This window comes from Moraxella sp. Pampa (assembly GCF_035181385.1).
Taxonomy (GTDB): domain Bacteria; phylum Pseudomonadota; class Gammaproteobacteria; order Pseudomonadales; family Moraxellaceae; genus Moraxella.
The window spans coordinates 1-57,671 of sequence record NZ_JAXCJK010000004.1 but is presented as its reverse complement, the minus strand read 5'-3'; the positions used below and the strand labels follow the sequence as shown (position 1 = coordinate 57,671).

The following is a 57,671-nucleotide window of genomic DNA, read 5'->3' as shown; positions in this document are numbered from 1 at the left end:
AAAACTTTGACCTTCAAAGGTTGCTTTGGTCAGACTAAGAGCTGCTTGGTATTCAGCTTCGCTGTCTTTGTTGTTGATGAGACTGACTGTCTCCAACTTGTCTGCATCGGCTTTTTTGGAGAAATGACGATCAAAACGATAGCTTGCATTGAGCAGTGCAAGGGCAAATTGAGAAAAATGTTTTTGGCAAATGACATTGCCCCACATAATCACGGCCGATTTGTGGTTTTTGATGGCTTTGTAGGTGGCTGCACCCAGCTTTTGGATATTGCTTGCCAGTTTATCTGATTTGCCAACACCCACCACCGTAATACCAACACCATTACCATCTAGTGCATGGTCGCCGACCAAGTCACACAGCCCGCCTGCAAAGTTTGATTTAGCGACTAACTGCTCGGCACGCTTGGCGTGGTCGTTGTCAGTATTGCCCAAGATGTTGCCTTCGTCGTCAGCAAAGAATACAAGCTGTGGCAAAGGATTGGATTTGGTTGGTTTTTTTAAAGTGAATGTTGAATGGGTAGAAAGGGTAATTGACATGATGATTCCTTAATGTGTTTATAAGATGATTTTTAGTGATTGAGATTTGTAAAAATGCACAGTTAGTTTAACACATTTGCCATGCTTTGTGTAAGGGGCTTAATAAAAAGTGATGTCAAAACATGATTTGCTGTATTGATTTGATGAGTGGGTTTGGTGTAAGAAACTGTCGATTGACATACCGCCTGTAAAAAATTTTTCAAGATTTTTGCAACGAAATTTTGATATAATGACCAATTGCTTTGCTTAATTTACTTGGATAAATCCGTGATTCTACGCCGTTATGTGATTCGAGAAGTCGCCATGACCACCGTTTTAGTGCTGGGGTTTTTGGTAGTGATATTGCTCGGTGGTCGCTTAATTCGCTATTTTGGCATGGTGGCAGAGGGTGGGTTGGACATGAGCGTTCTGCTGACTCTCATCAGCTATAACTTGCCATATTTTTTGGAACTGATTTTTCCATTATCGTTTTTTATTGGCTTGATGCTTGTCTTTGGCAGACTGTACGCAGACCACGAGATGGCGGCACTAAATGCCATTGGCATCAGCCGTGGACAGGTGGCAAGGCTGCTGTTGCCATTTGTGCTCATTGCTTTTGTGATGCAATTTTTTATCACAACCGTAGGCAAGCCATGGGGTGTGGCAAGGGCAACGAATGTCTGGCAAGAGCAATCGGTGCTGGAGATCTTTGATTTTATAACACCAAAAAAATTTGTTAGTAGTGGCGATTATCATTTATATGTCGGTGAAATTGGACAAAACCGAGAATATTTAAAAGATGTCATTGTGATTTGGATGCCAAACAAACAAGCCAATAAGTCGTCTTTAAACGACATTGCCAAGCAAGGCACAATTATTGACCAAAAGGTTGAATCACTTGCTCAAAACGCCCCAAGTCAGCCTGCCCAAGAAAAAGACACCGTCATTTATGCTAAGTCTGCCACACAGGTGGAGAGCGATGATGGTGTATTGAGATTGGATTTACATCAAGGCAGACGCTATGAAATTGATGCTGCCAGCAAAAAATACAGCCAAATAGGTTTTGAAAAATATCGCATCAGCTTGGCAGTAGGCAAAACTGATGAGCTAAAACCGATGAAAATTGAAGGTTGGGCAACGACAGACTTGCTTGATCATCTGAACAAAACCACTTTTAGCCCAAGCCGTAGCGAAATTCATGCTGAGCTGGGTTATCGGTTTGGTTTGCCTTGGTTGATTTTGATTGCTGTCATGATTGCACCGCCCTTGGCACAGGCAAGCCCACGGCAGGGCAGATGGCTTAAACTCATTCCTGCGATCTTGATTTTTGTGGTTAATGTGCTGATTTTGATTTCCTTAAAAGAAAGTGTCGCCAAAGGTAAGCTGGGCAACTGGGCTTATCCTTTGGTGCTTACGGTAATGTTTTGTGTGGCTTTGTACATCAATTATCATGAACGAATGATGGTAAAATTGCGTCTTGGACGGAGCGTGCGTACATGAGATCGTATCTTTTGGCACGCTATGTGATTCGTGCCGTTTTGTTTGCGATGATGGTTGCGGTGGTGGGCTTATGGCTGCTTCAAATGATCTTTGCCTATTTGAGCGAGCTAGAGAAGTTGAGCGATGTTTATACTGTCCAAGATGCACTTACTTTGATTTTATATCGCTCTCCGTATTTTTTGGTGCAATTTATCCCAACAGGGATACTACTTGGCTCGGTGATTGGGCTAGGACTGCTTGCGGGCAATAGTGAGCTGGTGAGTATGCAGGCATCTGGTGTGAGTAAGTATCGCATCATCAGCTGGGCAATGATTCCTGCTAGTCTATTTGTGGTGATTTCTCTTGCGGTGAATCAGTTTGTCCTGCCCACTGCCAATCAAAAAGCTACCGCCATCAGACATGATACACCCATGAGCCACCTGATATCGGTAGATGGTTATTGGTCGGTCAGTGAGCATGAGTTGGGGCAGGATATTGTTTATATCAGTTATGCTGACAGCGAGGGTAGATTGGGCAAGACCAAGCGATATACGCTTGATGGTAACAGCAATTTGATCCATGCCTTGCGTGCAGAGTCTGGTAATTATGATAAGATGGCTGTTCATTCGCCTTATTTAGATGGTCGTTACACTTGGCAATTGAATGATGTTGAGGCGATTGATATCGGCACACATGGGGTACAGCATAGCCATGAGGATAGCAAACTGCTCACGCTACCCATTGCACCGACAGATGTTCATTTGCTCACACAAGACCCTGATGATATGTCATTGACCGACTTGTACGCACACAAACAGCTGATGAATCACCAAGGGGTGTCGTCTGCTCGGCATGAGCTAAAATTTTGGCAAAAGCTACTCTTGCCATTTGCGATATTATCCTTGGTGTTGGTGGCATCGTCATTTGTTTTTGGTTCACTACGGTCGCAAGGGCTTGGACTTCGGATTGTGCTGGCATTATTGACAGGGCTGTTGTTTAGCTATCTGACTGATTTGACAGGTTTTATTGCTTTGGCAGTCAATCTGCCTCCCTTGGCTATGACATTGTTACCCATCATCATCAGTGCGGCAGCAGGGATATATCTACTGAATAAACGCCAGTAATAAGCCAACAAAATACAGCAAAAAAAAGCAGGTGGTAACCTGCTTTTTAAATCAGTTTAGCTTAAATCAGCTTAGCCTTCTGCACCATCTGGCACGAATACATAGCCCACACCCCACACGGTCTGGATATAGCGAGCTTGCGAAGGGTTATCTTCAATTAGGCGGCGTAGGCGAGAGACTTGCACATCAATAGAACGCTCCATTGCTCCCCATTCACGACCACGAGCCAAATTCATGAGTTTATCACGAGTCAAAGGCTCTCTTGGGTGTTGTACTAGGGCTTTTAAAACGCTGAATTCTCCTGTGGTCAGGGTAACAACATTGCCTTCTCGTTTGAGCGTGCGTGTGGATAAATCCAGCGTCCAAGAACCAAATTCTACCACTTCCATTTGTTGGCTTGGTGCACCAGGCAACTCACGATTTTGACGGCGTAGAACAGCTTTGATGCGAGCCAGTAGCTCTTTTGGGTTGAATGGCTTTGGCAGATAATCATCTGCCCCTGCTTCTAGCCCTGCAATGCGATCGGCATCACTTCCTTTGGCGGTGAGCATGATGATGGGTATGCCTGAATTCTCGGCACGCAAACGCTTGCATATACTGATGCCGTCTTCATCGGGCAACATAAGGTCAAGCACGATGAGCGAGAAAGCCTCACGAGCGATCAGTTTATCCATTTGCTTGCCATCGTGTGCCACACGCACCACAAAACCATCATCTTCTAAAAAGCGTTGTAGTAGTGTTCGCAGACGCACATCATCATCAACCACCAAAATGCGATGAGCAATATTTTCGTTCAATTCTGTCATGTCTTATCCTTAGGTTTGTCCACTGGTTGATGTCAGATATTATAGATGTTTAGTGTACAACATTGCACAAAAAAATGTAACAACTTTTTGGCAAGTTTTTTGGCAATTTTTTATTATCATATCATGCCTACATGATGAATAAAGTAAAATTTACCAACGATAACAATTTTTAACCCAAATCTTTTAACCTAAATCGTGGTTTTGGGTGAATTTACGGTTTTTAAGATGAAACGACTGTGGTAAAATGCTCACTGTTTTTAATTTCATCTTTAACTTTAAAATAGAAAAAACCATGACAGACACCGTTCAACCTGCCATCAATCATGATGCCATCTATGAAAAACTTGCCAAAGAACACGGCGTGAAAACTAATCAAGTATTGGCGTTTGCCAACTTATTTGATGAAGGAGCGAGCGTGCCATTCATTGCGCGTTATCGTAAAGAGCAGACAGGTGGTCTAGATGACGCTGTTTTGCGTGGTCTTGAAAAAGGGCTGAGTTCTGAGAGGGATTTGGCGGCAAGACGCCTAAAAATCATGGAATTGATGGCTGCTCAAAATGTCTTGACGGCAGAGCTGATCTCACGCATTGAGGCGGCTGCCACCAAACTTGAGCTTGAAGAGATTTATCAGCCATATCGTCCGCGTCGCCGTTCTGTCGCTGCTCGTGCTAAACTTGCTGGTCTTGAACCGATTGCTGATGCAATTTTAGCAGGAGCTGACCCTGCTGATGCACTTTGTGGCTTTGTCTGTCCTGATACTTTGACCGACGAAATGGGTGAAACTTTTGAAGCTGACTTTAAAGATTTTGATAAGCAGTTGGCAGGGGTGCAGGCAATTATTTTGGACAATTGGGCGCAGTCATTAGACTTATTGGACGAAGTGCGATTGGGCTTTAATAAGACCGCCAGCATTCGTTCAGAATTGGTGGGTGAAGAAAAACGAGAGGCAGGTGAGAAGTTTAAGGATTATTTTGAACATACTGAGTCGTTTGCCAAACTGTCAAATCATCGCCTGCTTGCCATGTTGCGTGGTCGTCAGCAAAATGTATTGGTGCTTCATGTTGATGGTGAAGATGAGCCGTTTGTCCAAAAAATCAAATCTCATTTTAATGTTGATGATAATGCCGCTAATGGTGCATTTTTAGCAGATACAGCAGATAAACTATGGCACGCCAAGTGGCGTAGTCAAATCGAGCACCGTTTATTAACCGAGCGTCGTGTGGCAGCCGAGACCGATGCCATTGGGGTATTTGCCGAAAACTTAAAACACCTACTGATGGCGGCCCCTGCTGGTCGCAAGGTCATTTTGGGTGTAGATCCTGGCATACGCCATGGGGTAAAAATGGCCGTCATCGATGCTACAGGCGATGTGTTGGCAACTGAAACGGTCTATCCATTTGAGCCTTATAATAAAGTTGATGCAGCACGCAAGGTGATTGCTGACTTGATACAAACATATGGCGTGGTATTGGTTGCTATCGGTAATGGTACGGCCAGTCGCGAGAGTGAGGCTCTGATAAAATCAATTATTGATGATGAAAAATTATCCGCCAAGGCTCTTGTCATTTCTGAGGCTGGTGCATCTGTATATTCGGCAAGTGAAATCGCAAGTAATGAGTTGCCCAATCTTGATGTGTCGGTGCGTGGCGCGGTGTCAATCGCTCGCCGTCTACAAGACCCCTTGTCTGAGCTTGTGAAGGTTGAGCCAAAAGCCATCGGTGTAGGTCAGTATCAACATGATGTTAATCAAACCGAGCTTGAATCAAGTCTTGATAAGGTTACTGAGGACTGTGTGAATGCGGTGGGGGTTGATGTTAATACAGCAAGCCCTGCCATTCTTGCACACATTGCGGGCCTAAATAAAAATGTCGCACAACAAATCGTCGATTATCGCCGTGTTAATGGTGCTTTTAAAAACCGTGATGAGTTAAAGGCGGTGCCAAGACTGGGTGTAAAAACTTTTGAACAAGCAGCAGGATTTTTGCGTATCAAAGATGGCACAGAGCCTTTGGATGCCACAGGCGTGCACCCTGAGAGCTATGGCCTGGTATACGAGATTTTGCGTCAGGCGGATAAATCGCTATCAGATGTTTTAGGTAATGAAAGTGTTGCCAAATCGCTCAATGACAGCAGTGATAATTTTAGCCAGCTTGCTACAGTACTTAATGAACTGGCCAAGCCTGCCCACGACCCTCGTGGTGAGTTTAAAACTGCTAAATTTCGTGATGATGTCAATTCTATCAAAGATTTGGCGGTTGGCATGGTGTTAGAAGGCGTGGTAACAAATGTAACTGCTTTTGGTTGTTTTGTTGATATTGGTGTGCATCAAGATGGTTTGGTGCATATTTCTGAGTTGTCCGATGACTTTGTGGACAACCCTGCAAGCATCGTCAAACCCCAAGATATTGTCAGTGTTCGTGTGATTTCGGTAGATGAGGCTCGTGGTCGCATCGGCTTTAGCATGAAATCTGAAAAATCAGAAAATACAGATGCGAACGGGGCGGGCAAAAAGCCTGAGCAAGCCAAAGGCGAGCATCATTTTGAACGCAGATCAAAGCAGGCATTTGATAAAAATTCAAGTAACAAACCAAAAAAAGAGGCCCATTCAAAATCTGCTAAGGTGAAATCAGACAAGCTGGGTAGTTTTGGTGCATTGTTAAAACAAGCAGGTTTGTGATGAATCATCAATTAAAAACCACCTTCTATGGGTGGTTTTTAATTGATATGCTGATATAAAAGTGTCATAATAAAAAAATCCCCCAAAGTTTTGAGGGATTTTTTATTAGGCTTTGTAAAGCTAAAATTATTTGCGGTCTTCTAATTTTACAAATGCACGATGCTTCTCGCCAGTATATCTTTGGCGTGGACGACCAATCTTGAAAGATTCTGAGTGCATCTCTGTCCAGTGTGCAATCCAGCCTGCGGTACGCGCTAGGGCAAAGATAACGGTAAACATTGAGGTTGGAATACCGATGGCTTTTAGGATAATGCCAGAGTAGAAGTCTACATTCGGGTATAATTTACGCTCAATGAAGTATGGGTCTGACAGAGCAATTCTTTCTAGTTCCATGGCCAGTTGTAGCTTTGGATCATTAACACCAAGTGCACCCAATACCTCATCGCAGGTTTGCTTCATCACTTTGGCGCGTGGATCAAAGTTCTTATAAACACGGTGGCCAAAGCCCATGAGTTTGGCTTCTTTTGTTTTTACTTTCTCCATGAATGATGCGACATTCTCAACCGTACCAATTTCATCTAGCATGGTAAGAACTGCCTCGTTAGCACCACCGTGTGATGGCCCCCAAAGAGCAGCAATGCCAGAAGCGATACAGGCATAAGGGTTGGCACCTGTCGAGCCCGCCAGACGCACGGTAGAAGTTGAGGCATTTTGCTCGTGGTCAGCGTGTAGGGTAAAGATTTTATCCATCGCTTTAACAAGTACAGGGTTTGGCTTGTAATTGACATCACCTGGTGTTGCAAACATCATATAAAGGAAGTTTTCAGCATAGCTGAAATCTTTGCGTGGATATAAGAATGGTTCACCGATTGAGTATTTATAACTCATCGCTGCCAAAGTAGGTACTTTTGCAATCAAGTCAACCGCTGTCTCATCACGATGCTCGGCATCAGAAATGTCTAGATGATTGTGATAAAAAGCAGACAGGGCACCGACCACGCCAATCATGATTGCCATTGGGTGAGCATCACGACGGAAGCCTTCAAAAAACTTACGCAACTGGTCATGAACAGCCATACGACCGCTCACACGCTCATAAAATTCTTCTTTTTGTTTGGCATTTGGTAGGTCGCCATATAGCAGAGCATAGCATACTTCTAAATAGTCAGCATTGTCAGCAAGCTCATCGATGGCATAGCCACGGTGTAGCAATTCCCCTTTGTCGCCATCAATAAAAGTCAGAGCGGACTCAACAGGTGCGGTCGCCATAAAGCCTGGGTCATAAGTCCAAAAACCTGCCTTGTTCACTGCGGTGATGTCTAGTACAGGGCGACCCAATGTAGATTCTAAAACTGGCATTTCATATTCTGTGCCATCTACGACCAATTTAACTTCTTGTGTCATGATAAACCTCTTCTGGTTGTGAATGTCCTATGTTTGCATCTTGGTCTGCCATCATGGCAAACTAAAAATGAAAACTGACGAGTTAAATCGCATCTTCATAAGCCTTTATTCAAGATGCGACATCCTTGTTTGGTGTTTTTGTGCGTAAAAAAAGTACGCATTGAACAGCTGGTGTGCTGATGATACAAAAACTTTGCACAACTTACAAGCATTCATCACAAAAATTTCTCAAAACACCTGTTTTAGCGTGGTTATTGCCAACAAAAAATTTGAAAAAATGAAGAGCTGTTGTGCCAGTTGTGATAAATTGTATGCAGTGATTGTAGGAAAAATTTTGTATTTTGACAAGGGCTTTTGTTCATCATGACATTATTTGTAACAATTGATTTGTAACAATTGATTGATCACATTTGTTGATAAAAATTTATAAAAATCACTCAAATACTAAAACATTAATACTAAAACTACTAAAACATTGCTTATAACGATTGCTTAAAAGTTCTTTATAGCCAGATATTAAACCAAATCTTGATGACAACGCCACAGGCGGTGCAAGATTTGATGGTAAAGATTTTTTGGTATTAATTAGATGGTATTGATTAAATTTTGTTGTGATGTTGCGATTGTTTTTTATTAGTTACAAAAAATTGCCACATTTTTAACAAAAATGCCCAAATTTGTTTGTAAAATTTCGCCAAGCGTTTTATAATTCCGATATTTACCAACCTGCTTTTATAAACGATAATCACTTGCAATATCAAGCTGTTGGCAAAACTTTCATGCAAGTTTTGCCTGCCATGATGGCAGATGGTTTGGTTCATTGATTATGATTTAAAAGTATTTTCAATTTTTTTTTGATGGTGTTCGCTGTGTAGGGTTTTGACTCTTAGGTGCAATTTGTTTTATTAAGAAAATGTGTTAAATCCGATCATTAAAGGTCTTCATTTGCCTTATTGTTTAGTATTTAGGATTGAACAACACAAAACAAATGTGCATTTGGAGCTTCCTTTGTCAGCCAGCTCTCCTTGCCCTTTGCGGCGTTAATTAGATAAGGATGCCCGCTGTGAAAAGCAACCGACCGATTAACCTACCTTTAAGCCAAGTGATTGCGGTGAACTCAAAATCTCCGATTGCAATGGCTTCTATTTTGCACCGTGTTTCTGGCATTGTGCTGTTTTTACTTGTTCCTGTGATGCTATGCGTTCTGCAAACATCATTATCATCGCCTGAAAGCTTTGCTTCGGTATTTGATAATTTGTTGGTTCGTTTTGTGGCATGGGTTTTTGTGGCGGCAACGGCTTATCACTTTGTGATGGGCTGCAAACATTTGCTTGCTGACCTTGGCATGAATGAAGAATTTAAGTCTGGCAAGACTGCTGCAGTTGTGAGCTTTGTGATTGCAGCGGCCTTGATTGTGGCTTCGTTTGTATGGGTGATGTTCTAATGGCTAGAAATAATTCAGGTATCAAAAGTGCAACAGGCTTGACGGGCTCAGGCTCACGAGATTGGATTTTACAACGCATCAGTGCGGTTGTTCTTGCGGTGTATGCACTGGTTGTTGTAGGATTTTTCTTATTTAATGATGTCAATTACGACACTTGGCATGGCTTTATGATGAGCTTGCCCATGAAGCTGTTTAGCCTTGTGATGATTTTATCGCTCGTGTTTCATGCGTGGGTGGGTATGTGGACGGTGTTTACTGACTATGTAAAATCATCAGGTCTGCGTTTGGTGCTACAAGCAGTGGTGATCATCGCTGTTTTGGTGTATCTGTTCTGGGGCGTGATGATTTTTTGGTAATCTGCCGATCATCATCTGATAAATTGATAATATTTTAGGAATTAACATGGCATCAGCACAAGATAATACAATCAATAATATCCCCACGCTCAACTTTGATGCAGTCATTGTTGGTGGTGGCGGTTCAGGTATGCGTGCGTCATTACAGCTTGTAGAAGGCGGTATGAAAGTTGCGGTACTGACTAAGGTTTTCCCAACTCGCTCGCACACTGTGGCTGCACAAGGTGGCATCGGTGCATCTTTGGGCAACATGAGTAATGACAATTGGCATTTTCACTTTTATGATACTGTGAAAGGCTCTGATTGGCTGGGCGACCAAGACGCTATTGAATATATGTGCCGTGAAGCACCAAAAGTCGTCTATGAGCTAGAACACATGGGAATGCCTTTTGATCGTAACGCAGATGGCACCATTTATCAACGCCCATTTGGTGGGCACTCTGCCAACTATGGTGAAAAGGCGGTACCTCGTGCGTGTGCAGCTGCTGACCGTACAGGACATGCGTTGCTTCATACTTTATATCAAAAAAACCTTGAAAAAGGCACCCAATTTTTTGTTGAATGGATTGCACTTGATCTTATTAAAGACTCAGAAGGCAACATCAATGGCGTGGTGGCTCTTGACCAAGAAACTGGCAATATCTCAGTATTCCAAGCTCAAACGACTGTTCTTGCTACAGGTGGTGCAGGCCGTATATTTAAAGCGTCTACCAATGCTTATATCAATACAGGTGATGGTCTGGGCATGGTGGTGCGTGCTGGCATTCCATTACAAGACATGGAGTTTTGGCAATTCCACCCAACGGGTGTGGCAGGTGCTGGGGTGTTATTGACCGAAGGTTGCCGTGGTGAGGGTGCTATCTTGCGTAATAAGCATGGTGAAGCGTTCATGGAGCGTTATGCCCCAACACTAAAAGACCTTGCACCTCGTGACTTTGTCTCTCGTTCTATGGACCAAGAGATTAAAGAAGGTCGTGGTTGTGGTCCTAATGGTGATTACATCGTGATGGACATGACACACTTAGGTCATGCTGAAATCATGAAGCGTCTGCCTTCGGTATTTGAGATCAGTCATAACTTTGCTAATGTGGACATCACCAAAGAGCCAGTACCAGTTGTGCCAACGATTCACTACATGATGGGCGGTATTCCAACCAATATCCACGGTCAGGTTACTGTACCTGTACTAGATGGTCATGTGGACGAGCAAGGTCTGTATACTGAGGGTCGTATCATTAAGGGTCTGTATGCCATTGGTGAATGTGCGTGCGTATCTGTTCATGGTGCGAACCGTCTGGGCACCAACTCACTGCTTGACCTTGTGGTATTTGGTCGTGCAGCAGGTCAGCACATTCTTGATGAATTTGCTAAGTCTGACCGTAGCTACAAGCCACTTAATCCACGCGTCCTTGATTTTACCCAAGCACGCCTTGACAAATTACAAAACTCTACTGAAGGCTACAACGCTCAAGAGGTGGCTGATGAGATTCGCAACATCATGCAATCTCATGCTGGCGTGTTCCGTACCCAAGCTTTGATGGACGAAGGGGTTGAAAAGATTTTGGCGATAGCACCAAAAGTTGCCAATATTCACCTAAAAGACAAGTCTGCCGTCTTTAATACTGCACGCATTGAAGCCTTAGAAGTTGCCAACCTTTATGAAGTTGCCAAAGCAACCATGTTGTCAGCAGCCCTTCGTCATGAATGCCGTGGTGCTCACTCTGTATTAGACTATGAGCGTCCTGCTGATGATGATTATGCACCATTGGGTCGTAATGATCATGAATGGATGAAGCATACGCTTTGGTATTCAGAGAATAACCGCGTGATTTATAAGCCAGTTCGCAAAAAACCACTGACTGTGGACTACTGTGAACCACGGGTTCGTACTTTCTAATTAATGATTTTATCAATGAACTTAGGCTGACAGCCAATAATAATATTTTTTTGTGTCATCAGCCTAAGTTTCATACCGAATATTTTTGTGGAGAAGGACTATGAGTCGAGGCACTCGCATTGTAGAGATTTATCGCTACGACCCAGACAAAGACAACGCCCCTTATATGCAGACTTACGAGATTGAGCTGCTAGAAAGCGACCGTATGCTACTTGATGTGTTGTTGCGTTTAAAAAAAATTGACGAAACTTTGACATTCCGTCGCTCTTGCCGTGAGGGTATTTGTGGTTCAGATGGCATGAATATCAATGGCAAAAATGGCTTGGCGTGTTTGATTAATATGAACACCCTGCCAAATAAGATTGTCGTACGCCCACTGCCTGGCTTGCCTGTGATTAAAGATTTGGTTGTGGACATGAACCAGTTCTACGCTCAGTACGAAAAAGTTCACCCTTACCTAATCAACAGCCAGCCTGCACCACCAAAAGAGCGTTTGCAGTCACCAGAAGACCGTGAAAAACTCAATGGTCTTTATGAGTGTATTTTATGTGCGTGCTGTTCAACTTCTTGTCCGTCATTTTGGTGGAATCCAGACAAGTTCCTTGGCCCATCAGCACTACTTAACGGTTATCGTTTCATCATTGATAGCCGTGACAGCGATACCCAAGCACGACTTGCTCGTCTTGATGACCCGTTTAGCCTGTTCCGTTGCCGTGGTATCATGAACTGTGTGTCGGTTTGTCCAAAGGGTCTAAACCCAACCAAAGCCATCGGCCATATCCGCAATATGTTGCTTGATGTAGCAGGTTAGTGACTGTTTGATGTATTTAAGGTCTTATCTTTTGATAAGACCTTTTTTGCTTTGCTTGGTTTAGACCAAAAAAGTGTTGCTAGGATTTATGATCAATGATAAAAATTGATAAGAACTGTTGGCTGATTGATGGCTGATTGATGGCTGATTGATAAAAGCTGGCTCATTTTTATTTGGTTGGATGATTTGATAAAATACATGATAAAAAAGTACGGTCAAAAATTTAAGTTTTATAAAATTTTTTGCCAAAAGCTGGTGATTGATAATTTAAATGGGAATTTTTTACGAAATTTTACGACCATATACATTTTTAAAAACATTGCAACTTGTTATCTTGTGTGAAATGGCGTACACTATACAGTTGATATGCGTCTTATAAAAATACTCAGGCGTATCGGTAGATATTTTGATCGGTGTTGAGAGTTTTTTTCAACGATTAACAATGATTTATCCTAAAAATTCCCAAAGAAATGGCGAAAACTATGACAAACAGTAAAAATACGGTGGCATATCAAAACACCGAATTGGCAGCGGACGGTGCAGCGTATATTGAGGCGTTGTACGAGGATTATTTGGCAGATAAAGACAGTGTCAGTGAAGAATGGCAAGCATATTTTGCAGACTATCGTGTTGACACTGATGCACCACATAATGCGATCAAAGAGCAGTATTTATTGCTTGCTCGCAACCAGACCAAAGGTCGTTTGGTGCAAACAGACAGCAACTGTGATCCAAAACAAATGGGTGTGCAGCAGCTCATCTCTGCTTACCGTCGTCGTGGCCATCGTGTGGCAAACCTGGATCCTTTGGGTTTGCAAAAACGCCCAGAGATTGAAGATTTGACTTTGGCATATCATGGTTTGTCTGAGGCTGATCTTGATACGGTTTTCCCAACCAATTTGATGAGTATTGGCAAGCAAGAAGCCACTTTGCGTGAAATCATTGAAATCTGTGAACGCATCTACTGTGGTAGCATCGGCTATGAGTATATGCATGTCTTTACAGCAACCGAAAAAAAATGGATTGAAAACTATATCGAATCCAATCAGGGGCATATCCGTTTTGATAAGGATAAAAAGCTAGAAATCTTTGACCGCCTGACCGCTGCTGAGGGTTTGGAAAAATACCTTGCGCGTAAATATACAGGGGTAAAACGCTTTGGTCTAGAGGGTGGCGAGAGCTTCATTCCTGCGGTACATGAGATGATTCAGCGTGTTGGCGATTATGGTGCCAAAGAGGTTGTCATTGGTATGGCTCACCGTGGTCGTCTGAATCTGCTTGTGAACATCATGGGTAAAAACCCTGCTGCCTTATTTGATGAATTTGATGGTAAAGTACAACCAACCATTGGCTCAGGAGATGTTAAATATCATAATGGGTTTAGCTCAAATGTCATCACCAAAGGTGGCGAACTGCACTTGGCATTGGCTTATAACCCATCGCATTTGGAGATTGTCTCACCTGTGATGTTGGGTTCTGTACGAGCACGCCAAGCTCGTCGTTCTGAAAAATATGGCTATGAAATTGACAACAAAACCGTGTTGCCAATCGTGGTGCATGGCGATGCTGCTTTTGCAGGTCAAGGTGTCAACCAAGAAACTTTCCAAATGTCGCAAACTCGTGCCTATAAGACAGGTGGCACTTTGCACATTGTGATTAATAACCAAGTTGGCTTTACCACTAGCCGTCCAGAAGATGCTCGTTCAACAGAATACTGCACCGATGTGGCGAAGATGGTTCATGCACCAATTTTGCATGTTAATGGCGATGACCCAGAAGCTGTGGTATTTGCTGCTCAGCTGTTGGTGGATTATCGTCATGAATTTGGTCGTGATATCGTGCTTGATATTGTTTGTTACCGCCGTAATGGTCATAATGAATCAGACGAGCCATCAGCAACCCAACCTTTGATGTATCAAATCATCAAAAAGCTACCAACCACACGCACGCAGTATGCCAACAAATTGGTGGCAGAAGGCATCATCAATCAAGAGCAAAGCGGTCAGATTGAAGATGGCTATCGTGTGGCACTTGATAATGGTCAAGATGTGGCAAGAGGGCTTGCCAAAGACCCAGATATCAGTTTGTTTGTGGATTGGAAACCCTATATCGGACATAAACTAGAAGACGACTGGCAAACTGGCGTGGATATTGAGAAGCTCAAATCCTATGGTCAGGCGATGGCAAAAGTGCCAGAAGGCTTTGAATTACAGCGTCAAGTTGCCAAGGTCATTGAACAGCGTCTTGCCATGCAAACAGGTCAAGAACCACTTAACTGGGGTGCAGCTGAGACTTTGGCGTATGCGTCGTTGGTTGATGAGGGTCTGCTTGTGCGTATCACAGGCGAAGATGTGGGTCGTGGTACATTCTCGCATCGCCATAGCGAACTTTATAACCAAAAAGATGGCAGTCTTTATGTGCCATTACAGCACATTCGTGAGGGGCAGGCACGCTTTGCCACCTATAACTCACTGCTGTCAGAAGAGGCGGTACTTGCTTTTGAATACGGCTATGCCAGCACCATGCCAAACGCTCTCATTGTTTGGGAGGCTCAGTTTGGTGATTTTGCCAATGGTGCACAGGTTGTGATTGACCAGTTTATCTCATCAGGCGAAACCAAATGGCAACGCCTATCAGGTCTGGTCATGCTGTTGCCTCACGGCTTTGAGGGGCAGGGTCCTGAGCATTCGTCAGCTCGTCTTGAGCGTTATTTACAGTTGTGTGCTGAGGACAATATGCAAGTCATCACACCAACGACACCTGCACAGATTTTTCATGCGTTGCGTCGTCAAGTGGTGCGTCCTGCACGCAAGCCTTTGATTGTCATGTCGCCCAAATCGCTATTGCGTCATCCGCTTGCCACCTCAACGCTAGAAGAGCTTGCTGATGGTAAATTTGAAACCGTATTGCCAGAGATTGATGCACAAGACAACAACAAAGTAACTCGTATGGTGCTGTGCGGTGGTAAGGTGTATTATGAGCTGCTTGACCAACGCCGTAAGCTGGGTCTGGACCATGTGGCGATTGTGCGTATTGAACAGCTTTATCCGCTACCAGAGGCACGCATTTTAGAAGAATTGGCGAAATATCCAAATCTTGCTGATGTCGTGTGGGCACAAGAAGAGCCTTTAAATCAGGGTGCTTGGTACTTCCTGCTACCAGAGATGTATCGCATCATGGCAACTGAGTCTGCCAAACTTGCTGCCCCTGCGGCACGCCCTGCTGCGGCAGCCCCTGCAACGGGCTCACCTAAGATTCATGCTGCCCAACAGCAGGCATTGATTGCTGATGCACTTGGCGTAACTGTAGGCGATTTGAAGTAATATTCTTGCCAAACCGAGTATTTTGGTTTGGCGTTTTGTATTTTTTTAATTAAATTTATAAACCTAGGAGTTTATCATGGCTGAAATTAAAGCCCCTGTATTCCCAGAATCAGTACAAGATGGCACGATTGTAGAGTGGCATGTTGCCGAGGGCGAGCAAGTATCTCGTGACCAGCTGCTTGCTGAAATTGAGACAGATAAAGTTGTGCTAGAAGTTGTTGCCCCTGATGATGGCGTAGTAACCAGCATTGCCAAAGGCGTGGACGATACTGTACTGTCTGCTGAGGTGATTGCTCAATTTGAAGCAGGTGCAACCTCTGCTGTGGCCAAAGATGCTGATGCACCATCATCAGAGGCTCTGTCTGAGTCAGAAGCTGCTAAGGGTACAACGATTGACCCTGCCTCTGTTGCTGCTCCTGTACAGCCAAAAGGTGCAAATGCTGAACAAAGCTTTAAAGACCAAAGCCCAGCTGTGCGTAAAGCTGCCAAAGAGACAGGTGTTGATCCTGCTGATGTACAAGGCTCGGGTCGTGGTGGGCGAGTTACCAAGTCTGACATGATCAACCCAACGCTTAAAACCGCCTCTGGTAGTGTGATTGCCACCGCTGTGGGTGAGCGTGCCGAGACTCGTGTGCCAATGACTCGCCTGCGTAAGCGTATCGCTGAGCGTCTGCTGTCTGCTACCCAAGAAACAGCGATGCTGACCACTTTTAACGAAGTCAATATGAAGCCTTTGATGGACTTGCGTGCCAAGTATAAAGATCAGTTTGAAAAACGCCATGGCGTAAAACTTGGTTTCATGTCGCTGTTTGTTAAGGCTGCTACCGAAGCATTGAAGCGTTTCCCTGCGGTGAATGCCTCTATTGATGGCGATGATATTGTGTATCATGGCTATTATGATGTGGGTGTGGCGGTATCGTCTGATCGTGGTTTGGTGGTGCCTGTGCTTCGTGATACAGATGGCATGGGCTTGGCCGACATTGAAGGCGGTATTCGTGATTATGCGGTCAAGGCCAGAGAAGGCAAGCTGTCTATTGAAGAGATGACTGGTGGTACATTCACCATCACCAACGGTGGTGTGTTTGGCTCATTGCTATCAACCCCAATCATCAATCCACCACAAACTGCCATCTTGGGTATGCACGCCATCAACGAACGCCCTATGGCGGTTAATGGTCAGGTGGTTATCTTGCCGATGATGTATTTGGCATTGTCTTATGATCATCGCCTGATTGATGGTAAAGATGCGGTGCAGTTCTTGGTGGCAATTAAAGAGCTGATCGAAGACCCAGCGCGTCTGATTTTAGACATTTAAACTTTAAATGATTGACCCATCTTGATAGGGTGGGTACTTTTGTTGGGCAAATCATTTGGCAAGTTGTTTGGCATTGTGTTGAACAATTTGTTAAAAAATAGTATCAGATAACACAATAAGAGAAAAATATGAAAACTTCATACGACTTAGTAGTAATCGGCGGTGGGCCAGGTGGCTATGAGGCCGCCATTCGTGCTGCCCAGCTGGGTTTTAGCACCGCTTGTATTGAAAAACGCATTCACAAAGGCGAGCCTGCTCTTGGTGGTACTTGCCTAAATGTCGGCTGTATCCCGTCAAAAGCCCTGCTAGACAGCTCACACCGCTATGAAGCGACCAAGCACGAGCTTGAAGAGCACGGCATCAGCACAGGCGATGTTAATATTGACATCAGTAAAATGCTAAACCGCAAAGACACGATTGTCAAAGGTCTGACCGCTGGTGTGGCAGGCTTGTTAAAAGGCAATGGCGTAGATTGGCTACAAGGCGTGGGTACGCTGGTCGATGGCAAATCGGCTGAAAAACAAGTCAAATTTACCGCTCATGATGGGGCTGAGACCACCATCACCGCCAAATATGTCATCTTGGCGGCAGGCTCTGTGCCGATTGATATCCCTGTGGCTAAGACAGATGGTGAATACATCGTGGACAGCACAGGGGCGTTGGAGTTTAGCGAGGCACCAAAACGCCTAGGCGTCATCGGTGCAGGCGTGATTGGCCTAGAGCTTGGCTCGGTATGGCGTCGCCTTGGTGCTGAAGTGGTGGTGTATGAGGCAATGCCAGAATTTTTGGCTGTGGCTGACAAAGACATCTCAAAAGAAGCTGCCAAATTGCTCAAAAAACAAGGTCTAGACATTCGCACCGATACCAAAGTTACCAAGGCTGAGGTGGTAAACGGTGAAGTTGTGGTAACCACTGATGTCAAAGGCGAAAGTAAAACCGAAACTTTTGATAAGCTGATTGTCTGCGTGGGTCGCCGTGCATACAGCGAAGGCTTGTTGGCAGAGGGCTGTGGCATTGAGCTGACCGAGCGTGGCCTTGTGGCGGTTGATGACCAATGCAAAACAAACCTTGATGGCGTGTATGCCATTGGCGACCTAGTGCGTGGGCCGATGCTTGCACACAAGGCGATGGAAGAGGGCATGATGGCGGTAGAACGCATTCATGGTGAAAAGGCACAGGTCAACTATGACACCATCATCAGTGTGATTTATACCCACCCTGAGATTGCATGGGTGGGATTGACCGAAGAAGCCGCCAAAGCCAAAGGCCATGAGGTAAAAACTGGCTCGTTCAGCTTGGCTGCCAATGGTCGTGCTTTGGCACAGGGCGAGGGTCAAGGTCTGATTAAAGTCGTTGCTGATGCCAAAACTGACCGCCTACTGGGCCTACACATGGTGGGTGTGGGTGCAGGCGATATCGTGCATCAAGGCATGATTGCCTTAGAATTTGTGTCCAGTGTCGAAGATTTGCAGTTGATGACTTTTGCCCACCCAACGGTGTCAGAGGCTGTGCATGAGGCAGTATTATCAGCAGATGGCCGTGCAATCCACGCCATTCAGCGTAAAAAGCGTTAATGGACGAATCCAACATCATTAACGATATTAACGGATAAAAAAACACCCATCACACTGTTGATGGGTGTTTTTTTTGATTGTGATTAGGCTTTGCTTGGGTTTTGCCTAGACTGATAAGCATTTTTTATGTTTGTGTTATGGTGGTTTGGGTTGGTTGATTTAACTTTATGATACCAAAACCATGATGAGCCTAGCTTAGATACAAATCAAAAAAAACCGCTTAATGATAAGCGGTTTTTAAGGTTTTAGATAAAGTCTATGCTTGATTATTTCCAGCGATAGCCTGCACCTGCACCAAAGGTACTAGCACCAGATGAAGTCAAAGAACCACCAAGTTTATAAGTAACCTTGCCAGACTCAGTTGCACCAGTCAAGCCAACTGCTACGGCACTTTGACCATTATAAAAACCTGTGCCACCAGTGATGTACTGACTGCCTGCAGCTGGTGCTGGCATCATACCAAGAGCAACGGCACTGGCGATGCCTGCACTTAGACCTTTATCCATCTTACCAACTTTGGTATCAAGATTTTTGTAGTTGTTGCTTACCGTGTCAACACTGGTGTTTAGTGTGTTGTATTGGTCTGCAATGGTGGTGATTCGCTCATTAGCAGCTTTCAAGTCAGCAGCATTTGCTTTGGCTTGAATGCTGGTTGTGTTAGCAGCAATCTTGCCTTCGTTAGCAGCAATCTTGCCTGTATTGGCTTGAATGCTGGTTGTGTTAGCAGCAATCTTGCCTTCGTTAGCAGCAATCTTGCCTGTATTGGCTTGAATGCTGGTTGTGTTAGCAGCAATCTTGCCTGTATTGGCTGCGATATCTGCTGTATTATTGCCGATATTGCCAGCATTGATTGCAATGGCATTTGTGTTGTTGTTTACTTCTCCATGCACATGGTTAAAGCTGTCTTGGTCAACTTTACTGGCAATGGCGGCTTTGTTGGCATCGATTTCAGCTTTAAGCTCAGCTTTGTTATCAGCAATAGTTTTGTTGGTGTTATTATTCAAACTATAGACAGTTGCGGTGTCTGCTTTGTCTTGTATTGCTTTTTCGTTAGCAGCAATCTTGCCTTCGTTTTGAGTGATGGCCGCTTCGTTTTTATCAACAGCATCATTAACAGCACTGATGTACTTAACTGTTTCTTCGATGTCTTTGCGATTTTGAGTGATATTCGCTTCGTTTTTATCAAGGCGACCGTCGTGAGCGTTGAATTCTGGCACAAAATTCTCAACAAGATACTTTTCTAAAGTACCAACACGCGTTCCAATTTGGTTAATGGCTTTTTCGTTGTCCGCCTTACTTTTTTTCAAAAACTTAGCTTCAGCAGCCAAATTGTCTTGCACGATTTTGATTCTATCGTTGGATTCTTTGTTAGCTTCAGTTATCGTTTCAAAGAGTTTTGTAGTAATTTGTCCTAAAGGAGCTGTTAAACTAATTTCTTTACGAGCATCATTAGGGTCTTTAATTTTAAAATCAACCGTATGATTAGTTGCATTTGTTGGTTGAGCCTGAGCTTGAGTGGCGAAGCTACTGACGATAGCTAATGCTAGCGTAGTGGCGACCACACGGCCTGCTTTAGAGGTGGTGATTTCAGAGCAGGCCACAGATTGAACCAATGAGCTTTGTTTAAAGATTTTATTCATGAATGGACTCCTAGTACCATGAAAAGTATGCGACCGAACTCTTTGATAGCTGATTTTATCAAAAGTCAAGCACGCGTTTTAGCAAGTTTAAAATAATTTAATTTAAAAAACCAATCAAAGCAGTTTAAAAAATAAAATTCTGGCCTGCTATGTTACCAAGTAAGCGAGGTTATGTCAATTGCTGTAAGCAATATTTGCTTAACATTTTGACTTGTTTTAGGCGGTTGTTGGCCTTTGGTGGTATGTTTGTTTTTTAGTTTTGGTTTTTTTTGAGCTTTGGTGTTGATTTGGTGATGCAAATCAGGCGGTATTTGATGTGGTTTGGTTGGGTTTTTGGCGTTTTTTTGATTTTGTGGGCAGTGGCGATTTTTTTTGTCAATTTATGTATGTTTTTTAGTAATTATTGATACTATTTTATTATTTTTTTGTAAAAATTGTGTTTTTGGATCTGGGTATGGCGATTGTGCTATAATGGGCGGTGTGTATTTTAGCAATTTTTTGTATTTTGGTTTTGTATTTTTTAATCATTTTAATTTTTTTAATTCTAATGTTGTCGTGCATTTTGTTCGGCAAAGATGAAAACAGATGGACTGTAAGATGAATGATGTAGCGATGACAACAATCACCCATGCCATTATTCCTTGTGCAGGCTTTGGCACACGAATGCTCCCACTTTCAAAAGCTATCCCAAAAGAGCTATTACCGCTTGGCAATCGCCCGAGCATTCATTATGTGATTGATGAAGCGATAAAAGCAGGCATTAAAAATATCGTGCTGGTCAATCACGCCCAAAAAAATGCGATAGAAAATTATTTTGATATCAATAGCGAATTAGATACTCAATTAAGAAACAAAGGCAAAAATACGCTTGCCGATAGTTTAAACTTTTTGCCAAGTGATGTGGTCATTACCAGCGTGCGTCAAGGCAAGCCTTTGGGCTTAGGACACGCTGTCTTGCAAGGGCGTGCGGTGGTGGGCGACAACCCCTTTGCGGTGCTACTGCCTGATGTGGTGCTTGACCCTTTTGATACCGATTATACAAGCCAAAACTTGGCGTTTATGCTAAAAGAGTTTGAAAAAACAGGTCGCTCGCAAATTCTTGTCAATCCTGTGGCGACAGCCGATATTGACAAATATGGCATTGCTAAATTGGCAAATGCTCAAACCATTAAAAAATCCGATAAAAATCAATCACTTGCTGTAACTGGTTTTGTAGAAAAACCAAAAGCTGATGTCGCTCCGTCAAATTTGGCGGTAGTGGGTCGCTATGTGTTTGACAATGCCATTTTTGATTATCTTGCCAAAACCGCCCCAAGCGTTGGTGGCGAAATTCAGCTTACCGATGCGATAGATGCCTTGATTGGTACAAAGGGCGTGGATGTAACGACAATGGTGGGGGAGAGCTTTGACGCTGGCGATATGACAAGCTATATGCAGGCGTTTATGTATTTTGCTCAAAGGCAGCTAAAGGAGATATGATGCGGGCAACTACCCTTGAAGCGATTATCGCTCAAACTGAAGGTCAGTATTTTGAGCGTAAAAATGCCAAAATAGCCCCAAAAGACATTATAAAGCATTTGATTGGTTTTGCCAATGCAGGTGGTGGTACATTTGTGATTGGTATTGAGGATAATGGGGAAATTACAGGTTTTAAAAAGCCTAAAGCACACAGTTTGAGCGAATATCTGCACGCCATACAAACACTACAAAAAATGCCAATTATTCATAGTAATGAAGTGATTACTGTCCAAAATAGCAGTGGTCAGTCTGATGAGTTACTTGTTTTTTGTGTTGAGCCATCGTTAAATCGTGTGATAGAAGCTGATGATGGCAGTGCTTATCTACGCTCAAATGACCAAACTTTATTATTAAAATATGAGCAACGCAGACAGCTGGAGTACGACAAAGGGCAACGCAATTTTGAAGATGAGATTGTACCTGATGCGGATTTTAATGATTTGGATACTAATTTGTTAGAAGAGTATAAAAAATATCTAAATAGCACTTCTACATTAGAAGAGATTTTATATGCTAGAAATCTCATCAACAAGTCTGGGCAAATTACCAATGCAGGGATTTTGTTATTTGGTAAAAATCCGACTCGTTATTTTCCAAATGCTCGTATTAAAGTATTAAGATATGATGGCACAACCCAAAAAACAGGTAGTGAAATCAACATCGTTAAAGAATTCCAGCTAGAAGGAGCGATTCCAAAGCTTATTATGCAAGCAAGACAAGTTGTTGCATCGCAACTTCGGGAGTTTCAGACATTAGACAAAGATGGCAATTTTGTTAAAATGGATGAATATCCTGAGTTTGCTTGGTTTGAAGGTATTGTCAATGCTTTGACACATCGTAATTATGCTTTTTTGGGCGACTATATCCGAATCTCTATTTATGACAATCGGTTGGAAATCTTTAGTCCAGGTAAATTACCAAATATTGTAACCTTGGAAAATATGCGTCATACCCGCTATTCTAGAAATCCTAGAATTGCTAGGATTTTATCTGAATTTGGTTGGGTAAAAGAATTAAATGAAGGTGTTAAGCGTATTTTTAATGAAATGGAGCAACACTTTTTACACTTGCCAACTTATCAAGAGCCAAATGGTAATTCTGTTTTGCTTAGTTTGGAAAATAATATTTTGCAACGAACGCTAAGAGCTAGTGAGCGATTAGAAAAAATCATCAATGAGAAAATGGTTGAGAGTTTATCGGAGTTTGAGAAAAAGGCTTTGCAGTATGCCTATCAAAATGAGAAAGTAGCGGTTAAAGATTTGGCGGTTTATTTGGAAAAAAGTGATACATTTGCCAGAAAACTATTAAAATCTTTGCTAAAAAAAGGACTTGTTACTTGGGTTGGTAACAGTAAAAATGACCCAACTCAACATTACAAGTTAAGTTCGGAGTAGTTCGGAGTAGTTCGGAGTAGTTCGGAGTAGTTCGGAGTAGTTCGGAGTAGTTATTAAGGTAAAAAATGCAAACCACCACTTGGCACACCCTACACACCCTTGCTCAAAATCCGCTTGATTTAAATACTTTATTTAAGTCTGACCCCACTCGTGGCGAAAAATTTACCGCTAACGCTTGTGATATTTATATGGATTTTAGCAAACAGCTTGTTACTCAAGAGATTTTAAGTCATCTTATTGATTTGGCAGGTGAGTTTGAGTTAAAAAATAAAATCAATGACTTACTGACAGGCAAAAAAGTCAATGACACCGAAAATCGCCCTGCACTGCATACCGCCTTGCGATTACCAAAAAGCGAAAGCCTTATCGTGGACGGCGTTGATGTGAATGAACAAGTTCATCAAAGCCTACAAAAATGTCAGACGATTGCCCGTCGTATTCGCCAAAAAATCTGGCGTGGTTATTCAGGCAAGGCAATTTGTGATGTGGTCAATATTGGTGTGGGTGGCTCGGATTTGGGGCCTTTGATGGCAACCACAGCCCTTGATGAATGGGCGGATACCGACATCAATGTGCATTTTGTGTCCAATATGGACGGCACGCAGTTACATAGCTTGCTGGGTGTGTTAAATCCGCAGACCACTTTGTTTATTATTTCATCAAAATCTTTTGGCACCGCTGACACCCTTGCCAATGCCAAAACCGCCTTGCATTGGCTGTTGTCCGCCCACAACAATAAACGCACCGTGCTACACCGTCATTTTATTGGCATTTCTACTTGCACCGACAAAATGAGTGAGTGGGGCATTCACCCTGACAATCAGCTACTGCTTTGGGATTGGGTGGGCGGACGGTTTAGTATGTGGTCAGCCATCGGGCTTGCTATTGCTATTAAAATTGGTATGGATAATTTTTATGAGCTTTTGGCAGGGGCAAATCAAATGGATAGGCATTTTGCAAGTGCCGATTTTAAAAACAATTTGCCTGTGCTTTTGGGGCTGATTGGCGTATGGAATGCCACTTTTTTAAACATCAACGCCCATTCGGTGTTGCCTTATGATGGACGGCTTAAATTTTTCCCCAATTATTTAACCCAGCTTGAAATGGAATCCAATGGCAAATCGGTCGCCAAAAATGGTAATATTGTTGCTTATAAGACCTGTCCGATTTTGTGGGGCGATATTGGTTCAAACGCCCAACACGCCTTTTATCAGCTGTTACATCAAGGCACGCAGGCGGTTTCGTGCGATTTTATCACGCCGATTAATCGTTATGACGGTACGCAAATTCACGACAAATATTTGGAAAATCAGCATAAATTATCGCTTGCCAACTGCCTTGCTCAGTCGCAAGTATTGGCATTTGGCAATCACGCCTTGCCTTTTGATATGGCTTCAAAAGACGACAAATTTTTGCAATTTAAACAATACCGTGGCAATCAGCCGTCCACAACTTTGCTTTTGACCGCTTTAACCCCAAAAACGCTAGGTTCACTCATTGCTTTATACGAACACAAAGTTTTTGTGATGAGTGTGCTTTGGCAAATCAACCCTTTTGACCAATGGGGCGTAGAAGTGGGCAAAGTAATGGCAAATAGCGTCTTTGATGTGTTAAATAGCACAAGTGAGCCAATGGATAAATTTGACAGCTCAACCAATGCGTTGTTAAAAGTAATCAAGGATAAGGCGTAGATGAGTGTGGGTTAAACCGCATCGTAAGCATTTAGGAAAAATAATGAAACAAATCAATCTTTTGGGTGTTAATTTTGAAAGTATAAATACTGCTATATTTTTGGCAGGTTTGGATTTACAAGTTTATTTAATTGGTCAAACTGACAAAATCAATGCCTTATTAAAAAATTATCAATTTGACCGTCAGCTGGCTTTATTGTGGCAGTTTTATACCGCTGACAATAAAATTATTATTAGCGATACATTACAAAGCACCGATAACTTTTGGTTATTTTTTGATAATGAGACTGATGATAAATTCAATGAGTTGGGCGATACATTTTTAACAAAACAATTGTTCAACCCAAATAGCCAAGTGATATTAAGTGGGGCAAAACCGATTGGGTTTTTTGATGAATTTGCCAAGAACTTACCAACAAATTGGGTGTATTATTTGCCATTTAATTTTTTAAAAGAAGGCAATAATTTTAATGCGTTTTTTAATATTGAACTTTTATTGATTGGCGAAAAAATTAAGGACAGTTTTGATAAATCCAGCATTTTAAAGATATTATTAAAAAACAGCCAAAAGCACAATATCGCCACCATTAAAACCATTGAATTTGTTCGTGCTAGTATTGCAGGTATGCTTGCCACACGCTTGTCTTTTATTAATGAAATGGCACGCCTTGCTGACAGCCATAAGATTAATATCAAACAAGTACAAACCATAATGGGGCAAGACAGTCGCATTGGCAAAGAGTATTTGTCGGCAGGGTGGGGCTTTGGGGGTAAATCATTGCCAGATGAGTTGGCGTTTTTGATGCAAAGTTTTGAACAAAATCAAGTGGATACCGCACTTTTAAAGGCGGTGGTTGATGTCAATACCGACCAAAAAGAGCTGATTTTTAGAAAGTTTTGGCAGTATTTTAATGGCGATATTGACCATAAAATGGTGGTCATTTGGGGGGCAGGCTATCGCACTGGGGCTGGGCGTACCACAGGCAGTGCGGTGCATATTTTACTTAATTTGTGTTGGCATTATGGTATAAAAACACTTGTTTACACAATAAATACCGCTTATGAATTAACCCAAAAATATCAAAATCAGCCGTTATTTCAATTAATTGACAATCCTTATGCCCTTGATAATGCCTACGCCTTATTTATTATTAATTGGTCGGACAGTCAAATTGATATATCCGCTTTAAATGAATTTGCCTTGCCAATATTTGACGGTAAAAATGTATTCAGTGATACGCAAATTTGTCAATACAAAGGTTATTATGCAGGCATTGGTTGTTTTGATTTAAAAACCAAATCATAAAAAGGTAAAAACAAGATGAAAAATATTTTAGTAACAGGTGGTGCAGGTTATATCGGTTCGCATACTTTGATTGAGCTTGTTAAGGCAGGCTTTAATCCTGTGGTTTATGACAATTTATCCAATTCTAGTGTGATTGCTATTGACAGAGTGGAAAACATTGTTAATCAAAAAATTGATTTTATAAAAGGCGATGTGCTAGATAAAGATTTGTTAAAACAAACTTTTAAAACGCATAACTTTTTTGCGGTTATTCATTTTGCAGGCTTAAAAGCGGTGGGCGAGAGTGTCAAAGAGCCTTTAAAATATTATCAAAATAATGTCGCTGGTACTTTAAATCTTTTGGAGGTGATGAGTGAATTTGGCGTTCAAAACCTTGTTTTTTCATCGTCAGCAACGGTTTATGGTAGTCCCAAATCTTTACCGATTTTTGAGCATTTTCCCCGTTCTTGTACCAATCCGTATGGACAAAGTAAATTAATGGTAGAATACATTTTAGAAGATTTGTGCAAATCAAAAGCGTTTAATGCGATAAGTTTGCGTTATTTTAATCCAATCGGGGCGTATCAAACAGGCACGATTGGCGAAGACCCAAAGGATATTCCCAATAATTTAATGCCTTATATCAGCCAAGTGGCGGTCGGTAAATTACAAAAGCTGTCGGTATTTGGCGATGATTATGATACCATTGACGGTACAGGTGTGCGAGATTATATCCATATTATTGATTTGGCAAAGGGGCATTTAAAAGCCTTAGAATATTTGGTAAAAGGTGATAAGGATAATCATATTATTGGATTTGAGCCAATCAACTTGGGTACTGGCAGTGGTACAAGTGTTTTACAACTTGTCAATGCCTTTGAAAAAGCAACAGGTCAAAATGTGCCTTATGTGATTGTAAGCAGACGAGCAGGCGATATTGCCAGCTGTTATGCGTCTTGTGATAAGGCAAAATCGCTATTAAATTGGCAAGCACAGTTTGATATTACCCGTGCGTGCTTGGATACTTGGCGGTGGCAAAAGAATAATCCTATGGGCTATCAATCATAAAAAGACGGAGAATCACATGCAAAAAATCATCTTGGCCAGTAACAATCAAGGCAAATTGACCGAGTTTCAATCTTTGTTTGATGACGCTGACTTGGGTATTCAAATCATCTCGCAAGGCGAATTGGGTATTGATGATGCGGTTGAAGATGGCTTAAGTTTTGTTGAGAATGCGATTATCAAGGCACGCCATGCAAGTGCCAAGAGCGGATTGCCTGCCATGGCAGATGACAGCGGGCTTTGTGTGCCTGTGCTTGGCAATTTACCGGGGATTTATTCGGCACGCTATGCCAGTTTAGACGGTATGGGCGAAAAAGGCGATGATTTGGCGAACAACAAGCGATTGCTTGCAGAATTAACGCCATATTTTGATAAAGGCGAGACGGTAGAGGGGATTTTTGTGTGTCTGTTGGCTTTTGTACGCCACAAAGATGACCCATTGCCAGTGATTGCACAAGGCTTGTGGCGTGGACAAATTTTGTCTGCACCGAAAGGCGATTATGGTTTTGGATATGACCCACTTTTTTGGTTGCCCCATCTTGGTAAATCGTCTGCCGAGCTTAGCAAAGACGAGAAAAACGCCATCAGCCACCGTGGGCAGGCAATGAAAACTTTGATTGAGCAACTGCTTTAAGGTTGTATTTTGCCAAAAAAACGGCTATACTAACCACCTTTTAGGATTTTTGTAGGTGCTTTTTGGCACTACCCAGATTTCATTTTAACCATTTATTGAGTATATTAGCAATCATAAATGGTTCATAGGTTTTAAGGTAAAAAATATGAGTAATTTAGACATCGCAGTCAATGTACTGTCAGACAAAGAAACCCAACTGACCGTCAAAGTACCAGTAGGTACAATTCAAGGTAAAGTTGAAAACCGTATTCGTAGCTTGGCCAAGACTGCCAAAATAGATGGTTTTCGTAAAGGCAAGGTGCCAGTAAGCCACATTCGTGCACAATACGGTGCAGGCATTCAGCAAGAAGTCATTAATGATGTGATTCGTGATACAGTATTTGAAGCGATGAACGAAAAGAAAATCCGTGCCATCGGCGTGCCAAATATTGATGATGTCAAACTTGAAAATGACTTTTTGGTGTATCAGGCGACTGTTGAGACTTTCCCAGAGGTAGAGGTAAAGGGTCTGTCTGATATTGAGGTTGAGCGTCAGACTGCCAGCGTCTCTGATGAAGATGTTGATGTCATGATTGAAAATCTACAAAAACAACGCCAAACCTTAGAAGTTAAAGATGGTGCATTAGAAGACGGTGATGAGGCGACTTTTGACTTTGAAGGCTCTATTGATGGCGAAAAATTTGAAGGTGGCACTGCTGAAGATTATCGCTTAATCATTGGTTCAGGTCGTATGATTCCTGGTTTTGAAGACGGCATGAAAGGCATGAAAGCTGGCGAAGAAAAAACCATCAAAGTAACTTTCCCAGCAGATTATCAAGCTGAAAACCTACAAGGTAAAGAGGCTGACTTTAAAATCAATGTCAAAGAAGTAAAAACACCAAAATTACCAGAGCTCAATGAAGAGTTTTTTGAACTGTTTGGTGTTAAAGAGGGTGGTCTTGATAAGCTTAAAGCTGATGTTCGTAAGAATATGGAGCGAGAAATTAAGAACGCTGGTCGCAACCAAGTAAAACAGGCGGCGTTTGATGCACTGCTTGAAAAGAACGAATTTGATGTGCCAAAGACAATGCTAGAACAAGAGATCAATCGTCAGCGTGAGCAAATGCTACAGCGATTTGCTCAGCAATTTGGCGCCAATCCAAAAACTTTTGGTGCAGATATGCTACCAAATGAATTGTTTGAAGACCAAGCATTGCGTGCAGTGCGTTTGGGTGTGTTGGTTAGCCAAATCATCACTAAAGAAAAAATTGAGGTGGATCAAGAGCGTGTTACTGCATTCATCGCCGAAGCAGCAGAAAACTATGAAGACCCACAAGAAGTCATTGATTTTTATACCAATGATAAAGAACAGCGTGCTGGCATTGAATCTGTGGTACTAGAAGACCAAGTGGTGGATTATCTATTATCACAAGGTAAAGTGGTTGATAAAGAAGTAAAATACCAAGACCTTTTGGCGGCAGCACAACAAGCCCAGTCATAAGTTGATCGGCTTGTAATAAAGATGCAAAAATACCCTAAACAGTGTTTGGGGTATTTTTTAATTAATGTTAAAATAAGTGCAATTTTCACTGTTTAATGTTTATTTTTTTAGGAAAAAACCAATGAATGATATGAAGCATAACCCTTTTTATGACCAGTTGATGGATACTTATCATGCACCACAAGCCGCCCTTGTGCCAATGGTGATTGAGCAGTCTGGGCGTGGCGAACGCTCGTTTGATATTTTTTCACGCCTATTGCGTGAGCGTGTCATCTTTTTGACAGGTCAGGTTGAAGACAATATGGCAAATTTGATTGTTGCCCAGCTGTTGTTCTTAGAGGCAGACAATCCAGAAAAAGATGTGCATTTGTACATCAATTCCCCAGGGGGCGTGGTAACTGCAGGCATGGCAATTTATGATACGATGAATTTTATCAAGCCTGATGTGTCTACCATCTGCATGGGGCAGGCGTGTAGTATGGGATCGTTTTTGTTGTCGGCAGGACAAAAAGGCAAACGCTATGCTCTAGCCAATTCACGCATCATGATTCATCAGCCTTTGGGCGGTTTTCGTGGGCAAGCGTCTGATATCGAGATTCATGCACGAGAGATTATTCAGCTAAAAGCTAAGCTGAATCAGCTACTTGCCGAGCATACAGGACAACCAGTTGAGCGACTTGAAAAAGACACCGACCGTGATAATTTTATGAGTGCTGATGCTGCCAAAGAATACGGTTTGGTTGATGTGGTGCTTGACAAACGCCCAGTGAATCTATAAGGAGTACTCATGAGCAATATGAACACCTGCTCTTTCTGCGGCAAAAAAAAGGCAGAGGTTGAAAAACTGATTGCAGGCGATGATGCCAGTATCTGCAATGAATGTATTGCCACTTGTGGGGATATGCTTGCTGGTGTTAATGACACCTTAGTCGAACAAGATGATGAAAAGGTGAGTAAGTGGCCAGATAACAAATTGCTCACACCAAAAGAGTTGCGTAAGCATTTGGACGGATATGTTATTGGTCAAGATGGTGCCAAAAAAGCATTGTCGGTGGCGGTATATAACCACTATAAGCGTCTTAAATGTGACTCAAAAGACGCCTTGAGTGCTGAGCAAGTTGAGCTTGCCAAGAGTAATGTTCTGCTCATCGGACCGACAGGTTCTGGTAAGACCTTGCTGGCACAGACTTTGGCACGCCTGCTTGATGTACCATTTGCAATGGCGGACGCTACTGCCTTGACCGAGGCAGGTTATGTGGGTGAAGATGTGGAAAACATCGTCCAAAAACTGCTTCAAGCTGCAGATTATGATGTTGAGCGTACGCAAAGAGGCATCATCTTTATTGATGAAATTGACAAAATTACGCGTAAGTCTGAAAATCCGTCCATCACCCGTGATGTCTCTGGTGAGGGCGTGCAGCAGGCACTTTTAAAAATCATTGAGGGTACGGTAGCAAATATTCCGCCACAAGGTGGGCGAAAGCACCCACGCCAAGAGATGATTGCTGTGGATACAAGTAATATTCTGATCATTGTTGGTGGGGCATTTGCAGGGCTTGAGCGTATCATTCAACAGCGTACTGAGACGACGAGCATGGGGTTTAATGCGATGGTAAAAGCTCAGTCAGAGGCTAAAATCAGTGAGCTGTTCCGTGAAGTTGAGCCAGAAGATTTGGTAAAATTTGGTTTGATTCCTGAGTTTATTGGTCGATTGCCTGTGATTGCTACGCTTGATGAATTAGACGAAGATGCATTGGTGCAGATTTTGACCGAGCCTAAAAATGCTTTGGTTAAGCAATATCAATATCTGTTTGCAATGGAGGATACAGAGCTTGAATTTGAAAAAGACGCTCTGACTGCCATCGCCAAACAAGCGATGAAACGCAAAACAGGGGCAAGGGGCTTGCGTTCTATCATTGAAAACGCACTCTTAGAGACAATGTATGAACTGCCTGATATGGCTGCCAAAAAGATTGTCGTAACCAAAGGCGTGATTGAAGATGGCGAAAAGATAACAGTAATTAAGTAAGCCAAACTTAATATCAAACAATACAAGTCTAAAAAGTCCTATTTGGGCTTTTTAGACTTTTTTTGTTTGGGGTATTGATGAAGCCAGCTTGTTTTTTTGCCATGTGGTATCTCCATGTTACTTAGTGCTTAGATGAATGATTGCCATAATGTTTGGGTCAAATCACTCTATAAACAACAGATTATTGGTTAATTTTTATTTTCTAAATGACCAATCGGTCAGTCTTGGCTTGCCATACCCTAAGTTTTTCATAGTAAACTAAGACGATTGTGAGCAAGTATCTTTTAGAATAAACAAGGAGTTTTTTTATGATTTATCAATCAAACAGCATCACGGTTTCACGCCTTGATGACGGCATTGTCAAATTTCATTTTGACAACCAAACCGAAAGTGTGAATAAATTTGACAAAACCACCAATGCCGAGTTTGAAAAGGCGATTTCGGCGGTTGAACAAGCAAGCGATGTCAAAGGTCTAGTCGTAACATCGGGCAAAAATGTATTTATCGCAGGGGCGGATATTACTGAGTTTGTCGGCTATTTTAACCAAGATGAAAGTGAAATTGAACGCTGGATTGTTGAAATTAATCAAGTATTTAACCGTTTTGAAGATTTGCCATTTCCAAAAGTGTGTGCCATTAATGGGGCTGCGTTGGGCGGTGGCTGTGAGATGACCTTGGTCTGTGATTATCGTGTGATTAGCGATAACGCCACCATTGGCTTACCTGAAGTGAAGTTGGGTATTTTCCCTGGATTTGGGGGTTCGGTGCGTGTGCCACGCTTAATCGGTATTGATAACGCCCTAGAAATCATCGCCACCGCCAACCCTTTAAAGCCAATGGACGCTTTAAAGCTAGGCTTGGTTGATGCGGTGGTAACGGCTGACAACCTAGAAAAATCAGCGATTGATTTGGTGAAAAAATGTATCAATGGTGAACTTGACTGGCAGGCTCGCCATGCAGAAAAAATCAACCCTGTTAAACTGTCAGAACTTGAACAAAAAATGGCGTTTAATTCCGCCAAAGGAGTGCTGTTTAGCAAAGCCAATCCAGCACAATACCCAGCCCCAAAAATCGCCCTAGACACCATTGAACAACACGTCAATCTACCACGAGATGAGGCGTTAAAAGTTGAAGCCAAAGGCTTTGCAAAATCTGCCAAGACCCCACAGGCAACTGCATTGGTTGGTTTATTCTTAAACGACCAAGTGGTAAAAAAACTTGCCAAAACCCATAGCAAAAACGCCCACGATATCCAAAAATCTGCCGTACTGGGTGCAGGTATCATGGGCGGTGGTATCGCTTACCAATCAGCCGTTAAGGGCTTGCCGATTATCATGAAAGACATCAAGTCCGAACAGCTAGAATTGGGCATGAACGAGGCAAGCAAACTTTTATCAAAACAAGTTGAGCGTGGTAAACTGACCCCTGCCAAAATGGGCGAAACGCTAAGCCGTATCCAACCCACCTTGAACTATGGCGACTTTAAAGATGTGGATATCGTCATTGAGGCGGTGGTTGAAAATCCAAAAGTCAAACACAGTGTGTTACAAGAAGTTGAAGAATTGGTGAAAGATGATGCAATTATTGCATCAAATACTTCAACGATTTCAATCACTTATCTATCAAGTGTGCTAAAACGCCCAGAAAACTTTGTGGGTATGCACTTTTTTAACCCAGTCCATCGTATGCCACTTGTTGAAGTGATTCGTGGTGAAAAATCCAGCGAAAAAGCGATTGCTACCACCGTTGCCCTTGCCCAAAAAATGGGTAAAGTGCCTGTTGTGGTAAACGACTGCCCCGGCTTTTTGGTAAACCGTGTGCTATTCCCTTATTTTGGGGCATTTGACTTATTGTTAAAAGACGGTGCGGACTTTGTGCAAATTGACAAAACCATGGAAAAATTCGGCTGGCCAATGGGGCCTGCCTACCTAATTGATGTGGTCGGACTAGACACAGGCGTACATGGGGCAGAAGTCATGGCACAAGGATTCCCAGACCGTATGAAACCTGACTACAAAGGCAGTATCCAAGCCTTGTTTGAAGCCAATCGCTTGGGTCAAAAAAATGGCGTGGGCTTTTATAAATATGAAACGGATAAAAAAGGTAAACCTACCAAAAATACCGACCCTGCAACATTAGAGGTGTTAAAGTCAGTTGTCAGCGAGCCAAAAGGGTTTGATGACCAAGAAATCATTGACCGTATGATGTTGGCTTTATGCAACGAAACCGTACGATGCCTAGAAGACAATATCGTGGCAACCCCTAGTGAGGCGGATATGGCGATGATTATGGGGATTGGTTTCCCTGCGTTCCGTGGTGGGCCTTGCCGATATATTGACCAAATCGGTGTGGCAAATTATGTGGCATTGTGCGACAAATACGCTCATCTTGGCAAAGCGTACGAAGCCCCAAAAATGCTAAGAGAAATGGCAGAAAATGGTAAGTCGTTTTATTGATGATGTAGATGATGTATTTAAAATGATTTTAAAATAAATTTAAGGAAAAACTATGACAACGCTTAACCCAACCGATGTCGTCATTGTGGACGGCGTACGCTCAGCAATGGGCAAATCTAAAAATGGTATGTTTCGCAATGTGCGTGCCGATAACCTTTCTGCCGAAGTGGTGCGACAGCTATTAAAACGCAACGAGTTTGATTTAAACCTTGTAGAAGACGTGATTTGGGGGGCGGTAAACCAAACGCTTGAACAAGGCTGGAATATTGCTCGCCACATTGGACTACTAGCTGGCATTCCCAAAAGTGCAGGCGGACAAACGGTTAATCGTCTGTGTGGCTCGTCCATGCAAGCCTTGCACACGGCGGCGGCTCAAATCATGACAAATCAAGGTGATGTGTTTATCATCGGTGGTGTGGAACATATGGGACATGTCAGCATGATGCACGGCGTGGACTTAAACCCAAAAGCAAGCAAACACTATGCCAAAGCGTCCAATATGATGGGTTTAACCGCTGAAATGCTTGGGCGTTTAAATGGCATTACTCGTGAAGAGCAAGATGAATTTGGCGTAAATTCACACAAAAAAGCATGGGACGCTACCGTAAATGGTCGCTTTGATAATGAGATTGTCGGCGTTGAAGGACATGACCAAGACGGTAATTTGCAACTTTGTACGGTTGATGAAGTTATCCGTGCTGATGCCAATTTGGACGCATTTAAAGCCTTAAAGCCTGTGTTTGACCCTAAAGGCGGTACCGTTACCGCAGGTACATCGTCCGCTTTGTCAGACGGTGCGTGTGCCATGTTATTGATGTCTGCCCAAAAAGCCCAAGATTTGGGTTTAAAGCCCCGTGCCAAAATCCGCTCTATGGCAATCGCAGGCTGTGATGCTGCCATTATGGGCTATGGACCTGTGCCAGCTACCCAAAAAGCGTTAAAGCGTGCAGGGTTAAGCATCAATGATATTCAGACCATTGAGCTAAACGAAGCCTTTGCCGCACAAGGCTTATCGGTATTAAAGGGCTTAGGGCTTTATGACAAGCAAGATATCGTAAATCATAATGGCGGTGCGATTGCACTGGGACACCCACTTGGCTGTTCTGGGGCGAGAATTACCACAACCTTACTTAATGTTATGGAACAACAAGATACCCAAATTGGGCTTGCTACTATGTGTATCGGCTTGGGTCAAGGGATTGCCACCGTGATTGAGCGTGTGTAATTTTATACTTAATAAAACTCAACAAGAAAGCCATCTGTGATAAAATGGCTTTCTTGTTTTTAAAATGTCAGTATGAAAGCCATTGCTACTGATACTGACTTTAATTATTTTTTGTCATTCATTAAGTCATTTTATCAGATTGTCAGCAATCAAGGCTTTGATGTTGCTACAAAATCTACATGATGTCCAAGCAGTCCGACAACGAGCGTTTTAATTGAGGAGAAGTTATGAAATTTAGTCATGCAATGTTGATTGCTACTATGGCGACGGCCGCTTTGTCAGCTCATGCCATGCTACCTACGCCAAGCGATGCACAAGCACAGCAAACCGATGCCCATGCTGTCCCAAATATTGATACTAAGATGAACGCATTTTTGGTCAATACCGATGCATCTGGTCATGAGACGCTGCGACCTTTGACGACTGCTGACACTGTTGTTCGTGGTGATGTGGTAGAATATCAAGGGCTTTATACCAATCATGATACCAATCGTGTACGCAGCATGACGGTAACCGTAGATATTCCAGAGGGTGTAGAGTTGATAGGTGCTATTTCACCAAGCATTGGTAAAGCAAGCATTGATGGTGATCATTTTGTGAATATGCCTATTCGTACCAAGGTGAATGCAGAAATTCAGGAGTTGCCATTAAGTTATTATAAGGCATTGCGTTGGACGGTGGAGGACTTAGGTGTTGGGGGAACGGCATCTGTTAAATATCGTGTCCGTGTCAAATAGAGTATCGTGCTAAGACTCTTAATTAAAAAAGCCAAGCTGATACCAGTTTGGCTTTTTTGTATTTGATCTAAAATCACTTTAAATGTCATGAAAGGAGGTTTGGTTTTGATAAGAGCTTATCACGCCTTGTATTGTCAATGTAAGGTATCTATTCAATATTCAACAAAACAAGCAATCATCGCTTCTTTTTACCACCTTGTACGGCTTTAAAGCGTGGATTTGATTTGCAGATGACAAAAGTGCGACCACGACGACGGACAATTTGGCAGTCCTCATGACGGTTTTTGGCAGATTTTAAAGAGGATAGGACTTGCATGGTGTTGCTCCATTAAATAAATGTTATAACATAATAAAACTGGATTATACGCCCATTTTTTCAGATGCGCAAGTGCAAATTATTCCTAATAAAGATTTTTGTCTCATCAATGCCTAAGCAGATGGGTGCATAGGTTGCATTAACGCATGAATGATGTCGTCTTTGGTTTTGAGTTTTTTGACGATTTGCCAAAGACTTTCAGCTTCCGTATAACCCTTTGTCAGCATTCCAAGCCACTGCTTGTACCGCCCAACAAGTCCGCCTTGATTGTCGGTGTCGTCATGTAAAAAGGCGAGTTGATAAGGTACAAGCCCTTGCCAATCAAGCGTTGCTCCGTTGTGAATATTGGCAATCAAATCAGGACGAGTAACCGCACCACGCCCCAGCATTAAATGCGGTGTGGCGGATTGCTCGGCACAGCATTTGGCGTGGTCAGCGTTCCAAATCTCGCCATTGGCAATGATTGGCAGTCCAAGCTCAGTAAAGGGAGCGATTTTATCCCAATAGGCGGGCGGTTTGTAGCCATCTACTTTGGTGCGGGCGTGGACGGTTAGCCAGCTTGCATTTGCCGATTTGACTGCTTGTCCGATTTCGTACATCTTGGAGGTGTCGGTATAACCCAAACGGATTTTTGCCGATACTGGAATCTCGCTTGGCACGGCATTTCTGACCGAACTTATAATGGCGTACAAAATCTCTGGTTCTTCCAAAAGCACCGAACCACCTTTGTGGTTATTAACTGTCTTAGCAGGGCAACCAAAGTTTAAATCAATTGCACTTGCCCCAAGGTTTACCGCCGTCATCGCACTTTGGCTCATGGTCTCAAGATTGTTGCCAAGCAGTTGTACATGAATGGGAGTACCGCTTTTTGTTTTGCCGTCCGTCAATAGCTCTGGCACAGACTTTAAAAAAGTGTGGGCGGGCAAAGGATAATGGGTAACACGAATAAACTCGCTGACCGCCCAGTCATAAGGTCGCCCCAAATCATAGGCGATTTGGGTCAAGATTTGTCGCATCAATGGGTCAGTCAAGCCCTCCATTGGGGCGAGCAGGCGGACAGGGCGATTAAATAGGTGATGAAAATCGGTCATGTGGTTGCTGTATGAATGGATTATTTATAAATCAACTTCTTGTCATCAAGTGCTAGGTTGGCAATCAAATCGCTGATGTGATGAATATCAAGTACTTCTTTGCTACGAGTACACGCCACATAGAGCAGGCGTAGCTCTTCAGGGCTAATTTTGATGCTGTGGCGACTTATATCATACAAAAAATCATCGCCAATTTGTACCCGATTCCACTCCAGACCCTTTGCTTTGTGGGCGGTGGAGACAACATAGTCGGCATGGCTTTGGGTGGTTAGGCTTTTGATGGCATTTGAAATGGTTTGAGAGCCGTGTTCCTCAATGAGCTTGACCCATGTTTTTAGGTCAGAGCCTTCACCAGTTTCGCTAAATTCTTGCACCTCGCCCCAATGTTTAAAATACGCAAGCTCTGGCACACCATAGGCGGACTTGCCAGTTTTTAAGCTCTCGGCAGCATGACAAAAACGCAAAATGCGGTCGCTGTCGGCCTGTAAAGATACCTTGTGTCCAGCTTTAAGCCCTGACAGCAACTGGCTCATGGCGGTGGCATTTGTACGACAAAGAATGGCATCTTTTTTGCCATTGGCAAGCAGTTTTGCAATATGACTTGGTGTGGTAGGATTGCCCTTTAAGGGAGTTGTTTCTTGCAAAGCAGTCAAAAATACATTGGCAACTTTGGCAATATTCTCACCAAAACGAAAAGACTGTGTGAGCAGGGTTTGTGGATAAGGCAGTCGCTTCATGGCATTTAATGCCCCACGCCATTCATAAATCTGTTGATGAGCATCACCAACATAGATGGTTTGTTTGTCTTGACGGATTAATGCACCCATCATCAAGGGGTCTGCATCTTGGGCTTCATCAAATAAGATGAAGTCGGCAGGAATGATGGGGTCTGAAAGCGTCCAAAGTTTTAGATAAATGTCATGCCCAATGCCCGACTGGTGGCGAGGATCGATGGACTGAAGCCATCGTTGTTCCAAAGCTGGGTAAAGCATGGCTTGTAGCTGTTCACTGTCTTTTTCGTCCAGCCACGAAGGTGGTGTGATGTGGCGTGGTGCAGGATAGCTACTTGATGTCTTACAAAAATTAGCCAAACTTTCTGAGATGATGTTGGCAAGTTTGGCAGGCGTGAGCAAAATGGGCTTTTTAATGCCATCAATATTCCGTTCAACTTGAATGGCAGACAAATTCAACTCATTGGCAAGCTTGGAGGGTGTTAGGCGTGGCAAGCTAATTTTAGCGGTAATATCACGATTGACATGACGAAAAGCAAGCGAATGAAAAGTTTGGCATCGCACATTTGATGGAAATTTGCCCTGTGCTTCATTGGCGATCGCTTTATTAAATGCCAAGTATAACCCACGCCCACGCATATTTTGGCTAATAAGTTTTAGGGTGGTGGTCTTGCCTGCTCCTGCATAGGCGACAATTTTAAACGATTGCCCTGTCACTGCCATTTGTAGGGCAGCATTCTGCTCGTCGGTGGGTGAGTGCATGGCGGTCTGGTTCATGGGCAAAGATAAGCAATAAAAAACAAATGATTATAACACAGTAGCACAGTTAGATGGCTGGTTTATGAGTCTTTGGCAGAGACTGATGGTTTTTTGACAAGCATTTTTGCCATCATCAGCCCAAATTCAAATAAAAGACACATGGGGATGGCAAGCATGAGCATACTTGCTCCATCGGGCGGTGTAACGATGGCGGCGATAAAAAAACAGCCAACAATGATATAACGGCGTTTGTCCGCCAATGCCTGTGGGCTGACAATCTGCATCAGCACAAGTAACAGTATCGCCACGGGAATTTCAAACATCACGCCAAAGACTGCAAACAGCTTGATGACAAAGTCCAAATAGCTTTGAATGTCGGTCATTGGCAGGACATTATCAGGGGCAAACATGACAAAAAACTTCAATGTAGGCACCAGTACGATGAAATAAGCAAACGCTACGCCTGCATAAAATAGTACAATGGCAGATAATAATAATGGTACAGCCATTTTTTTTTCATGCTTGTATAAAGCAGGCGAGATAAACCCCCAAATTTGAGCAATAATAAAAGGCATGACCAAAAATAATGCAACAAAAAAGGTCAGCTTGATGGGTGCAAGAAATCCTGATGCAACATCAGTGGCAATGAGGCTGGCTTCATTTGGTAGCAGAGCAACTAAGGGGGTGGAGATGAAATCATACAGCTTGCGACTAAATCCTACCAGTGCTAAAAATACCAAAACCACTGCCATAAGCATACGAATGAGCCGTGTGCGTAATTCGGTAAAATGTGCCATTAAAGGCATATCGGCATCGTTATGAGCTTGGTTGGTCATGGTGTCTTAGATGTTTGGGCGTAAGTATCGCGGGTATAAAGTAGAGGATCAGCTTGGTGATTTGGCAAAAATGGGGCAGTCGGCAGTCGGCGTTTTTTGTCATAATTGCCCAATAAAAACCAACGATTGACCATGGGAATGTTAAAAGCTGTTTCAAGTGTAGCGGTTGATTCACTTAGGCCCTCTGTGCTTTTGGTTGGATTGTTGCCTCTGTCATCGCCTTTGCTGTTGTCATCAATTGCACCATCATTTGAACTGGTGCGATCTGCTGTATTGTCAGTTAAATCATCATTTTTTAAATGATTGTCTTGCCAAGCATCCATGATGTGTTGTTTATTGGCATGAGCGGTGCGTTTGGTTTTATCAAGCGTGCGTTGAAGCTCTGCCATTTGAGCTTGGATTTTGGCTTCAGATTCTTTGATTTTAGTAAGCTCATTTTTTAGCTCTTCTTGAACTTCCAAAAGTTGTAACTCGCTGACAAACTCACTTTGTAGGCGTGCCGACATACGACGAATTTTAGCATACCATTTGCCCAAGGTGCGTGCCGCAATGGGTAATTTTTCAGGGCCTAACACGATGAGTGCGATGATGCCAAACAGCATGAATTCAAAAAAACCAAGATTTAGCAAGACAGTGCCTTATTAACTAATGAATTAAAGTTCGGTTTTGTTGGTTTTGATTTCTTTGATTTGAGCAACAAGGGTTTGATTGTCGCTTTCGGCCAGTTGTGGTTTATCTTCTTCTTTGACTGCTTCTTTAAAGCCCTTGACTGCAGAGCCTAAGTCTTTGCCAGCATTTTTTAGCTTAGAAGTGCCAAAAATGACCACCACCACCACCAATAAAATCAGCCAATGCGTGATAGAAAAACTGCCCATGATTTATCCTTATTGATTGTTAGATGAGTTAGATAAAAAATCATTAAAATGTTTTAAAGATAGTCTATCACAAAACTTTAATAAAGTGATGACAAAGATCATAAAAAGCACGATGCCCAGCTTTTTATTGTGCGTGCATTTTTCTCATCAATGCCAGAAAGTCCAAAGCGTCTGCCAAGCTCATCTAGCACATCTTGGCTTGATAAACCCAGATGCGACAATGCTACAAGGCTATGAAACCATACATCTGCCACCTCATAAACCATGTCCGCTTTTTGTTTATTGTCGTTTTTGTTAAGACTTTTGGCAAGTTGCAACTCTTTGGCAGCAATGATGGCCTCAATTGTCTCTTCACCTACTTTTTCTAATATTTTGTTGAGTCCTTTGTGGTGAAGACTTGCGACATATGAGCTGTCTTTGTCGGCGGTTTTGCGTTCATTTAGAATTTTATCCAGCTGGCCAAGCACATTGGTAGGCACATTGGTAGCATTGTGGCTTTGTATCAAGCTGTCATGGTTATGATGGGTCTTGCCATAAATTTCATCAGGGTTTTTAATGACCCCTTCAACGACCTCCCAAGTCAGACTTGCCATATTTAGTCGTTGATAAAAACAGCTTGTCCTTCCTGTATGACAGGCAATGTTACCAATTTGCGTGATGATGAGTGTGATGGTATCGGCATCGCAGTCAGTGCGGATTTCGTGGACGATTTGCGTGTGCCCACTTGATTCGCCTTTGTGCCATAGCTTGCCACGAGAACGACTAAAATACACGCCTGTGCCAGTCTGGGCTGTCAGTTCTAACGCCTCACGGTTTTGCCATGCCATCATGAGTATTTGCCCTGTTTGGCGGTCTTGGGCGATGGCGGGAATTAATCCATCATCGTTGAATTTTAGGGCGTCTAGCCAATTTGACATGAAATAAACCTTAGCTTTTTTTAATTTTTAATCATCTAAAAATTATCTAAATTAAATAAACACTATTAATCTTATTGCATTAATTGTCTTTGTATTGTAACGCCAAATAAGCATCAAGTAAAGACATCTGTATGCTTGCAAGGTGGATTTGTTTTTGTTATAATGAACGCCCCACCTTCAGTCCATCTTTGTTCATAACAAAGAAAGTGGCAAAAAGGTTTGTCAAGTCGCAAGGCTTATGATTAACAAAGAGGTTATTATGAAACTTAAAACCAAGCGTGGTGCTGCAAAGCGTTTCAAAAAAACAGCAAATGGCTTTAAGCGTAAACAAGCTTATAAACGCCACATTTTGACCAAAAAATCTCCTAAGCGTATCCGCCAGTTGCGTGGTTGCGTCATGGTTCATGTAGCTGATGTTCCATCAATCCGCCGTATGTGTCCATATCTATAAATCTTTCATAGATATTTTTTAAATTTTAGGAGAATAAAATGGCTCGTGTAAAACGTGGTGTACAGGCTAATCGCCGTCATAAAAAAGTTCTAGCCCGTGCAAAAGGCTACTATGGTGCACGCTCTCGTGTGTATCGTGTTGCAGTACAAGCGGTAATGAAAGCTGGTCAATATGCATATAGAGACCGTCGTAACAAAAAACGCTCATTCCGCCGTTTGTGGATTGCTCGTATTAATGCTGGTGCACGCCTAAATGGTCTGTCTTATAGCCGTCTGATTAATGGTTTGAAAAAATCAAACATTGATATTGACCGCCGTATCCTAGCAGACATCGCCATGCACGATGCAGTAGCATTTACTGCCATCTGTGAAAAAGCAAAATCAGCTTTGGCATAATTTAGCTTTTTGCTAAATGACAAAATCTAAAACCGCAATGCGTTTTCGTGTTGCGGTTTTATTGCAATTATCATGTGCCAAATTGTTAATTATAATGAATCGCTTATTTACATTTTAAAGTGAATTATTTACAATAAGTCGTTTATTTTTCTATTATTTTCTGATAAAACTTTAGCAAGTTGCCTTTTATGACTACAATACCTACCCTAAACCAGCCTCTATCCGAACTCAACGAGCAGGATTTTGCTAATTTTGCTGATTTGGCCTGCAAGTTGATTGATGATGCACAAAATGAAACTCAGTTACAAGAACTGAAAGTCGCCCTACAAGGAAAAAAAAGCGAGATAACAGTCTTATCTAAGCAAATGGGTGGGTTGGATGCTAATGGCAAAAAGACCTACGGGGCGTATTTGCATGAGCTACGCACTCGTCTTAGCAAGGCTTTTGATGAGCGTGGGGCGTTTTTGGCGTTTTTGGCATTGAATGAAAAACTGGCCAGTGAGCAAGTCGATATTAGCTTGCCAGCTCGTGGCGTGGCGACAGGTAGCCTGCATCCGATTACGCACATCACGCAGCGTATGAAGCAGTTTTTTACTCAAGCGGGATTTAGCGTGGCGACAGGCCCTGAGGTTGAAAGTGATTATTATAACTTTGAAGCCTTAAATATCCCTGACCATCACCCTGCACGGGCAATGCACGACACCTTTTATTTTGATGCACATTACCTTTTGCGAACGCATACCAGTGGTGTACAAATTCGCACGATGGAAAGTAGTGAGCCGCCGCTTCGCATCATTTGCCCAGGTCGTGTGTACCGCTGCGATAGCGATCAGACACATTCGCCAATGTTTCATCAAATGGAAGGCTTGATGATTTCTAAGTCATCAAATTTTGCCGAACTAAAAGGCATCATTCATGAGTTTTTGAATGCCTTTTTTGGCAAGGAGATGACGGTGCGTTTTCGCCCTTCTTTTTTCCCATTTACCGAGCCATCAGCCGAGGTGGATATTTTATCGGATAACGGAAAGTGGCTAGAGGTATTGGGTTGCGGTATGGTGCATCCGCAAGTACTACGCAATTGCGGCATCAACCCTGATGAATACACAGGCTTTGCTTTTGGTATGGGCATTGAAAGATTTGCCATGCTGTATTATGGCATCAGTGATTTACGACTGTTTTTCCAAAATGATTTGCGGTTTTTAAAACAGTTTGCTTAAATTGTGGTTTGAAGCGATTGGTTCAAATGAATAAAAAAATAAAAGAGTGTTGATGATTGTATGAAAATTAGTGAAAATTGGCTAAGACAATGGGTAAACTCTGCTAATACATCGGCAGAGCTTGGTGAACAGCTTACGATGGCAGGGCTCGAATTAGATGGTGCAGATACAGTTGCTCCTGCGTTTAGTGGTGTCGTTGTAGGAGAGGTGGTTGACTGTCAGCAACACCCAGATGCTGATCGTTTGCGTGTTACTCGTGTGAATGTTGGTGAGCCAGAACTTTTGCAAATCGTCTGTGGTGCACCTAATGTCCGTACAGGGCTAAAAGTTGCTGTCGCAAAAGTCGGTGCCGTGTTGCCACCTATTGATGGCAAACCTTTTAATATTAAAAAAGGCAAGCTGCGTGGTGTAGAATCGCAAGGTATGTTGTGCGGAGCGTCTGAAATTGGGCTAGAAAATGAGATTGATGGGCTGTTAGAATTGCCATCTGACGCACCGATTGGTAAGGATATTCGTGATTATTTGGGGCTTGATGCGGTGATTTTTGATGTCTCCATCACACCAAATCGTGGCGACTGTTTTAGTGCATTGGGTTTGGCTCGTGAAATCAGCGTGATTAACCGTTTATCGCTCAATCGCCCAGAAATTTACCAAATCACACCAACACTTGGCATTAAGCCTGATGTCAAAGTACTAAATGATGATGCTTGTCCCCGCTATTTGGCACAGTATGTTGGTGCCATTGACCGTACGGTTGCCAGCCCAAAATGGTTAACTGAGTATTTGACGGCATCAGGTGTTCGCTCGCATAATTTTTTGGTTGATGTTACCAACTTTATCTTGCTTGAGCTGGGTCAGCCACTGCACGCTTTTGATGCAGATAAAATTGTCGGTGATATCGTAGTGCGTACTGCACATCAAGGCGAACAAGTTGAGCTACTGAATGAACAGACCATCACGCTGATAGGCGATGAGTTGGTGATTGCTGATGAGATGGGTGTGCTTGCACTTGCTGGTATTATGGGTGGGTTGCGTTCGGCAGTAACAGACGAAACGACAAATATAGTGCTAGAATCTGCCCATTTTCATCAGCTTGCCATCGCTGCTAGAGCCAGACGCTTTGGTTTGCATACAGATGCCAGTCAGCGATTTGAACGAGGGGTAGATTTTGAGTTGCCATTGACTGCTCTAAATCGTGCCACTGCCTTGATTCATGACATCGCAGGTGGACAAGTCGGCCCAATCAGCACGGTTGAAAATGTTGCCAAACTGCCCAAGCGTGAGCCAATTACCCTATCATTTGCTAAGATCGAACAGCTTTTAGGGATCAGTTTGCCTGCTGATGAAGTGGTGGATATTTTAACTCGTCTTGAAATCAAGACCACATTTGATGGTCAACAATTTACCTGCTTGCCACCAAGTCACCGTTTTGACATCAATATCCCTGAGGATTTGGTTGAAGAAATTGCGCGTATTTATGGTTATCATAATATTGCTGCTTGCTTGCCAAATTTTGCTGTAGACATGAGTTATGATAATACAGCAGACTTAACTCATGAGCTTAAATTAACTTTGGCAAATTCAGGTTATTTTGAGGCGGTGAGTTTTAGTTTTAGCGATGCTAAGGTTGAGGCGTTGTTTGATGATGAGCAATTGGGTGCGGTATTACCACTGGCCAATCCAATTTCATCAGAGCTTGCGGTAATGCGCCGCACACTATTATCAAGCCTACTGCCTGTGGTGTCTTATAATTTAAAACGCCAGCAGTCTCGTGTACGCTTGTTTGAAACTGGACTTTCTTTTGTGGGTCAAGACATTGCAAATCTGGTACAGACACCAAGTCTTGCTATCGTAGCAACAGGACTGGTTGCTGATGAGAGTATTTATGATAAGCGTGCGATGGACTTTTTTGATTTCAAAAGAGATGTTGAAAGTTTATTGCCACAGCGTTTAAATAAGTCATGTATGAGTTATGAGCCAGCAGACTTGTCATTCTTGCATCCTGGTCAAAGTGCGTATTTGTTGGTAGATGGCGTGCGTGTGGGTTGGTTTGGTCAGTTACATCCGAGCATTTCTAAATCGCTTGATTTGCCAGTAGTTTGGGTGGGTCAATTTTCTATTGAGACTTTGTTGGGTTTATGGCGTACCAGTCAAGCTGTTAATGCACCGAGCAAATTTCCAAGCGTGCGTCGTGATTTGGCATTTTTGGTAGATAAATCGGTGCGATGGCAAGACTTGATGAATGATATTCGTCATTCTGCTGGCAAATATTTGACAGATTTGTGGCTATTTGATGTGTATCAAGGCGACCGCCTGCCAGAAGGAAAAAAATCACTCGCTTTTGCCATGTTGTTTCAAAGTGTTGATGCGACCCTTGAAGATGAGGTGATCAAATCTGCGATGGATAAAGTTGCTAAGACTTTGACCAATAAGCATGGTGCACAGCTTCGAGATAGCTAATAATTTATGCTAAATTATTGATTAATAAGGAAAAATCATGAGTGCATTAACCAAGGCTGATATGATTAACCGCCTAACCATTCGCTTACGCATCACTCGCCAAGATGCACGCAAGATTGTGGATAAATTTTTTGAGCAAATCAGCCAAAGTTTGGCTGAGGGCAAAGAAGTAAAAATTTCTGGTTTTGGTAATTTTGAATTAAAAGATAAAAAATCTCGACCAGGACGCAATCCAAAAACAGGCGAGAGCATACCTGTTAAGGCACGCCGTGTGGTAACTTTTAAAGCAGGGCAAAAGTTTCGTAATCGTGTTGAGATGCAAAATCAAGGTGAATCAACTTAGTGCTGGGCGTTTATTTTAGTGCTTTGGCTTGAAAAGAAAAAGCTGCTTTGTTATAATATGAGTTCATTTTTCTTTCCCACCTAAGTGGGCTAATAGATAAAATATGGTGCGTTGTGCCAAAGTTGGTTGGTGATGGCGTGGCTATGTTCGGCTGTAATGGCAAAAGTTGCCAAGGCAGTATGTATTAGTGCTTAGGTTTATTGGACGATTATTATGCGTAAAGATATTCACCCAGATTACAAAGAAGTACTGTTTCATGACACCAATGCTGATGTGTACTTCCTAACCCGCTCAACTGTTGCTACTAAAGCGACTCGTGAGTACGAAGGCAAAGAATACCCATACTACCCACTTGATATTTCAAGTGCATCGCACCCATTTTACACTGGCGAACAGCGTAAAGCTGCCAATGAAGGCCGTGTTGCTAGCTTCAATAAGCGTTTTGGTGCATTTGCAAGTCGTGGCAAAAAAGCCTAAGTCTTACCATCTAAAAAAAGACCGTCCTATTTGGGCGGTTTTTTTATTTCTTTTGATGTTTTGGTTTACCAATCTTTAAAATAATACACAACTGAGCAAAGCATCTAAGTAGAACTTAAAAAATTACTTAACAAACAGATGACGAATGGGGCGTGTCATGATAGACTATGATGGTTTGTGAATGACTATTTTGATATTAAGTTTTTGATGTCAAGTTTTTTGGGGTGAGTATGGACAATAATGTTTGGATAATCATTGCAATAATCGCTATTATTGTGGGGTTGTTTTTGTTGGGACCTGTGTTTTTGCGTGCAGTTCAAGGTAAAAACAAGTCAAAGACTGATGGCGATGTAAATCACAAAAACGGCTTGCCGATTACACCGAGAAATGAACGAACTCACCTTGTTGTTGATTCTACACCCACACAAAGTGAGAGCGATGTGCCAGATGCGTTGTCTAATATGGCAGCAGTGGCTGTGTCATCGCCTGTGGTGAGTGAGCGTCCTCAGGCTGATGGTATGTCAGATACGGTAGGCACAACCAATGCAGAATCAACGATCAGCTCGGTAATCTTAGCCGATATTCCAACGCACGAAGAGAGTGAGCCATTGCGTGAGCTGAATCATTCATTTGAGAAAAATTCGCCATTGCTTGATAAACATTTGAGCAATCAAGAAGTCTTTGATCAGGATAACAGCCCATTGTTAAATGCCCAAGATACCATCACGGTGATGATTACGCCTCACAACCAATTTGCAGGACTGTCAGGCAAAACAGTGCTAAATATCGTGCGAGATTATGGTCTAAAATATGGCGTCATGAATATGTTTCATCGCTATGAGCATGATAATGGTATGGGTGATTTGTGGTTTAGTATGCTTGGGGCAAGCGATGAGGGAGTGCAACCATTTGATTTAAATGAACTGGCTGAGAGTAAGTTTCATAGCTTGCTATTATTCTTGTCATTGCCACATCCGCACGCTCTGCGTGGCTTTGATAGCATGGTGTCGGTGGCACAGATGATCGCTGATGATTTGGGTGCCAGTTTGTATGATGAGAATGGTTATCCGCTTGATGACACTCAGTTTGCCAAAATGCGTGCCATTGCTGCTGACTATCAATAATGATTGTTAGCTTTCAAACCGTCTGTTCAAGGCGGTTTTTTGTCTTAGTTAAAATTTAAAAAAATAGCGAATGCACCATGACTGATTTATTTAGTTTTGACGATAAAATGCGTGAGCAACAATCTGTACTTAGCCAAATGCGTCTGCTCATTGATGCCCTTAAAAAACACAATCATGCCTACTATGTGCTTGACAATCCCACCATCTGTGATGGTGAATATGACAGCCTAAAACAAAGATTGGCTGCTTTGGAGGGTGAATATGTGCACCTAAAACAGCCTGATAGTCCCACGGATAAAGTGGGAGATAAGCCACTGCCTGCTTTTACGCAGGTCATGCACGACATTGCCATGCTGTCCTTGGGCAATGTATTTAGTTTTGAAGAATTATCCGCTTTTGTCAAGCGAATTAATGATCGTTTGGACACAAAAAACCAAAATCCAGAATTTGAAATGGAGTTAAAACTAGATGGCTTGGCGGTATCTTTAAAATATGTGAACGGCATATTTTATCAGGCGATTACTCGTGGCGATGGCCGAGTGGGAGAAGATATCACGCATAATGTGCGTACCATTCGCAATTTGCCACTTGTTTTGCCAAGCTGTAAGGACATTGCCTTGCTCGAAGTTCGTGGTGAGGTACTGATGCCTAAGGCGGGTTTTGAAAAACTAAACCGAGACAGTGCCCAGCGTGGTGATAGAGTCTTTGCCAATCCTAGAAATGCCGCTGCAGGCAGTCTGCGACAGCTAAACGCTGCCATTGCGGCGGCTCGTCCATTGGCATTTTTTGGGTATTCGGTGAATCAGGGTTTGCCAGATCATATCACAACCCAAAGTGGCTCGCTGGAATATCTGACCATGCTTGGTTTTGAAACAGCGCCATTTGCTACCTCTGCCACTCCAAAAGGTGTACAGGATTTTTATGATGGCATCGCCAAGACTCGTGCTGATTTGCCTTTTGAAATTGATGGCGTGGTGGTCAAGGTTAATTCACTTGCCTTGCAAAATGATTTGGGTTTTTTAAGTCGTGAGCCTCGCTGGGCAACTGCCTATAAATTTACCGCCGAAAGTGCTGTTACTCGTCTTGTGGCGGTAGAGTGGCAAGTTGGGCGTACAGGCCAATTGACGCCTGTGGGAAAACTCGAACCTATCAATGTCGGCGGCGTGACGGTGAGCAATGTTACCTTACATAATTTTGGTGAAATTGAACGGCTTGGTTTGATGGTTGGTGATATGGTTAGCGTCCATCGAGCAGGCGATGTCATTCCAAAGTTGTCTGGTGTTTTGACTGAGCTGCGAGATGATACGGCCAGCCCCATTGATTTGCCAAAGACTTGCCCTGTATGCAACTCTAAGGTGGTACTGCCAGAAGGTGAGGCATTGGCTCGTTGTACAGGTGGCTTGTATTGTTCTGCACAATCAAAAGAGGCACTTGTGCATTTTGTGTCGCGTCGAGCAATGGATATTGATGGCCTAGGAGAGCAGTGGTTGATTAAATTTTTTGAGATGAAATTGGTGTGTACAGTGGCAGATATTTACATCTTAAAAGACCATCAAGACCACTTGATGACGCTAGAGGGTTTGGGGGAAAAGTCGGTTAATAATATGCTTTATGCCATTGAAAAGTCCAAAAACACTACCTTGCCACGCTTTATTTTTGCACTTGGTATTCGTGGTGTGGGCGAGACAACCGCCTTGAATTTGGCTCAGCATTTTGATGATTTTGAGGTCATGAGAAAGGCAACGATTGAGCAACTGTTAAATGTGCCAGATGTTGGTGAGATTACCGCCCAAAACATCATTGAGTTTTTTCAAAGTGAGCATAATGCCAAGGTGATTGACCAGTTATTATCAGCGGGTATCTCATGGCAGTCGGCTGGGGTGCAGTCGGTAAATGCACCGCTAAATGGGCAAACTTGGGTGGTCACTGGTACGCTGTCTGTCATGGGGCGTGATGAGGCAAAAGCACATTTGCAGGCACTTGGAGCAAAAGTTTCAGGCTCGGTATCTGCCAAGACAAGTGCCCTGCTGGCTGGTGAAAAAGCAGGCTCAAAATTGGATAAAGCAGAGCAGCTTGGCATCAAAATTGTCCAAGAAAATGAATTTTTGACATTACTGAGCGAAAATGACCGCTTATCATTGGTGTGAATCATTCTAAAAATTTGGGCTAAACATAAATTTGAACCTAAAAAATCGCCATAGAGCCATAGAATAACTAAGTTACAAAACCAAGTTACAATAAAAAAATATTTTTATCATCAAAGGGAAAATTTACAAGATGACAATCATCATCAAAAACAAAGGTAATTTGTTGTCCATGTTTGGGTTGTTCATTGGTTGTATTTTATTTGGTCTTGGCAGTTTGATTGTTGCCCATGTTGATGGCGTGGGTGCTTTTGCGATGGCATTTTGGCGATTACTTATCTCTGCCATCATTTTCTTGGTGCTTGCTAAGTTTTTTCAACAAAAATTTCCAACCAACAAAAAAGCAAAGATACTGGCAGGTCTATCTGGGGCGGCACTGGCAATAGATTTATCGTTATGGCATGAAAGCATTTATGCGGTCGGACCAGGAATCTCAACACTGCTCAACAGCTTGCAAATTTTCTTTTTGGCATTAATCGCCTTTGCGTGGTTTGGTGAAAAACAGTCTAAGATACAGCTGCTAAGTCTTGTGCTTGCCATGATTGGTGTGGCCATGATTGCCAGTCCTGAATTCGTGCGTAATGTTACGGCACCATGGGGTTTTATTTCAGGTGTTGCGTCTGGGGCATTTTTGGCATTATCAATGGTGTTTGTCAGATGTACGCATGAAGTGACCAAAGTTGAGATTTTCCCAATGATGACACTGGTGGGTGTCGGTGGTGCATTGGCATTATTACCCATGATGCTGATATGGAATTGGGGGCAAATAATACCAGCGACAATGAGTGAGTGGGGCTGGATTGTGGTCTATGGGGCGATCATGCAGTGCTTGGCATGGGGGCTGATTGCTTATTCAATTCCAAAATTAGCACTGTCTTTGACGGGGCTGTTGCTACTTACTGAGCCTGTGGCGGCACTTTTGATTGATTATTTTTGGTTACAAAAAGTAATTGATGGCATGCAATGGGGTGGAGCACTGCTTGTGATGTTTGCCATTTATCTAGGCTCTTTGGGCGTAAAAAAATAGTGCGATTGCCTTGCTAAATCAAAAAAGATTGGCATACCCAATCTTTTTTGATTTATTATCTGCCCAACAACCAATCAATTTTATTTGTTTGGGCGAATTTCAATTGGTAATACCAAACCCTCACCGAACTTATCAGCAAATACATATTCGTGTTGGTCTGCGATGACATTGGCTTTGGTATGAACGATAAGTTTGATGTTTGCACCATCAGTTAATTCATGGCTGATGTAGGTGTCTTCTAATTGGTCAAGTAATTTGCCCAAGGCTTCGGGAGCTGCCATGCTGACGACAATGCTGTGCTGAGCTTTGGCAGGACTGATGCCATAGGTAGAGGCATAGTTTTTGACGGCCGTGCTATCAATGGCAATTGGATATTGATAATCGGCTAATGTTGCTTGTGTGGCCTTGGTGTCAATGAATGACCAATCAATTTGGATTTTGCCATCGGTGGTAATTATGGGTTTGGCCTCTGGTATGTCATCGCTAGACGATGTTACCAGTTCTTTGTCGTGCAGGTCTTGCTCTTGGGTTTGTTCGGTGCCACCTGTTTTTGATTGTTTTGGTACGATTGACTCTGATTGAGTGCAGGCGACAACCAAGCAGACAAATGCAAGAACGATGAAAGAATTTTTCATAAAAACCTTAAATGTAACTTAAATTTTAAAAAAGTAAATACCGCCTATTTTGGCTTAATTTTGTGTGTAAACCTAATAAAAAAACAAAAATACAATCATCAAGATTAAAAGCCAGTGATTGCCCAAAATTTGCCCATCTTGTTTGTAGCATTCATGCAATTAACGCAAATCTGTCTTAAATCCTCGTTTTTTGTCCATCTGCCAATCTCGTTCTTTTAAGGTGGCACGCTTATCATGTAATTTTTTACCTTTGGCTAAAGCGATTTCACATTTGACACGCGATGCTTTCCAATAGCAGGATAATGGCACAACCGCATAGCCTTTTTGATTGATTAAGCCAAACAATTTATCAATCTCTCGGCGATTAAGGAGTAGCTTTCTGGTGCGAATGTTATCGGGGTTAATGTGTGTAGAGCTGGTAAGTAGTGGCTGAATGTGTGCACCGAATAAGAATGCTTCGCCATTTTTAAAAATCACATAAGATTCTGTGATGGTCATTTTGCCTGCACGAATGGATTTGACTTCCCAGCCTTCTAATGCAATGCCAGCCTCGAAGGTCTCTTCAATAAAGTATTCGTGTCTTGCTTTTTTATTGGCACAAATTTGATTACTTGGTTTTTTTGCCATGTTCATGTCCTGATATTTTTTAAATTGACCGCTATTATAGCAAAATATCATCGTCTATAAAGTAGTGTGTTTGTTATATTGTCAGTTGTTAAAAAACCTGACAAATCAGTTTGCTTTTAAAGTGGATACTTGATACCATGAATAAGATTTTTTTTGAACAATAATCAAACCAAAAGGAGAGTATCATGCTCAATAGTGCGCCAACCATTGAAACCCTGCTAAATCATCGCTCAGTGCGTAAATACACAGGCGAGCCAATTTCTGAGCAAATGTTGGTGGCAATCTTGGAGGCAGGGCGTGCGGTTTCAACTTCTAGTTTTTTACAGGCATCAAGCATCATTCGCATTAAAGATACTGCCAAGCGTACTGCCTTACGCCAGATTTCATGCGATATGAGCGAAGAAGAATATCATCAAGCCTTGGCTGATGGCAAGCGTTTGGGGCATGGCTATGTAGAGTCTTGTGCTGAATACTTGGTGTTTTGTATGGATGCAAAACGCCACAATCAGCTTGCTGATGTGCAGACAGATTGGACGGAAGTTACGCTGATTGGTGCAATTGATGCGGCTTTGATGGCACAAAATGTACTCTCTGCTGCTGAGAGCTTGGGGTTGGGCGGTGTGTTCATCGGATCGTTGCGTAATGACATTGAGCGAGCAGGCGAGGTTTTGGGATTGCCTGAGCATGTTGTGCCTTTGTTCGGTTTGTGCTTGGGACACCCTGATTGGGAGTCTAAAATTAATCAATCACAGCGTCCACGCTTACCGCTTGATGTGTTGGTCTCAACTGATACTTATCAAGTGGCCAGCGATGAAAAGCTATCTGCTTATAATGAGCAAGTAAAAGAATACTACAATGGCCGTGGGTTGGATTTGGATTGGGCTACACAAATTGCCACGACTTTTGGTGGCAAGGTGCGTCCATTCATGCTTGAATATTTACAAAAACAAGGTTTTTCTAAGCGTTGATTGTGCCAATCTCTCACCACAAAGCCCTTTGCTGTCATGTAAAGGGCTTTGCAATATATTCATCAATACATTATAATATCATGGTATAAAAATACCAAGCCAAACCTAGTCGGGGTGCTGTCACTGACGGCTGAGATGATACCCGTGAACCTGTCAGTTAATGCTGTCGTAGGAAACTAATCATGCCTTTCTTTTTTAACCTTTTTTCATTCAATCTTTTGCCTGAGTTGTACTGACATGCCGTGCGTCAGTATTGAGGGCTTGTCACTAACCTTTGACAGGCAACAAATTTTTCAGGATTTTAACTTTATCTTAACCCAAGGGCATTTTACCAGTTTGTTGGGTGCATCTGGTGTGGGCAAGTCAACTTTGCTTCGGGTCATTGCAGGGCTTGAGACCAGCTTTGATGGGACCATGAGCATGGCTCATGGTACGATTTTGGCGTATATGGCTCAGCAGGACGCATTGTATCCGTGGTTGTCAGTACTGGATAATGTGCAGTTATATGCACATTTGTCTGGCAAAAAGTCCGCCCAAATACAAGATAAAGCATTGTATTTATTGCATGAAGTTAAGATGACCAACCATCTGCACAAGCGGCCTTATGAATTGTCAGGCGGTCAGCGTCAGCGTGTGGCTTTGGCTCGTACACTGATGAGTGATGCCAATTTGGTGCTGATGGATGAGCCATTTTCAGCACTTGATGCGATAACTCGCCATGAATTACAGACTTTGTCGCATCATCTTTTAAAAGATAAGACTGTTTTACTTATTACGCACGACCCCCAAGAGGCCATTCGTCTTAGTGATGATATCTATATATTGAAACATCAACCTGCAACCATTGTGGCAAAAATTAGTCCCAATTCACGCCCTATTAGAGGCCTAGATGATGTGGAATTTGCTCAGTTACACACGCAGCTTTTGAGCGAATTGTCAGGGAGTGTTTTATGAAGTGGCTAAAAACCCCAGTTGTCTTATCATTGCTGCTGTTATTTTGGCAGTTGGTTGTAATGATTGGTGATTTGCCACACTATATTTTGCCGGGCCCCAAGCTTGTTTTTTGGTCTTTTTTGGAAAATTATGCCCTCATTTGGCAACACGCTAAAATCACACTGGTTGAAATTTTACTTGGCTTGGGTATTGGTGTATTGATGGGCGTCGTCTCAGCATTGATTTTGAGTAGCTCTAAAAAAATTTCATCTGTGTTATTGCCAATACTCGTCATCTCTCAAGCGATTCCTGTGTTTGCCATCGCACCTTTACTGGTACTGTGGTTTGGTTATGGCATTGCTTCTAAAATTGTCATGACGGTGTTGATTATTTATTTTCCTGTTACGGCAGGGTGCTTTGATGGGCTGCGTCAGACTCCCAAAACTTGGCTTGATATTGCCAAGACCTACCACATTACGCCCATGCAGATATTATTTAAGGTAAAGCTACCTGCGGCCCTGCCTGCTTTGACATCTGGGCTGAGAATTGCCATTTGTATTGCACCCATCGGCGCAGTCGTGGGGGAGTGGGTAGGTTCATCACAAGGGCTTGGATATCTTATGCTTCATGCTAATGCCAGAATGCAAGTAGATTTGATGTTTGTTGCGTTATTTGTACTGCTGGTTATTGCCCTTATCCTATATTTTCTAGGCGATTATTTTTTAAAACGCTTGGCTCCTTGGGCGGCGCATATTCACTAAAATTAAACCGTTGATTCAAATGATGATTGATAAGGATTATGTATGAAAACATCAAAACTTATGGGTGTGCTTATTATTTTGGCTTCCGTCATTTTGATGGCGTGTTCACCAAAGCCAAACGACGATACTAAAACCGAAACCCAAAAGGTCTCTTTACTGCTTGATTGGTTTGTCAATCCCAATCATGCTGCCATCATCATTGCTCAGCAACAAGGCTATTTTGCTAAGCAGGGACTCAATGTTGAAATCATCGAGCCTGCCGATCCATCTATGCCACCAAAGCTGGTTGCCTCGGGGCAAGCGGATATTGCGGTGGATTATCAGCCGCAGTTACAGCAGCAAGTTGCTGAAGGTTTGCCATTGGTGCGAATTGGCACGCTGATTGACACCCCATTAAACAGCTTGGTGGTACTAAAAGACAGCAATATCACAAAATTAGAAGATCTAAAAGGCAAGAAAATTGGCTATTCTGTGAGTGGTTTTGAGGACTTACTTTTAAAAACCATGCTAAAATCCGCCAACTTGACAGCAGATGATGTGCAAATGGTGAATGTAAATTGGTCGCTATCGCCATCGTTACTTAGTGGTTTGGTTGATGGGGTGATTGGTTCATTGCGTAATTTTGAATTGAATCAATTAAAAATAGAAAAGCGTGAAGGGATGGCATTTTATCCAGAAGAGCATGGTGTACCAGTCTATGATGAGTTGATTTTTGTTGCTCATCATGAACACATTCAAGAGGATAAAATGGCTCGCTTTATGACCGCCATTCAGCAGGCGACAGATTTTATTAAGGCCGATCCAGATGGTGCATGGAAAGTATTTATCTCCTACAAGCCAAGTGAGCTAGACAATGAGTTAAATCGTATGGCGTGGGTTGATACTCTGCCACATTTGGCAAAAAACCCAAAAGCACTTGATGAGTTGCGTTATGAAAATATGGCATCATTCATGCAAGAACAAAACTTTGTCAAAACTTTACCAAATGTCAGTGAATATGCAATCGAGTTGCCTTGATGTAACAAAACCAATCTGGAAAATAAAAAAACACGCCTATTTATGGTGTGTTTTTTATTTGCAGAGTAGTAAAACATGGCAATCATGAGAAATGAGTTTAAAATTTTGCAAAAATTTGATAGCATATACATATGATGATAGATGAATTGTAATAAAGCTAATGACTGCATACCTCCCAAAAAAAGCCTTGTACCCTGGTACTTTTGATCCTATTACCAACGGCCATATTGATTTGGTTAATCGTACTTTGCGATTGTTTGATGAGGTTATTATTGCTGTGGCATTCGCTCATCATAAAAAACCGCTATTTAGTTTTGATGAGCGAGTGATGATGGTTGAATCGGTATTTAAAAACAATCCAAAGGTGTCAGTGGTTGGTTTTGAAGGTCTTTTGGTGGACTTTGCCAAAGAGCAGAATGTTCAAGCGGTCATTCGTGGCTTGCGTGCAGTCAGCGATTTTGAATATGAGTTTGGTTTGGCGAATATGAACCGAAGTCTTGATGAGAATTTTGAAGCTGTTTTTTTAACACCATCGCAGGAATATTCATTTGTCTCATCAACTTTGGTGCGTGAAGTAGCAAGGTTGGGTGGTGATGTATCTAAGTTTGTACCGCGTACTGTCATGACGAGCTTTATTAATAAATTTACGGTCAAATAATATGGCGCTAAAAATTACCGAAGAATGTATTAATTGTGATGTTTGTGAGCCAGTTTGTCCAAATGAAGCGATTTCAGCAGGTAACGACATTTATGTGATCAACCCAAGTCTTTGTACCGAATGTGTGGGGCATTTTGATGTTCCGCAGTGTGTGGAGATTTGCCCTGTTGATTGCATTCCAAAAGACTTAAATTACGATGAGAGTGAGTCGACTTTGTTGGCAAAATTTCATAGAATCGCCAAGCAATGACTTTATTTTTCTAAATTCTATGCTATAATGACCTCTTGGCAAACCAGACAATCGCTGTTTTTTATTTGTTTATCAAATCAAAAAAGAGAGGAAAGTCCGGGCTACATAGGGCAGGGTGCTAGCTAACAGCTAGGGGGTGAAAGCCTACGACCAGTGCAACAGAGAGTAGACCGCCTATATTTTAGTATATAATATATGGGTAAGGGTGAAAGGGTGTGGTAAGAGCGCACCGCATGACTGGTAACAGTTCATGGCATGGTAAACTCCACTCGTAGCAAGACCAAATAGGTGTCCAACGAGCGGCCCGCTTGGGACACGGGTAGGTTGCTTGAGCGTATCAGTGATGATGCGCCTAGATGAATGATTGTCCAAGACAGAACCCGGCTTATCGGTTTGCCTTTTTTTTAAAAAAATGCAAAATTATCATTGACAACAAATAAAATTGTCTATATAATTTGGTACCTGTTGTAATGGCGATGTAGCTCAGCTGGTTAGAGCGCACGACTCATAATCGTGAGGTCAAGAGTTCAAGTCTCTTCATCGCCACCAGATATAATTAATTAAATTTTTGTTTAAAACACTTGACTTAATATAATTATATTGTATAATTGTTACAAAACCAACCCAGTTTTTTTAAACCTATTTTAACTTAATTAGTTATTAATTTTAATATTTTAATTTAATTACTTTTAAAAATTAAAAAAATAACCAGTTAAAATAAAAAAACTTTAAAAAAACGCTTGACATAATAATTTTATGTGATAAAATGGTTGGCCTTG

50 protein-coding genes, 1 tRNA gene, 1 other RNA gene and 1 riboswitch (1 of these 53 running past the window's edge) are annotated in these 57,671 nt (G+C 42.5%); of the genes, 39 read left to right on the top strand and 13 right to left on the bottom strand.

What is annotated here, in order from left to right; all coding sequences use genetic code 11:
* Window positions 1–537, bottom strand: partial view of a leucyl aminopeptidase gene (locus tag R0123_RS07615; RefSeq protein ID WP_323843632.1) — the 5' end (the start) only. The gene continues 960 nt to the left of window position 1, outside the view; only the first 537 of its 1,497 coding nucleotides appear in the window; the start codon lies at window positions 535–537; the stop codon falls past the left edge of the window.
* Window positions 538–804: 267 nt separating this feature from the next.
* Between R0123_RS07615 and R0123_RS07610 the strand changes: the two genes are divergently transcribed.
* Both R0123_RS07610 and lptG read left to right on the top strand, forming a co-directional pair.
* Window positions 805–2,016: an LPS export ABC transporter permease LptF gene (locus tag R0123_RS07610; RefSeq protein WP_323842259.1), complete on the top strand. Its 1,212-nt coding sequence runs from the start codon at window positions 805–807 to the stop codon at window positions 2,014–2,016.
* A complete protein-coding gene (gene lptG, locus R0123_RS07605) occupies window positions 2,013–3,119 on the top strand; it encodes an LPS export ABC transporter permease LptG (protein WP_323842260.1) in 1,107 nt (368 codons plus the stop codon). The genes R0123_RS07610 and lptG overlap by 4 nt, the downstream gene beginning before the upstream one ends.
* Window positions 3,120–3,190: 71 nt before the next feature.
* Here the strand turns inward: lptG and ompR are convergent, their stop codons facing one another.
* Entirely contained in the window at window positions 3,191–3,925 is a 735-nt protein-coding gene (gene ompR, locus R0123_RS07600) for a two-component system response regulator OmpR (RefSeq protein WP_323842261.1), read from the bottom strand.
* A gap of 280 nt (window positions 3,926–4,205) precedes the next feature.
* On the opposite strand from ompR, the gene R0123_RS07595 reads away from it, so the two are divergent.
* Window positions 4,206–6,602, top strand: coding sequence for a helix-hairpin-helix domain-containing protein (locus tag R0123_RS07595; protein WP_416381706.1), 2,397 nt, complete (start codon window positions 4,206–4,208; stop codon window positions 6,600–6,602).
* A 126-nt stretch (window positions 6,603–6,728) separates the two neighbouring features.
* On the opposite strand, the gene gltA is transcribed toward R0123_RS07595, so the two are convergent.
* Complete coding sequence (gltA, locus tag R0123_RS07590) at window positions 6,729–8,006, bottom strand: citrate synthase (protein WP_323842263.1); 1,278 nt, start codon at window positions 8,004–8,006, stop codon at window positions 6,729–6,731.
* Between the two features lie 1,054 nt (window positions 8,007–9,060).
* Between gltA and sdhC the strand changes: the two genes are divergently transcribed.
* The 7 genes from sdhC to lpdA all read left to right on the top strand — a co-directional run bounded on the left by sdhC (window position 9,061) and on the right by lpdA (window position 18,726).
* Window positions 9,061–9,450, top strand: coding sequence for a succinate dehydrogenase, cytochrome b556 subunit (sdhC, locus tag R0123_RS07585; RefSeq protein ID WP_323842264.1), 390 nt, complete (start codon window positions 9,061–9,063; stop codon window positions 9,448–9,450).
* 20 nt (window positions 9,451–9,470) lie between these two features.
* Complete coding sequence (gene sdhD, locus R0123_RS07580) at window positions 9,471–9,806, top strand: succinate dehydrogenase, hydrophobic membrane anchor protein (RefSeq protein ID WP_323842305.1); 336 nt, start codon at window positions 9,471–9,473, stop codon at window positions 9,804–9,806.
* A gap of 46 nt (window positions 9,807–9,852) precedes the next feature.
* Complete coding sequence (sdhA, locus tag R0123_RS07575; RefSeq protein WP_323842265.1) at window positions 9,853–11,703, top strand: succinate dehydrogenase flavoprotein subunit; 1,851 nt, start codon at window positions 9,853–9,855, stop codon at window positions 11,701–11,703.
* Between the two features lie 100 nt (window positions 11,704–11,803).
* Window positions 11,804–12,514, top strand: a complete 711-nt coding sequence (locus R0123_RS07570) for a succinate dehydrogenase iron-sulfur subunit (protein WP_323842266.1) — start codon at window positions 11,804–11,806, stop codon at window positions 12,512–12,514.
* 482 nt (window positions 12,515–12,996) lie between these two features.
* Window positions 12,997–15,837: a 2-oxoglutarate dehydrogenase E1 component gene (locus R0123_RS07565; protein ID WP_323843630.1), complete on the top strand. Its 2,841-nt coding sequence runs from the start codon at window positions 12,997–12,999 to the stop codon at window positions 15,835–15,837.
* Window positions 15,838–15,913: 76 nt separating this feature from the next.
* Window positions 15,914–17,152: a 2-oxoglutarate dehydrogenase complex dihydrolipoyllysine-residue succinyltransferase gene (gene odhB, locus R0123_RS07560; RefSeq protein WP_323842268.1), complete on the top strand. Its 1,239-nt coding sequence runs from the start codon at window positions 15,914–15,916 to the stop codon at window positions 17,150–17,152.
* Window positions 17,153–17,280: 128 nt separating this feature from the next.
* Entirely contained in the window at window positions 17,281–18,726 is a 1,446-nt protein-coding gene (gene lpdA, locus R0123_RS07555) for a dihydrolipoyl dehydrogenase (RefSeq protein WP_323843629.1), read from the top strand.
* A gap of 266 nt (window positions 18,727–18,992) precedes the next feature.
* On the opposite strand, the gene R0123_RS07550 is transcribed toward lpdA, so the two are convergent.
* Entirely contained in the window at window positions 18,993–20,366 is a 1,374-nt protein-coding gene (locus R0123_RS07550) for a YadA-like family protein (RefSeq protein ID WP_323843628.1), read from the bottom strand.
* Between the two features lie 612 nt (window positions 20,367–20,978).
* On the opposite strand from R0123_RS07550, the gene R0123_RS07545 reads away from it, so the two are divergent.
* The 12 genes from R0123_RS07545 (at window position 20,979) to R0123_RS07490 (ending at window position 35,880) form a co-directional block, all read left to right on the top strand.
* On the top strand, window positions 20,979–21,845 hold the full coding sequence (locus R0123_RS07545; RefSeq protein ID WP_323843627.1) for a UTP--glucose-1-phosphate uridylyltransferase: 867 nt from the start codon (window positions 20,979–20,981) through the stop codon (window positions 21,843–21,845).
* Complete coding sequence (locus tag R0123_RS07540) at window positions 21,845–23,278, top strand: ATP-binding protein (RefSeq protein WP_323842271.1); 1,434 nt, start codon at window positions 21,845–21,847, stop codon at window positions 23,276–23,278. Before R0123_RS07545 ends, R0123_RS07540 begins: the two co-directional genes overlap by 1 nt.
* A 65-nt stretch (window positions 23,279–23,343) precedes the next feature.
* A complete protein-coding gene (gene pgi / locus R0123_RS07535; RefSeq protein WP_323843626.1) occupies window positions 23,344–24,969 on the top strand; it encodes a glucose-6-phosphate isomerase in 1,626 nt (541 codons plus the stop codon).
* A gap of 43 nt (window positions 24,970–25,012) precedes the next feature.
* Window positions 25,013–26,275: a UDP-glucose 6-dehydrogenase gene (locus R0123_RS07530; protein ID WP_323843625.1), complete on the top strand. Its 1,263-nt coding sequence runs from the start codon at window positions 25,013–25,015 to the stop codon at window positions 26,273–26,275.
* 15 nt (window positions 26,276–26,290) lie between these two features.
* The gene (gene galE, locus R0123_RS07525) at window positions 26,291–27,322 is read left to right on the top strand and encodes a UDP-glucose 4-epimerase GalE (RefSeq protein WP_323843624.1); all 1,032 of its coding nucleotides are present in this window, start codon (window positions 26,291–26,293) and stop codon (window positions 27,320–27,322) included.
* A gap of 16 nt (window positions 27,323–27,338) precedes the next feature.
* On the top strand, window positions 27,339–27,953 hold the full coding sequence (gene rdgB, locus R0123_RS07520; protein WP_323842275.1) for an RdgB/HAM1 family non-canonical purine NTP pyrophosphatase: 615 nt from the start codon (window positions 27,339–27,341) through the stop codon (window positions 27,951–27,953).
* 145 nt (window positions 27,954–28,098) lie between these two features.
* Complete coding sequence (gene tig, locus R0123_RS07515; RefSeq protein ID WP_323843623.1) at window positions 28,099–29,433, top strand: trigger factor; 1,335 nt, start codon at window positions 28,099–28,101, stop codon at window positions 29,431–29,433.
* 160 nt (window positions 29,434–29,593) lie between these two features.
* Entirely contained in the window at window positions 29,594–30,211 is a 618-nt protein-coding gene (clpP, locus tag R0123_RS07510; RefSeq protein WP_323842307.1) for an ATP-dependent Clp endopeptidase proteolytic subunit ClpP, read from the top strand.
* Between the two features lie 9 nt (window positions 30,212–30,220).
* Entirely contained in the window at window positions 30,221–31,462 is a 1,242-nt protein-coding gene (gene clpX / locus R0123_RS07505; RefSeq protein WP_323843622.1) for an ATP-dependent protease ATP-binding subunit ClpX, read from the top strand.
* A gap of 308 nt (window positions 31,463–31,770) precedes the next feature.
* Entirely contained in the window at window positions 31,771–33,918 is a 2,148-nt protein-coding gene (gene fadB / locus R0123_RS07500; RefSeq protein ID WP_323843621.1) for a fatty acid oxidation complex subunit alpha FadB, read from the top strand.
* Window positions 33,919–33,970: 52 nt separating this feature from the next.
* Complete coding sequence (gene fadA, locus R0123_RS07495; protein ID WP_323842279.1) at window positions 33,971–35,143, top strand: acetyl-CoA C-acyltransferase FadA; 1,173 nt, start codon at window positions 33,971–33,973, stop codon at window positions 35,141–35,143.
* A 227-nt stretch (window positions 35,144–35,370) separates the two neighbouring features.
* Entirely contained in the window at window positions 35,371–35,880 is a 510-nt protein-coding gene (locus R0123_RS07490; RefSeq protein WP_323843620.1) for a hypothetical protein, read from the top strand.
* Between the two features lie 175 nt (window positions 35,881–36,055).
* Here the strand turns inward: R0123_RS07490 and ykgO are convergent, their stop codons facing one another.
* The 7 genes from ykgO to hisIE all read right to left on the bottom strand — a co-directional run bounded on the left by ykgO (window position 36,056) and on the right by hisIE (window position 41,405).
* Window positions 36,056–36,196: a type B 50S ribosomal protein L36 gene (ykgO, locus tag R0123_RS07485; protein ID WP_323842281.1), complete on the bottom strand. Its 141-nt coding sequence runs from the start codon at window positions 36,194–36,196 to the stop codon at window positions 36,056–36,058.
* A gap of 113 nt (window positions 36,197–36,309) precedes the next feature.
* A complete protein-coding gene (locus R0123_RS07480; RefSeq protein WP_323843619.1) occupies window positions 36,310–37,287 on the bottom strand; it encodes a tRNA dihydrouridine synthase in 978 nt (325 codons plus the stop codon).
* A gap of 20 nt (window positions 37,288–37,307) precedes the next feature.
* Complete coding sequence (locus R0123_RS07475; protein ID WP_323843618.1) at window positions 37,308–38,795, bottom strand: UvrD-helicase domain-containing protein; 1,488 nt, start codon at window positions 38,793–38,795, stop codon at window positions 37,308–37,310.
* Window positions 38,796–38,857: 62 nt separating this feature from the next.
* Window positions 38,858–39,613, bottom strand: a complete 756-nt coding sequence (tatC, locus tag R0123_RS07470; RefSeq protein ID WP_323843617.1) for a twin-arginine translocase subunit TatC — start codon at window positions 39,611–39,613, stop codon at window positions 38,858–38,860.
* On the bottom strand, window positions 39,610–40,242 hold the full coding sequence (gene tatB / locus R0123_RS07465) for a Sec-independent protein translocase protein TatB (RefSeq protein WP_323843616.1): 633 nt from the start codon (window positions 40,240–40,242) through the stop codon (window positions 39,610–39,612). Before tatB ends, tatC begins: the two co-directional genes overlap by 4 nt.
* A 24-nt stretch (window positions 40,243–40,266) precedes the next feature.
* Window positions 40,267–40,488, bottom strand: a complete 222-nt coding sequence (gene tatA, locus R0123_RS07460; protein WP_323842286.1) for a Sec-independent protein translocase subunit TatA — start codon at window positions 40,486–40,488, stop codon at window positions 40,267–40,269.
* Between the two features lie 98 nt (window positions 40,489–40,586).
* Complete coding sequence (gene hisIE, locus R0123_RS07455) at window positions 40,587–41,405, bottom strand: bifunctional phosphoribosyl-AMP cyclohydrolase/phosphoribosyl-ATP diphosphatase HisIE (RefSeq protein ID WP_323843615.1); 819 nt, start codon at window positions 41,403–41,405, stop codon at window positions 40,587–40,589.
* A gap of 256 nt (window positions 41,406–41,661) precedes the next feature.
* Between hisIE and rpmI the strand changes: the two genes are divergently transcribed.
* From rpmI to R0123_RS07410, 9 genes are all read left to right on the top strand, one after another.
* The gene (rpmI, locus tag R0123_RS07450; RefSeq protein WP_323842308.1) at window positions 41,662–41,856 is read left to right on the top strand and encodes a 50S ribosomal protein L35; all 195 of its coding nucleotides are present in this window, start codon (window positions 41,662–41,664) and stop codon (window positions 41,854–41,856) included.
* A 38-nt stretch (window positions 41,857–41,894) separates the two neighbouring features.
* Window positions 41,895–42,251 (top strand): 50S ribosomal protein L20, encoded by a 357-nt coding sequence (gene rplT, locus R0123_RS07445; protein ID WP_323842288.1) that lies wholly within the window; start codon window positions 41,895–41,897, stop codon window positions 42,249–42,251.
* A gap of 188 nt (window positions 42,252–42,439) precedes the next feature.
* Window positions 42,440–43,468, top strand: coding sequence for a phenylalanine--tRNA ligase subunit alpha (gene pheS, locus R0123_RS07440; protein WP_323843614.1), 1,029 nt, complete (start codon window positions 42,440–42,442; stop codon window positions 43,466–43,468).
* A gap of 60 nt (window positions 43,469–43,528) precedes the next feature.
* A complete protein-coding gene (pheT, locus tag R0123_RS07435) occupies window positions 43,529–45,928 on the top strand; it encodes a phenylalanine--tRNA ligase subunit beta (RefSeq protein ID WP_323843613.1) in 2,400 nt (799 codons plus the stop codon).
* A gap of 37 nt (window positions 45,929–45,965) precedes the next feature.
* The gene (locus tag R0123_RS07430) at window positions 45,966–46,271 is read left to right on the top strand and encodes an integration host factor subunit alpha (protein ID WP_323842291.1); all 306 of its coding nucleotides are present in this window, start codon (window positions 45,966–45,968) and stop codon (window positions 46,269–46,271) included.
* A 213-nt stretch (window positions 46,272–46,484) separates the two neighbouring features.
* Window positions 46,485–46,748 (top strand): type B 50S ribosomal protein L31, encoded by a 264-nt coding sequence (locus R0123_RS07425; protein WP_323842292.1) that lies wholly within the window; start codon window positions 46,485–46,487, stop codon window positions 46,746–46,748.
* Between the two features lie 230 nt (window positions 46,749–46,978).
* On the top strand, window positions 46,979–47,872 hold the full coding sequence (locus R0123_RS07420; RefSeq protein WP_323843612.1) for a cell division protein ZipA C-terminal FtsZ-binding domain-containing protein: 894 nt from the start codon (window positions 46,979–46,981) through the stop codon (window positions 47,870–47,872).
* Window positions 47,873–47,949: 77 nt separating this feature from the next.
* Complete coding sequence (gene ligA, locus R0123_RS07415; protein WP_323843611.1) at window positions 47,950–50,019, top strand: NAD-dependent DNA ligase LigA; 2,070 nt, start codon at window positions 47,950–47,952, stop codon at window positions 50,017–50,019.
* A 130-nt stretch (window positions 50,020–50,149) separates the two neighbouring features.
* Window positions 50,150–51,043 (top strand): DMT family transporter, encoded by an 894-nt coding sequence (locus tag R0123_RS07410; RefSeq protein WP_323842295.1) that lies wholly within the window; start codon window positions 50,150–50,152, stop codon window positions 51,041–51,043.
* An 80-nt stretch (window positions 51,044–51,123) separates the two neighbouring features.
* On the opposite strand, the gene R0123_RS07405 is transcribed toward R0123_RS07410, so the two are convergent.
* Window positions 51,124–51,678, bottom strand: a complete 555-nt coding sequence (locus R0123_RS07405) for a hypothetical protein (protein ID WP_323842296.1) — start codon at window positions 51,676–51,678, stop codon at window positions 51,124–51,126.
* Between the two features lie 159 nt (window positions 51,679–51,837).
* Window positions 51,838–52,305 carry an SsrA-binding protein SmpB gene (gene smpB / locus R0123_RS07400; protein ID WP_323842297.1) on the bottom strand — a complete coding sequence of 156 codons (468 nt, stop codon included), beginning with the start codon at window positions 52,303–52,305 and terminating at the stop codon, window positions 51,838–51,840.
* 185 nt (window positions 52,306–52,490) lie between these two features.
* Here smpB and nfsA point away from each other — a divergent pair, with 185 nt between their 5' ends.
* From nfsA to R0123_RS07360, 8 genes are all read left to right on the top strand, one after another.
* Window positions 52,491–53,273, top strand: coding sequence for an oxygen-insensitive NADPH nitroreductase (gene nfsA / locus R0123_RS07395; protein WP_323842298.1), 783 nt, complete (start codon window positions 52,491–52,493; stop codon window positions 53,271–53,273).
* A 100-nt stretch (window positions 53,274–53,373) separates the two neighbouring features.
* Window positions 53,374–53,465, top strand: a riboswitch (TPP riboswitch).
* A 45-nt stretch (window positions 53,466–53,510) separates the two neighbouring features.
* Window positions 53,511–54,227, top strand: coding sequence for an ABC transporter ATP-binding protein (locus R0123_RS07390; protein WP_323842299.1), 717 nt, complete (start codon window positions 53,511–53,513; stop codon window positions 54,225–54,227).
* Window positions 54,224–54,967, top strand: a complete 744-nt coding sequence (locus R0123_RS07385; protein WP_323843610.1) for an ABC transporter permease — start codon at window positions 54,224–54,226, stop codon at window positions 54,965–54,967. The genes R0123_RS07390 and R0123_RS07385 overlap by 4 nt, the downstream gene beginning before the upstream one ends.
* A gap of 42 nt (window positions 54,968–55,009) precedes the next feature.
* Window positions 55,010–55,984, top strand: a complete 975-nt coding sequence (locus tag R0123_RS07380) for an ABC transporter substrate-binding protein (protein ID WP_323843609.1) — start codon at window positions 55,010–55,012, stop codon at window positions 55,982–55,984.
* 160 nt (window positions 55,985–56,144) lie between these two features.
* Entirely contained in the window at window positions 56,145–56,642 is a 498-nt protein-coding gene (gene coaD / locus R0123_RS07375; protein ID WP_323842302.1) for a pantetheine-phosphate adenylyltransferase, read from the top strand.
* Window position 56,643: 1 nt separating this feature from the next.
* Window positions 56,644–56,892 carry a YfhL family 4Fe-4S dicluster ferredoxin gene (locus tag R0123_RS07370; protein ID WP_323843608.1) on the top strand — a complete coding sequence of 83 codons (249 nt, stop codon included), beginning with the start codon at window positions 56,644–56,646 and terminating at the stop codon, window positions 56,890–56,892.
* A gap of 35 nt (window positions 56,893–56,927) precedes the next feature.
* Window positions 56,928–57,296: RNase P RNA component class A (rnpB, locus tag R0123_RS07365), an RNA gene on the top strand.
* 68 nt (window positions 57,297–57,364) lie between these two features.
* Window positions 57,365–57,441, top strand: a tRNA-Met gene (locus R0123_RS07360).
* The last annotated feature ends 230 nt before the right edge of the window (window positions 57,442–57,671 follow it).

Excerpts from the sequence above, each read along its gene's own strand:
- sdhC (WP_323842264.1), top strand. The coding sequence starts at position 9,061 with ATGCCCGCTGTGAAAAGCAACCGACCGATTAACCTACCTTTAAGCCAA.
- odhB (WP_323842268.1), top strand. The coding sequence starts at position 15,914 with ATGGCTGAAATTAAAGCCCCTGTATTCCCAGAATCAGTACAAGATGGC.
- fadB (WP_323843621.1), top strand. The coding sequence starts at position 31,771 with ATGATTTATCAATCAAACAGCATCACGGTTTCACGCCTTGATGACGGC.
- R0123_RS07480 (WP_323843619.1), bottom strand. The coding sequence starts at position 37,287 with ATGACCGATTTTCATCACCTATTTAATCGCCCTGTCCGCCTGCTCGCC.
- R0123_RS07490 (WP_323843620.1), top strand. The coding sequence starts at position 35,371 with ATGAAATTTAGTCATGCAATGTTGATTGCTACTATGGCGACGGCCGCT.
- R0123_RS07570 (WP_323842266.1), top strand. The coding sequence starts at position 11,804 with ATGAGTCGAGGCACTCGCATTGTAGAGATTTATCGCTACGACCCAGAC.
- R0123_RS07390 (WP_323842299.1), top strand. The coding sequence starts at position 53,511 with ATGCCGTGCGTCAGTATTGAGGGCTTGTCACTAACCTTTGACAGGCAA.
- R0123_RS07380 (WP_323843609.1), top strand. The coding sequence starts at position 55,010 with ATGAAAACATCAAAACTTATGGGTGTGCTTATTATTTTGGCTTCCGTC.
- lptG (WP_323842260.1), top strand. The coding sequence starts at position 2,013 with ATGAGATCGTATCTTTTGGCACGCTATGTGATTCGTGCCGTTTTGTTT.
- R0123_RS07410 (WP_323842295.1), top strand. The coding sequence starts at position 50,150 with ATGACAATCATCATCAAAAACAAAGGTAATTTGTTGTCCATGTTTGGG.
- sdhA (WP_323842265.1), top strand. The coding sequence starts at position 9,853 with ATGGCATCAGCACAAGATAATACAATCAATAATATCCCCACGCTCAAC.
- R0123_RS07425 (WP_323842292.1), top strand. The coding sequence starts at position 46,485 with ATGCGTAAAGATATTCACCCAGATTACAAAGAAGTACTGTTTCATGAC.
- R0123_RS07550 (WP_323843628.1), bottom strand. The coding sequence starts at position 20,366 with ATGAATAAAATCTTTAAACAAAGCTCATTGGTTCAATCTGTGGCCTGC.
- tatC (WP_323843617.1), bottom strand. The coding sequence starts at position 39,613 with ATGACCAACCAAGCTCATAACGATGCCGATATGCCTTTAATGGCACAT.
- nfsA (WP_323842298.1), top strand. The coding sequence starts at position 52,491 with ATGCTCAATAGTGCGCCAACCATTGAAACCCTGCTAAATCATCGCTCA.
- tig (WP_323843623.1), top strand. The coding sequence starts at position 28,099 with ATGAGTAATTTAGACATCGCAGTCAATGTACTGTCAGACAAAGAAACC.
- R0123_RS07430 (WP_323842291.1), top strand. The coding sequence starts at position 45,966 with ATGAGTGCATTAACCAAGGCTGATATGATTAACCGCCTAACCATTCGC.
- gltA (WP_323842263.1), bottom strand. The coding sequence starts at position 8,006 with ATGACACAAGAAGTTAAATTGGTCGTAGATGGCACAGAATATGAAATG.
- R0123_RS07545 (WP_323843627.1), top strand. The coding sequence starts at position 20,979 with ATGACAACAATCACCCATGCCATTATTCCTTGTGCAGGCTTTGGCACA.
- ligA (WP_323843611.1), top strand. The coding sequence starts at position 47,950 with ATGACTGATTTATTTAGTTTTGACGATAAAATGCGTGAGCAACAATCT.
- R0123_RS07420 (WP_323843612.1), top strand. The coding sequence starts at position 46,979 with ATGGACAATAATGTTTGGATAATCATTGCAATAATCGCTATTATTGTG.
- tatA (WP_323842286.1), bottom strand. The coding sequence starts at position 40,488 with ATGGGCAGTTTTTCTATCACGCATTGGCTGATTTTATTGGTGGTGGTG.
- ykgO (WP_323842281.1), bottom strand. The coding sequence starts at position 36,196 with ATGCAAGTCCTATCCTCTTTAAAATCTGCCAAAAACCGTCATGAGGAC.
- rdgB (WP_323842275.1), top strand. The coding sequence starts at position 27,339 with ATGCAAAAAATCATCTTGGCCAGTAACAATCAAGGCAAATTGACCGAG.
- fadA (WP_323842279.1), top strand. The coding sequence starts at position 33,971 with ATGACAACGCTTAACCCAACCGATGTCGTCATTGTGGACGGCGTACGC.
- R0123_RS07405 (WP_323842296.1), bottom strand. The coding sequence starts at position 51,678 with ATGAAAAATTCTTTCATCGTTCTTGCATTTGTCTGCTTGGTTGTCGCC.
- smpB (WP_323842297.1), bottom strand. The coding sequence starts at position 52,305 with ATGGCAAAAAAACCAAGTAATCAAATTTGTGCCAATAAAAAAGCAAGA.
- pheT (WP_323843613.1), top strand. The coding sequence starts at position 43,529 with ATGAAAATTAGTGAAAATTGGCTAAGACAATGGGTAAACTCTGCTAAT.
- coaD (WP_323842302.1), top strand. The coding sequence starts at position 56,145 with ATGACTGCATACCTCCCAAAAAAAGCCTTGTACCCTGGTACTTTTGAT.
- clpX (WP_323843622.1), top strand. The coding sequence starts at position 30,221 with ATGAGCAATATGAACACCTGCTCTTTCTGCGGCAAAAAAAAGGCAGAG.
- R0123_RS07565 (WP_323843630.1), top strand. The coding sequence starts at position 12,997 with ATGACAAACAGTAAAAATACGGTGGCATATCAAAACACCGAATTGGCA.
- hisIE (WP_323843615.1), bottom strand. The coding sequence starts at position 41,405 with ATGTCAAATTGGCTAGACGCCCTAAAATTCAACGATGATGGATTAATT.
- rplT (WP_323842288.1), top strand. The coding sequence starts at position 41,895 with ATGGCTCGTGTAAAACGTGGTGTACAGGCTAATCGCCGTCATAAAAAA.
- galE (WP_323843624.1), top strand. The coding sequence starts at position 26,291 with ATGAAAAATATTTTAGTAACAGGTGGTGCAGGTTATATCGGTTCGCAT.
- R0123_RS07540 (WP_323842271.1), top strand. The coding sequence starts at position 21,845 with ATGCGGGCAACTACCCTTGAAGCGATTATCGCTCAAACTGAAGGTCAG.
- pheS (WP_323843614.1), top strand. The coding sequence starts at position 42,440 with ATGACTACAATACCTACCCTAAACCAGCCTCTATCCGAACTCAACGAG.
- pgi (WP_323843626.1), top strand. The coding sequence starts at position 23,344 with ATGCAAACCACCACTTGGCACACCCTACACACCCTTGCTCAAAATCCG.
- R0123_RS07530 (WP_323843625.1), top strand. The coding sequence starts at position 25,013 with ATGAAACAAATCAATCTTTTGGGTGTTAATTTTGAAAGTATAAATACT.
- R0123_RS07385 (WP_323843610.1), top strand. The coding sequence starts at position 54,224 with ATGAAGTGGCTAAAAACCCCAGTTGTCTTATCATTGCTGCTGTTATTT.
- ompR (WP_323842261.1), bottom strand. The coding sequence starts at position 3,925 with ATGACAGAATTGAACGAAAATATTGCTCATCGCATTTTGGTGGTTGAT.
- clpP (WP_323842307.1), top strand. The coding sequence starts at position 29,594 with ATGGATACTTATCATGCACCACAAGCCGCCCTTGTGCCAATGGTGATT.
- R0123_RS07475 (WP_323843618.1), bottom strand. The coding sequence starts at position 38,795 with ATGAACCAGACCGCCATGCACTCACCCACCGACGAGCAGAATGCTGCC.
- R0123_RS07370 (WP_323843608.1), top strand. The coding sequence starts at position 56,644 with ATGGCGCTAAAAATTACCGAAGAATGTATTAATTGTGATGTTTGTGAG.
- lpdA (WP_323843629.1), top strand. The coding sequence starts at position 17,281 with ATGAAAACTTCATACGACTTAGTAGTAATCGGCGGTGGGCCAGGTGGC.